The sequence below is a fragment of the Acidisoma sp. C75 genome (assembly GCF_054665095.1).
Genome location: NZ_BAAFHD010000007.1, coordinates 110935 through 166319, shown reverse-complemented (window position 1 = coordinate 166319; position 55385 = coordinate 110935). Strand labels below are relative to the sequence as shown.

The window sequence follows — 55385 nt, the reverse complement described above, 5'->3', positions numbered from 1 at the left end:
CAGCCGCGGCGCTTGAACCAGAGCAGCGGCAGGATGGCCGAAAGCGCGATCATCGTCAGGCCGTAGGGATAGCCGAAGGACCAATCAAGCTCGGGCATGCCTTTGAAATTCATGCCGTAGATGCTGGCGATCAGCGTGGGCGGCACGCCGACGACTGAAACCACCGTCATGACCTTGATGATATTGGCCTGGGTGTTGTTGATCAGGCCGAGCGTCGCATCCAGCAGAAACTGGATCTTCTGGTTGAGGTGGTTCTCGTAATCGGAGAGGGAGACGATGTCCTGGCGGAGGGACTTCATCCGGTCCCGCATCGCGCGGTCGATCCAGCCGCTCGCCGCCTGCGCCAGGAAGGGCAGGATACGCCCGACGCCGAGCAGGCTGTCCCGCACGTTCGAGCTGAGATCGGCAGCCCGGCCGAGCGCCTGGAGCACGCCCTTGAGATCGGTGCCGTGCTTCGGATGGCCCGGAGCCTTGCGGCGGGCCTCCATCGTCGTCTCCTGGAAGATGTGCTTGGAAATGCCGTCCAGCTCGTCGCGGATGCCTTCGAGGATATCGGCCAGCCGATCGCTGATCGCCTCCAGCAGAAGGATGAGGATATCGACCGGAGATGCCGTCGCCATCGGGGCGCGGTGCTGCGCGAGCAGGAAATTCTCGAAGGCGCGGCTGCGATGGAAGCGGATGGTGATGAGCGTCTCGCGGTCGAGCGCGAAGCCCATCGGGCGGACGATCGCGGGCTCGCCCTCCATCTTGGCGACCAGCGGCATGCTGAGATAGATCGCCCGCCCGTCATAGGCGAGGCGGCTTGAGGTTTCGATCGCGGAGAGATCGGCCTCGCTCGCGATCGTAAGGCCGCTCGCGGCGGCGGCGCGGGCCTTCTCCTCCTCCGTCGGGTCGAGGAGGTCGATCCACTGCGCCTCATCCAACCCGGCGTCCGGTGGGCAATCGCAGAGCGGCAGGCCCTCGCGGGCAGCATAGGCGGCGAGCATCGGGGCTTATCCTTAACGCCTGGAGGCAGGCGGGAAGGATAGCGCGGCTTCGCCCGCCCACAACCGATAGCGCGATGACAAAGCCGCCAAAAAGTGCCGCTGCGCCGAGGCTGGCGCCCGCCTCAGCCGTAAGGGGGCTTGGTGTAGCCGGCCGGCGAGAGGGTGAAGATCTCGCAGCCATCCTCGGTCAGCCCGATCATATGCTCGAACTGGGCGGACAGGCTGCGATCGCGCGTGACCGCGGTCCAGCCGTCATCGAGGATCTTCACCGCCGGGCGGCCGGCATTGACCATGGGTTCGATCGTGAAGACCATGCCGGGCTTGAGCTTCAGCCCGGCGCCTGGCGTGCCGTAATGCAGCACGTTCGGCGCCTCGTGGAAGCGGCGGCCGACGCCATGGCCGCAGAAATCCCGCACCACGCTGAAGCGCTGCTGCTCCACATAGCTCTGGATGGCGTGGCCGATATCGCCGAGCGTATTGCCCGGGCGGGCGGCGGCGATGCCGCGCATCATGCTCTCATACGTCACCTCGATCAGCCGCCGCGCCTTGGTATTGGCCTCCCCGGCGACATACATCCGGCTGCTGTCGCCGAACCAGCCGTCCAGCACCACGGTGACGTCGATATTGACGATATCGCCCTCCTCCAGCTTTCGCGGGCTCGGAATCCCATGGCAGACGACATGGTTGATCGAGGTGCAGATGGATTTCGGATAGCCGCGATAGTTCAGCGGCGCGGGCACCGCATCATGGGCGCGGATGAAATCGTGGCAGAGCGTGTCGAGCGTCTCGGTCGTCACGCCGGGGGCGACATGCGGGGCGATCATGTCGAGCGTTTCGGCGGCGAGCTTGCCGGCGGCGCGGAGCGCGGGAAAATCGCTCTGATCGTAAAGGGTGACCCGGCGGGCGTCGGTCTCGCCATCCATCTGCGTTTCTCCATCAGGCTCCGAAGCAGGGGGCCTCAACCGGCCGAGAATGCGCGGGGCAGGGCGGCTGGTGCAAGCCTTCTGGAGGCAGGGCAGGGGCGAAGCCTCGGCTCCGCTTGCTTGCGGAGGGTTAAGTTGCCGCGGGCGCGAGGCTCTGGCAGAGAGCGCGCATGCATCGCCGATCCATCCTGCGCACGATTCCCCTCGCATCCAGCCTGCTGCTTCTCGGGCGGGCCGGCACGGCCGAGGCCGCGGGCAGCTTCAATGCCTTCCTGGTGGAGGTGGACCGCATGGCTGCCGCCCGCGGCGTGAGCTACGCGACCCGCGCCGCGGCGCTGCGCGGCTTGCAGCCCGATCCGAAGGTCATCCAGTTCGAGAACTACCAGCCCGAATTCACCCAGACCTGGGTGCAATATTCCGCCAAGCGGCTGACCGCCGCGCGCATCACGGATGGGCGGCAGCACGCCGCGGCGGCCGATCAGGTGCTTGCCGATGTGCGCGCCCGCTTCGGCGTCGATCCCGGGGTGATCATGGGCATCTGGGGGCTCGAAACCAATTACGGCAGCTATACCGGCGGCTATTCGGTGGTGCAGTCTTTGGCGACCCTCGCCTGGAGCGGCCACCGCCTCGCCTATTTCCGGGATGAGCTGATCGCCGCCCTCGAGATCATCGACAGCGGCGCGGTGACGGCGGCGGGCATGACCGGCAGCTGGGCCGGAGCGATGGGCCAGCCGCAATTCATGCCAAGCGTGTATCGGCGCCTCGCGGTCAGCTTCGATGGCCGCGGCCGGCCGAATATCTGGACCAGCATCCCCGATAGCCTCGCTTCCATCGGCAATTATCTGCGCAATTCCGGCTGGCGGCTGGGCCAGCCCTGGGGCGAGCCGGTGGTGATCGGCCCTGCCCTCGGCGGGGATGGAGATACGACGCTGCCGCTCGGCCGCTGGCTCGCGATGGGGGTGGAGCGCCTGCCGCGTCACCCTTGGGTCGCCGAGGATACGCCCGCCCGGCTCGTTTTGCCGGATGGCGCGGGCGGCGCCTCCTTCCTCGTCTATCCCAATTTCAAGGCGATCCGGCGCTACAACCCATCCGATTTCTACGCGCTTTCGGTCGGGCTGCTCGGCAACGCCATCATCGCATGATGCGCCCCCTGCCGCCCCGCCGCGCGCCCGCCAAGCCGAATGCCGCGGGGCCTGCCTCTGCCCGGCCGCGCGCCGCCGCGGCTGGGCTCGCGGCGCTCAGCCTCGCCCTCCTGCCGCTCGCCGGCTGCATGGGGCCGCCGCCGATAACCCCGCATCCGCGCTACACCATCGGCCAGGGCTACGAGGCAGATGGCGTCTGGCATTACCCGCGCGAGGATTTCGGCTATGACCGCACCGGCCTCGCCAGCATCTATGGCGCGGACGCCCCGCGCGAGACGGCCGATGGCGAAGCCTACAGCCCGCGTGCCATGGCCGCCGCGAGCCCGGTTCTGCAGCTCCCCTGCATCGTGCGGGTGACGGATCTCGAGACCGGGCGGCAGCTCATCCTGCGGGTGAACGATCGCGGCCCGGCCGACCCCGGCCGCATCCTGGCGGTAACGCCGCGTGCTGCAGCCCTTCTCGGGATGGCTGAAGGGGGTGTGGCGGAAGTGCGGGTGACGGTGCTGAAGGGGCCGAGCGAGGCGCTGGCCGACCAGCTGGGCGGCGGCATCAAGATCGCGGCTGCCCCCGTCGGCGGCTTCCAGGCGGCAAGCCTCGCGCCGCCGCCGGGGGTTGCGGCCGCCGGCGGCCCGGCGATCGGCCAGGCGGACCGGGCGAACCAGCCGGCGGCGCCCGAGGTGGTGCCCCCGCTCCGTCTGCCCGAACAGCTGAGCCAGGTGCCGCCCAGTCCCGGCGCGCTCTTCATCCAGTCTGGCAGTTTCGGTAATACGTCCGACGCTTTCCGGGCGGCGGCCCGCCTCGCCGGCTTGCCCGATCCGCGCATCCTGCCCATCGCCGGGGAAGGCCGCACGCTCTACGGGGTGCGCACTGGCCCCTATCCCAGCGTGGCGAGCGCGGATGCGGCGCTTCGCGCCAGCCTCGCCGCGGGCGCCGTGGACGCCAGCATCATCGTGCAGTAATCCCGCCCGCAAAGCCGCCTCGGCCCGTGCCACGACATCAATCGGACAAGCCTCTATGAAGACACGCCGCTTCCTGCTCCTGACCGGCTCCGCCTTCACCGGTTTCGCCGCCATGCCGGCCTGGGCACGCACGACCAAGGCAAAGGCCAAGGCGGCGGCGGTTGCGGCTTCGGATCAGGGCGCGCCCGGCGTCAACAGCGTCTCGACCCCGGGATCCGCGGATACCCCGATCGGCCCGCTCGACGTGCTGGCGAGCCATGCCATCATCATCGACTTCAATACCGGCGCGGTCTTGCTGACGCGCGATGCCGATACGCCGAGCCCGCCATCCTCCCTCACCAAGCTCATGACGATCTTCATCACCTTCAAGCTGCTCAAGGAAGGCAAGCTGCATCTCAGCCAGACCTTCACGATCAGCAAGAAGGCGTGGAAGATGGGCGGCAGCCGCATGTTCCTGCAGGTCGGCACCGAGGTGACGATCGAGGATCTCATCCGCGGCATCTTCGTCGATTCCGGCAATGACGCGGCCGTGGCGCTGGCCGAGGGCATCGCCGGGTCGGAGGATGCCTTCGTCGCCATGATGAACGCCGAAGCCAAGAAGCTCGGCATGGACCACTCGCATTTCATGGATGCTTCCGGCTGGCCGGCGGATGGGCATGTCATGTCGGTGCGGGATATCGCGACCCTCTCGGCCGCGATCATCCGGAATTTCCCCGAATACTACCACTTCGCGGGCGAGCAGACTTTCACCTACGACAAGATCAGCCAGACCAACCGCAACCCGATCGTCACCTCCGGCATCGGCGACGGGCTGAAGACCGGCCATACCAACGAGGGCGGCTATTCGCTCGCCGCCTCCGCCGAGCGGAACGGCCGCCGCGTCATCCTGGTTCTGAACGGGCTGCCGACCTGGGATTCCCGCATCACCGAATCGAAGCGGCTGATGGATTGGGCGTTCAACAACTTCCAGGATGTCTCCCTCTACACCGCCGGGCAGGCGGTGACAGAGGCGCCCGTATGGCTCGGCCAGGCACCCTCGGTCGGCCTGACCGTCACGGCGCCGCTCCTCGTGACGCTGCCGATGGGATGGAAGCAGACGCTGAAGGTCGCGGTGGATTACGCGGCCCCGGTGCCGGCGCCGGTGGTGGCAGGCCAGACCATCGGGCAGCTGAGCCTGACCGGGCAGCAGATCCCGCCGGGGCAGAAGCTGACGGCGCCGCTCGTCGCCATGGCGGCGGTGCCACGCCTCGGCCTGCCGGGCCGGGCGATCGCGCGGCTCAAACACTTCCTCACGGGGCATTAAGGCTTGGATGCCGGGCGCTTCATCGTCTTCGAAGGCGGGGATGGCGCGGGCAAGGGCTCGGTGCTGGCCGCGGTAGCGGCCGCCTTGCGGGCCGAGGGCCGCGCGGTGCTGACGACGCGCGAGCCCGGCGGCACCCCGGAAGGCCTCGGCCTCCGCGCGCTCCTGCTGTCGGAGGCCGGGCGGGTGTGGGAGCCGGGGGCGGAACTGCTGTTGATGACGGCGGCGCGCGTGCAGCATGTCGAGCGGGTGATCAAACCCGCGGTCGCCGCCGGGCAGATCGTGCTTTGCGATCGGTTCGTCGGCTCCACGCTCGCCTATCAGGGCGGCGGGCGGGGCTTGCCGGAGGTGCTGATCCGCGCGCTGCACCGCGACTTTGTGGGCGATTACTGGCCGGATCTGACGGTGCTGCTGGATGTGGCGCCGGCGATCGCCCTCGGCCGCAGCCGCGCGCGCCTGGCCGAGAGCGCGGCCGATGAGGGGCGGTTCGAAGCCCTGGATCTCGGCTTTCACGAACGCGTGCGGGCGGCCTTCCTGGCCCAGGCGGCGGCCGCCCCCGCGCGCACGCTGGTCGTGGATGCGGCGCCCGCCTTAGCCGAGGTCGAGGCGGGCGTTCTCGCGCAGCTCCGCGGCTGGCTCTCCCCCGCGCCCGGCACCCGGGCGCCGGGCCTCAACGGAAGGATAGAGTGACATGCTCAAGAAGCTCCCGCTTGCTTCCCTCGCCGGCCTGCTGATGGCGGGCCTTGCCGCCACGGCCGCGGCACCTGCCACGGCCATGGCGGCGAGCGCGCCACCCGGCTTCACGGCGCTGTCCGACGGCGTGCTGGTGCATGACGACAAGATCGGCACCGGCCCCGCCGCCCAGCCGGGGCAGACCGTGGTGGTGCAATATACCGGCTGGCTCTATGCCAATGGTCAGAAGGGCACGAAGTTCGACAGCTCCTATGATCACGGGCAGCCCTTCAGCTTCGTCCTCGGCAACGGGCAGGTCATTCCCGGCTGGGATGCCGGTGTCGTCGGCATGCGGGTGGGTGGGGAGCGCACGCTGATCATTCCGCCCGATCAGGCCTATGGTGACCAGGGGGCCGGCGGCGTCATTCCGCCGGGAGCGACGCTGATGTTCGATGTCAAGCTGATAGGCGCGAACTGAGCGCACCGGCACCCCGCGAGAATTGGGATCTGCTCGGCCAGGAGGAGGCCGAGCGGATGTGGCGTGCCGCCTGGGCGCGCGGGCGCCTGCACCATGCCTGGTTGCTGACCGGCACCGAGGGGATCGGCAAGGCAACCTTCGCCTATCGCCTGGCGCGCTCCCTGCTCGCCGGGCGCGGGCCGGCCGATCCGCTCGCCCTGGACCCGGCCGATCCGGTCTTTCGCCGGGTGGCGGCCGGCACCCATGCCGGGCTGATGACGATCGAGCGCGGCCTGGACGAGAAATCCGGCCGCCAGCGGCGTGAGATCGTGGTGGATGAGGTGCGCGCGGCGACGCAGTTCCTCCGCCGCACGGCGGGCGAGGGCGGGTGGCGCATCGTCATCCTCGATGGCGCCGAGCATATGAACGCCAATGCCGCCAATGCGCTGCTCAAGCTGCTGGAGGAGCCGCCGCCGGCGGCCCTTCTCCTCCTCGTCTGCCACGCGCCCGGCCTGCTGCCGGCGACCATCCGCAGCCGCTGCCGCCGCCTGCGGCTCGCCCCCCTCGACGCCGAGACCATCGGCACGCTGCTCGGCCGCGCCCTGCCGGAGATGCCGCCGGCCGAGCGGGCGACGCTCGCGCTCCTCGCCGAAGGCTCCATCGGCCGCGCGCTGCGGCTCGCCGCGGGCGATGGCCCGGCGATGGCGGCGGAGGCGGCCCGCGCGCTCGCCACCGCGCCGCGCGGCCTCGCGGCCCAGGCGGTGGCGGACAAGGTGGCGCGGGAGGAGACGCTGTTCTCGCTCTTCATGGATCTGCTGCGCCAGGAGATCGCCGATCTCGTCCGTCGAGGCGCGCGTGGCACGCCGCGCAGCCATCAGGCGGAACTTCTCGCGCGCCGTTCCATTGATGCCTGGGGCGAGATATGGCAGGCCCTCACGCGATTGCAGGATGAGACGGAGCGCCTGGCGCTGGATCGCCGGCAGGCGGTTCTGGCGGCCTTGGGCCTGATGGCGGGACAATGAGCAAACGCTTCTACGTGACCACCCCGATCTATTACGTGAACGGTGCGCCCCATATCGGGCACGCCTATACCTCGATCGCGGCCGATGTCATGGCGCGCTGGAAGCGGCTGGCGGGCTATGAGGTCTTCTTCCTCACCGGCACCGACGAGCACGGCCAGAAGGTCGAGAAGGCGGCGCAGGATGCCGGGCTCGACCCGCAATCCTTCACCGACCGGGTGGCGGCCGACTTCCAGAACCTCGCTGCGGCGCTCGGCCTCTCCAACGATGATTTCATCCGCACCACCGAAGAGCGGCACAAGCGCGCCTGCGCCGCGCTCTGGAACAAGCTCGTCGAGAGCGGGGACATCTACCTCGGCCATTACGAGGGCTGGTACGCGGTGCGGGACGAGGCCTTCTATAACGAGGACGAGCTCATCACCAATGCGCATGGGCTGCGCATCGCGCCGACCGGCGCACCGGTGGAATGGGTGCGCGAGCCCTCGTATTTCTTCCGCCTCTCCGCCTGGCAGGAGCGTCTGCTCGCCCATTACGAGGCGAACCCGGATTTCATCGGCCCCGGCGCGCGCCGGAACGAGGTGGTGAGCTTCGTGCGCGGCGGCCTCACCGATCTTTCCGTCAGCCGCACGAGCTTCACCTGGGGCGTGCCGGTGCCGAACGATCCGGCGCATGTGATGTATGTCTGGCTCGATGCGCTGACGAACTATCTCACCGCCACCGGCTACCCCGATGCCGCGGCCCCGCGCGCCGCTTTCTGGCCGGCCGATCTGCACCTGGTGGGCAAGGACATCATCCGCTTCCACGCCGTCTATTGGCCGGCCTTCCTGATGGCCGCCGGCCTGCCACTGCCCGGGCGCGTCGCCGCCAATGGCTGGTGGACGGCGGAGGGCGAGAAGATGAGCAAGTCGCTCGGCAATGTGATCGACCCGATCCAGCTCATCGGCGAATTCGGCCGCGATGCCGTGCGCTTCTTCCTGCTGCGCGAGATGCCTTTCGGCAATGACGGCGATTTCAGCCGCCGCGCGCTGATCTCGCGCCTCAATGTCGAACTCGCCAATGATCTCGGCAATCTCTGCCAGCGCAGCCTGTCGATGATCGCGCGGAACTGCGAGGGGAGGCTGCCGCCGCGGCCCGCGCCGCTGACGGAGGCTGATCAGGCCCTTCTCTCCCAGGCGGAGGCGCTGCCGGATCTGGTGGGCGCCGCGATCGAGAGCCAGAGCTTCCATCTCGGCCTCGAAGAGTGCTGGCGGGCGATCCGCGCCGCCAATGCCTATATCGACCATCAGGCGCCCTGGGCGCTGAAGAAGACCGATGTGGTGCGTATGGGCGGCGTGCTCCGCGTGCTCGCCGATGTCATCCGCCATGTGGCGACGGTGCTGCAGCCCTTCATGCCGGACAGCATGGCCCGCATGCTCGACCAGCTGGCCGTGCCGGCCGAGGCCCGCAGCCTCGCGGGGCTGGCGACGCCGCTGGCCGATGGCAGCCTGCTGCCGCCGCCCGCCGGGGTCTTTCCCCGCTTCGTCGAGGAGGGGGCCTGAGCCCATGCTGATCGACAGCCACTGCCACCTCGACTACTTCAAGGGCGAGGAGCTGGATGCCGTCATCGCCCGTGCCCGCGCCGCCGGGGTGGGCGAGATGGTCTCGATCGGCACCAGCCTCGCGCAGTCCCGCCAGATCCTCGATCTGGTCGCCGATCGGCCGGGCCTCTGGTGCTCGGTCGGCATTCACCCGCAGCATGCGCATGAGGAGCCGGTACCCGAGCCCGAGGTGCTGGCGGCGATGACGCGCCACCCGAAAGTCATCGGCATCGGGGAAAGCGGGCTCGACTATTTCTACGATACCGCCCCGCCCGAGGTGCAGAAGGCCGGCTTTCGCGCCCATATCCGCGCCGCCCGCCTCGCCGGGGTGCCGCTCGCGATCCACGCGCGGGATGCCGATGCCGATATCGCCGCGATCTTGCGCGAGGAGCGCGAAGCGGGCGGTGCCTTCGACTTCCTGCTCCATTGCTTCTCCTCCGGCCGCGCCCTGGCGGAAGCCGCCCTGGCCCTGGGCGGCTATGTCAGCTTCTCCGGCATCCTCACCTTCCCGAAATCCGAGGAGCTGCGCGCGATCGCGCGTGACGTGCCGGCCGAGCGGTTGCTGGTCGAGACCGACAGCCCGTACCTCGCGCCGATGCCGCATCGCGGCAAGCGGAACGAGCCGGGCTATGTCGCCCATACCGCCGCCCGCCTCGCCGAGCTGCGGGGCATGACGCCGGAGGCGCTCGCCGATCTCACCACCGCGAATTTCCGCCGGCTCTATGCGAAGGCGGTGGCGGCGTGAAGGCCATCGTCCTCGGCTGCGGCGGCTCGGCCGGGGTGCCGATCCTCGGCGGGCCGGACGGGCGCGGCGACTGGGGCGCCTGCGACCCGGCGGAGAAGCGCAACCGCCGCACCCGCTCCTCGATCGTGCTGCAGGGGGATGATGGGCGGCGCATCCTTGTCGATACCTCTCCCGATATGCGCAGCCAGCTGCTCGACCATGGCATCCCCTCGATCGACGCGGTGCTCTTCACCCATTCCCATGCCGACCACATCCTCGGCCTCGATGACATCCGCATCCTCAACCGCATCATCGGGCGGCCGATGCCGGTGCGGGCCGATGCGCATACCCTCTCGGAACTCCAGCGGCGGTTCGACTACGCCTTCCTGCCCTGGCGGCCGCCGAGCTTCATCCGCCCCGTGCTCGAAGCCGAGGCGATCCGCCCGGGCGAGCAGATCAGCCTCGCCGGCATGGCGATCACGGTTTTCGAGCAGGATCATGGCTTCGGCACGACGCTCGGGCTTCGCCTCGGCCGCTTCGCCTATTGCACCGATGTCGTCGATCTGAACGCCGAGGCCTGGGCCGCGCTCGACGGGGTGGAGACCTGGATGGTCGATTGCTTCCAGCGCGACCCGCACCGAACCCATGCCTGGCTCGCCCTCGTCATCGAATGGACGGCGAAGCTCGGCGCCAAGCGGACGATCCTGACCCATATGGGGCAGGACATGGATTGGGGCTGGATGATGCGCAACCTGCCGCGCGGCTTCGAGCCGGCCTATGATGGCATGGAGATCACCATTCTCGAATAAAGCAGCCGGCGCGCAACTTTTCCGCTAGCTTGTGCGTAGAGAGAAGCAGCGAAACCGGGAGGGGTTCATGCTGATCAAGACGCCGCGCGGATGGGAAAGCCCGGGCCGGGAAGTAACGCCCGAAGCGGCCTTCTGGGGCCGGCGGGCGATCATGCGGGGGGCGGCCGGTATCGGCGCCGCCATGGGTTTCGGCGGCATTGCGGGAAGCCGGGCGCTCGCGGATGAAACCCCCGCCCCGGGCATTCCCGCCTCCGCCTATCGCTTCAAGCCGGGCCGGCCGCTCACGCCCGAGCGCGTCGCCGAGACCTACAACAACTTCTACGAATTCTCGACCGACAAGGATCTTTGGCGGCTGGCGCAGAAGTTTCCGCAGCGCCCCTGGTCCATCCAGTTCGACGGGCTGATCGAGAAGCCCTTCACGATCGGGATCGACGATCTCCTCAAGCAGGTCGCGATCGAGGAGCGCATCTATCGCCACCGCTGCGTGGAGGCCTGGGCGATGACGGTGCCGTGGAGCGGCTTTCCGCTCGCCAAGCTTGTAGCCCTCGCCAAGCCGACGGCGGATGCCAAGTTCATCAAGTTCACGAGCGACGAAGACCCCAAGGTGATGCCCGGCCTCGATGGCTTCATGCCCTGGCCCTATGTCGAGGCGCTGACCCTGGCGGAGGCCAATAACGACCTCGCCTTCATCGGCACCGGCCTCTACGGCAAGCCGATGCCGCCGCAGAATGGCGGGCCGATCCGCCTCGTCGTGCCGTGGAAATACGGCTTCAAATCCGGCAAGTCGATCGTCAAGGTCAGCTTCACGGCCAAGCAGCCGAAAACCTTCTGGGGCGAGCTTGGCCCCGACGAATACGGCTTCTGGGCGAATGTGAACCCGGCCTTTCCGCATCCGCGCTGGAGCCAGGCGCAGGAGCGGCTGATCGGCACCGATCAGGTGGTGCCGACGCAAATCTATAACGGCTATGGGGAGTGGGTCGCTTCGCTCTATGCGGGGATGCCCCAGACGCGTAAACTCTTTATGTGATCCTCGTTCGCATCCTGTCTGTCATCGCGGCCATGTTTCTGGTGGCCGCCTTCGCGGTCGCCAGCATCTGGCCGCCCGATGCCACGCTCGGCCTGCTGCTCGCCATGGCGGATAGCTCCATCGTCCCCCGCTTGCAGCAGACCGTCTTCGGCCTCTCCCCCTGGCTCTGGTCGGCCGTGATCTGGCCGGTGATGGAGCGGCCGGCCTGGCTGCTGCCGACCGCCATCGGCCTGGTAGCCTTCGGGGGTGCGATCAGCCTGTCCGGATCACGCAGCACGAGCCGCCCGCGCCGCTGGCGCGGCTGAGGCGAGAGCCGCGCCAAGCGGCCGAGCGGCCAAGCGGCCGACCTGAGAGAGCGTGAGGAGGAGATGCGTCATGGGCGACTATGTGGAGAGGGTGGTGGCGACGCCGGCGGCGGCCGACCTCATTTCGGTGCTGATCGAGGAGCATGGGCCGGTGCTGTTCCACCAGTCCGGCGGCTGTTGCGACGGATCTTCCCCGATGTGTTACCCGCAGGATGATTTCATGACCGGGGAGCATGACGTGCTGCTGGGCGAGATCGCCGGCGCGCCCTTCTTCATCAGCCGCTCGCAGTTCGAATATTGGCGGCACACGCAGATCATCATCGATGTGGTTCCCGGCAAGGGCGGCATGTTCTCGCTGGAAAACGGCCGGGGCGTGCGCTTCCTCAGCCGCTCCCGGGTCTTCACCGATGCCGAGGTCGGGCAGTTGATGCCGGTCTGAAGGCGCTGATGTATCTTCCCGCGAGCTTCCGAGAGGATCGGCCCGAGGTGCTCGCCGCGGCGATCGCCGCGCATCCCCTGGCGCAGTTCGTGACCTGGGGCAGCGAGGGGCTCGAAGCGACGCCGCTGCCGCTGCTCTTCGATGCGGCGCAAGGGCAGCGCGGCGTGCTGCTCGGCCATCTCGCGCGCGCCAACGGGCAATGGAAGAGGGCGGATACCGGGGTGGAGGCGCTGGCCATCTTCTCCGGCCCGCAGCACTATATCTCCCCGGGCTGGTATGAGACGAAGCGGGAAACCGGCCGCGTGCTGCCAACCTGGAACTACATCACCATCCAGGTGCGCGGCCAGATCTCCTTCCATCACGAGGCCGGGTTTCTGCATGAGGTGGTGAGCCGGCTGACCGCATCGCAGGAAACGGGCCGGCCGCAGCCTTGGGCGGTCGAGGATGCGCCGGAGGATTTCATCGCCGGCCAACTGCGCGCCATTGTCGGCCTGCGCATGGCGATCACCGGCATCACCGGCAAGTGGAAGATGAGCCAGAACCGCAGCGAGGCTGACCGTGCCGGCGTCGTCCAGGGCCTGCGCGCCGAGGTGGGGGCGGAGGCGGAAGCGACGGCCGCGGCGGTGGCATCCGCCCTGCAAGGCGGGTAGGGGCCGCGCCTTCCGAGGACGGGCGCCCGGCTGCGCGCGCGGCCCAGCGATGGATGCCCGCCGCCGGCCTTTCGCTGATCAGATCGGCCCGCCGAGCGCCGCCATCACGCCCCGGAGTTCGGCGAGGCCCTTGAGGCGGCCGATATAGGAATAGCCGGGGTTGCTGCGCCGCTCGCCATCGAAGCCGAGCAGATGCCCATGGTCCGGCCGCAGCGGGATCGGCCGGTGATCGCCCTCGGCCACCCGCCGCCGCTCCTCGGCGAGAAGCGTGCGGAGGAGGGCGACCATATCGACATCGCCGCCGAGATGATCGGATTCGACGAAGGAACCGTCCGGATCCTTGCGGACATTGCGGAGATGGACGAAGGCGATGCGCTCGGCAAAGCGCGCCGCCATCGCCGGCACGTCGTTATCCGGCCGCGAGGCATAGGAGCCGGCGCAGAAGGTGAGCCCATTGGCCGGGTGATCGACCGCGGCGAGCACGCGCGCCGCATCCTCGGCGGTAGAGACGATGCGCGGCAGGCCGAAGAGGGAGAAGGGCGGGTCATCCGGATGGATGCCGAGCCTGACGCCGAATTCGGCGGCGACCGGAACCACCTCGCGCAGAAACTCGGTGAGGTTGCGGTGCATGTCCGCCGCCGTCACGCCCGCGAAGGAGGCGATGCGGCGGGCGATCCCATCCCGCGTGTAGCTATCCTCGCCACCCGGCAGGCCGGCGATGATCGTCCGCTCGAGCTGCGCGATCTCGGCCTCCGTCTTGCGGGCGAGCACATGGCGCGCGCGGCCGAGCAGGGGCTCGGGGTAATCCGCCTCGGCGCCGGGGCGCTTGAGGACGAAGACATCATAGGCGATGAATTCGAGCATATCGAAGCGCAGCGCCCGGCCGGTATGCGGCATGGGGAAGGCGAGGTCGGTGCGGGTCCAGTCCACCACCGGCATGAAGTTGTAGCAGACGGTCGGGATGCCGGCGCGGCCGAGTGCCGCGAGACTATCCTTCCAGGCGTCGATCGCCTGCCGGTACGGGCCTTGGCGCAGCTTGATGGCACTCGGCACCGGAATCGATTCGCAGACAGACCAGACGAGGCCCGCCGCTTCGATACTCTCCTTCCGCGCCGCCACATCGGCATCGGTCCAGGCGCGGCCGTCATAGATATGGTGGAGCGCGGTGACGATGCCGGTCGCCCCGGCCTGCCGCACATGGTCGAGCGGCACCGGATCATCCGGCCCGAACCACCGCCAGGTTTGCTCCATCGGATTTTCTCCCGAGACGTCTCCACCCGCGCCGGGCATCTTCCCTTTCGCGCGCCGGGTCAAGCATTGCCCCGGCGCGGGAGCTAGGCGAGAAGGGCATGCAAAGCGGGCGTTTGGGGGAAGGCATGGACGAGACGCGAAGGGTCGCGCTGATCACCGGCACGACGGGCATCGGGCGCGCGGCGGCGCTCACCCTGGCGCGGAGCGGCTTCGCCGTCATGGCTTTGGGGATCGACGCGGCGGGCAATGCCGGCCTCGCGGCGCTCGCCGCCGGCGAGGGGCTCTCGCTCACCGTTCGGCAGGCGGACGTGACGGAACCCGCGGCGGTCGGCGCGGCGGTGGCCGAGGCGGTCTCGGCCCATGGTGGGCTTGACGTGATCGTCAACGCCGCCGCCATCCACCCCTATGGCGATGCGCTGCAGACAAGCCCCGAGACCTTCATGCGCTGCATGGCGGTCAATGTCGGATCCATCCATCTCACCGCCCAATATGGCGTGCCGGAGATGCGCAAGCGCGGCGGGGGCGTGATCGTTAACCTCTCCAGCGTGCAGGGCTTCGCTTGCCAGGCCGGCGTGATGGCCTATGTCGCGTCGAAGGGCGCCATTCATGCGATGACGCGGGCGATGGCGCTGGATTTCGCCGCAGACAGCATTCGCGTCGTCTCGATCAGCCCGGGCTCCGTCCGCACGCCGATCCTGGCGCTGGCCGCCCAAACCTTCGACGGGCCGAATGCGGATGTGGAGGCGGCTTTCGCCCGCTTTGGCGCCGCCCACCCCTTGGGGCGCATTGGCGAGCCGGAGGAGGTGGCCGATCTGATCGCCTTCCTCGTCAGCCCGCGCGCCAGCTTCATCACCGGCGCGGATATCAAGATCGATGGCGGGTTGACTGCGGGGATCGGGGTTCGCTGATCACCGCTCGACGGGCCGGGGCGGAGGAGGCCCTGGGGACCAGCGGATAAGCGAAAGGGGCGCGCCTGCGGCACGCCCCTTCCTTCAGACCCAGCCTACAGGCTGCGTTAGCCGGCTTCGCCCGGCTTCAGCAGTTGGAAGCTGCCGGCCGGGGTCTGCACCGAGGCCGTCTGCGAGGCCGCGTAATCCTGCGGGGTGGCTGTCTGCACCGTCTGGCCCGGCTTGAGGTTGACGATCTGCGCGGCCGCCACCGGCTGGCCGGCTGGGGGGAGGGTCGCCGCCGCCGGGGCATAGGTCTGGCCGGGCTTCAGCTGGATCGCCTCGGGGGCGGCATAGGTCTGCGCAAAGACGGCGGTGCTGCCGAGCAGCAGGAGGCTCGCGGTGGTCGAGAGGAAGATACCGGTTTTCATGACTTCAAAACTCCTCAGTCAGAAATTTTATCGCGCTGCCCAACAAAAGAGCGTCTGCGCTTGACCCCGATATGGTGCAGCGCGGCATAAGCGAAAAGCCGGGCGAGGGCATATCATTCATAACCACGCAGGCGGGTCCGCCCCGCCGGCCGCGCCCGGGCTCACCCTGCCGGATCAGGGTGGATGGCCGGAAAAGCCGCCTCGACCGCCGCGGCGATCCGCGCCGCCTGGCGCCGTAAGGCCGCCTGATCCGCCGGATGGGCCGAATTTCGGCTCCCTTCTTTCAAGGCAGCCATGACGGCGGCGAGCAAGGTCTGGTCTTTACGCTCCACCCGGCGGGAGAGGTCTTGCACAACGCATGGCGGCGACATCGCATATTCCTTCGCTTCTCCGCGAAGGCATGAACAAAGCAAGAACAAACGGGAGATGCAAGCCTCTCGCGCGCCTCCCGACGCCGCGCCGCGGGAAGCGCGCGGCGCAGCCCCTGGCCCCGCATGGGCAGCATCGGAGATTTGTGAAGCAGGGATGTGCGCGAGGAACGCAATGATTGACGACAGGCGGGATTCCGGAATGCTATAGGACTCGTATCGTCCAGAGCGTTTTGGGATCAGGCCGCTGCCATGCCATTCGATGGAACGAATTTCCTCCCCGAGCCGTCCCCACAGGCGCCGGAAATGCCGAGCGACAAGGTGATCAGCCGCTTCGTGCTGTTCCTCGCCATTTCCCTGTTCATCACCCCGTTCTCGATGTTCGGGCTGGTCGATCTCGTCAACTTCATCACCGGGCGATAGCGCAGCTTCAGCGCCGGGCGACGGGGAGGGCAGGGCCGCGGCGCTCAGCCGCGGCCCTGCCCCGGCTTTCGCCGCCGCCGCCGCGCCCCCTCAGGCCTTGCGCAGCAGTTGGCTGAACCGCCCGCGTAGCCGCACCCATTGCTGATCGGCCGTGACGCCGATGAGGATGACGCCGCCCATCACCGCGAAGTTGAGCGAGGAGGGGATGCCGAGCAGGTTCACGAGGTTCTGCAACTCCTGCAGCAGAACCACGCCAAGAATGACGCCGACGATCGAGCCCTCGCCGCCGCGGAGCGAGAAGCCGCCCAGCACGGCGGCGGCGATCGCGTAAAGCTCGTAGAAATTGCCCTGGCTCGCCGGCGTGACCGAGCCGGTATACATCGCGAAATACATCGCCGCGATCGCCGTCAGCACCTGGCAGATGACATAGGCCCAGATGATGACGCGGTGGGTGCGGATGCCGGAATAGAGCGCCGCCTCCTCGTTCTTGCCGACAGCGAAAAGATGCCGGCCGAAGACGGAACGATGCAGCACCACCCACATGACGATGCCGATGATGAGCATGGCGATGAAGGAATGCGGAATGCCCCAGCTGCGGCTGGTGGTGAGCCAGTTGAGCGCCGGGAAATTCTGCCCGAAGCCGAAGCCCGCCGTCGCATCCTGGGTATAGAAGCGCGCGATCCCGCGATAGATCAGCAAGCCGCAGAGCGTAACGATGAAGGGCTGCAGCCGCAGCTTGGTGATGAGCCAGCCATGGGCGAGGCCGATGACGGTGCCGAGCGCCAGCATGATGAGGAAGGCGAGCGGCCAGGGCACGCCCTCGACCGCGACGAAATCGATGAACAGCGTGCCGATGAGGGCGATGACGGAACCGACCGAAAGCTCGATGCCGCCGGTGATGATGACGAGCGCTTGGCCGATCGCCGAGATGCCGAAGAGGCCGACGAGATTGGCGGTATTGCTGATGTTGATCGGCAGGAGGAAGCGGGGATTCAGAATCGTGACGATGATGCCGACGACGATGATGAGCGTGAGAAGCCCGAGGTCTTTTTTATTCATGCCGCCTGGTTTCCGTTCCGTCCCTTGCCTACCGCGAGGAGGAGGACATTCTCCTCGCTGAATTCCGCGCGGTCGAGATAGCCTGCGATCCCGCCCTCATGCATCACCGCGATGCGGTCTGACGCGCCGATCACCTCTTCCATGTCGCTCGAAATCATCAGGATGGCGACCCCGGCATCGGCGAGGCCCCGCATCAGCCTGTAGATTTCGGCCTTGGCGCCGATATCGATGCCGCGCGTCGGCTCATCGAAGATCATCACCCGCGGCTTCATCGCCAGCCACTTTGCCAGCACCACCTTCTGCTGGTTGCCGCCGGAGAGCGAGCGCGCGGGCGTGCTGACCTTATCGACCTTGATGGCGAGCGCGCGCCGCTGCGCCTCCGCCGTCTCATCCTCCATCCGGCGGGAGACGAGCCAGCGCCGGGCATGCGCGCCGAGATTGGGCAGCGTGATATTCTCGGCGATCGGCAGATCGAGCAGCACGCCGCAGAGCTTGCGGTCCTCCGGCACCAGAAAGATGCCTTGGCGGACCGCATCGGCGGTATTGCGCAGCACCAGCCGCTCGCCGCCGAGGGTGATCTGCCCGCCGGCGCCTGCGCGATCGATGCCGAAGAGGACGCGGGCAAGCTCGGTTCGCCCGGCGCCGACGAGCCCGGCGAGGCCCAAGATCTCGCCCGCGCGCAGATCGAGATCGACCGCCTTGGCCGGATAGGCCGGGGTGCGGATACCGCGCGCGGCCAGCACCACGGGGCCGGGCGCGCCCGCGGCGCGGCCCTCGGCGAGCTTGAGATCCCGTCCGATCATGAGCTTGACCATGCGGTCATGGTCGATCTCGGCCCGCGCGAGCGTGCCGGCGAGCCGCCCGTCGCGCAGCGCGACGACACGGTCCGCCGCGCGTTCGATCTCGTGCAGACGATGGGTGATGAAGATGACGCTGATGCCGGCGCGCTTGAGTTCGCCGATCACGCCGAGCAGCTTGTCGGTCTCGGCCAGCGGCAGGCTCGATGTTGGCTCGTCAAGGATGACGAGGCGCGCCTCCATCGAGAGCGCCTTGGCGATCTCGACCATCTGGCACTGCGCGATCGAGAGGCTGGAGACCGGCGTATCGGGCTTGAAGCTGGCGCCGAGCCGCGCAAGCAGGGGGGCGACGGCTGCCTGTTGCGCCTGCCGGTCGAGCAGCGGCAGCGCGCCGCCGCGATGCTTCTCCCGCCCGATGAAGACATTGCCGGCGACATCGAGATTGTCGAAGAGATTGAGTTCCTGATGCACGAAGGCGATGCCGGCCTTCATGCTTTCGGCCACGCCGAAGGCGTGCTGCTCGGCGCCGTCGATGACGATGCGCCCGCTATCGGCCGAGACGACACCGCCGAGGATCTTCATCAGCGTCGATTTACCGGCGCCATTTTCCCCGATGATGCCGACGACTTCGCCCCGGCCGATGCTCATCGAGAAATCCATCAGCGCCTGCACGGCGCCGTAAGCCTTGCTTACATGTTCGAGCACCAGCCAAGGCGCATCCGCCGCCAGCCTGGCTTCTTCCTCAGCGATGGTCGTCATCCGTTGCGGTCCGCCAAGAGGAGATCAAAAAAGTCGCGGCCCGGGCGGGAGGTCATCCGGCCCGGGCCGCAGCTTACCGTGAGCGCGGCGGGTTACTGGCTCATCTTCTGCTGTTCGGCCGCATATTGCGCGACATTGCTCTTGTCGATGATGCGGGTCGGGATGATGTCGATGCCGTTGGCAGGGATCACCGACTTGTCGCCCTTGAGGTAGGAGGCGATCATATGCATGCCCTTATAGGCCCAGACATAAGGCTGCTGCACCACGGTGCCGGCGACAACGCCCTGCTGGATGCCGCCCAAGGTGACCGGATCGCCATCGAAGCCGACGACGGTGATCTTGCCGAGCTGTCCGCTTTCCTTGAGCGCCGCATAAATCTCCGGCGTGTTGTAGGAGTAGAAGCCGACAAGGCAGTTGATCGACGGATTGGCCACCAGCGCATCGGACACGTTGGACTTGGCGCGCGCCATGTCCATCTGGTCGCCGCGCACGTCGATCAGCGAGATGCCGGTGCCCTTCAGCCCTTCCTTGAAGCCCTGGATGCGCTCGCGCGCATTATCGGCGCCGAGGAGGCCGACGAAGCCCATGCACTTGCCGCCATGCGGCAGCGCTTCCTTGGCGATCTTCGCGGCCTGCTCGCCGGCGAGGATGTTCGACGAGCCGATATAGGCGATGCGCTTGGTCTGCGGCGCGTCGCTATCCGTCGTGAAAAGCGCAGTTTCGCCAGCGATCTTGTCGAGCTCTTTGGTGTCGTTCTTGGGATCGACGGCCGACATGATGATGCCCTTGACGCCGGCGCTGACGAGATTGTCGAGCAGCTGGTTCTGGGAGGCGACGGTCGCCTGGTCAGGGTATTGCAGTTCGAGCTTGAAGCCCGGCAGATCCTTCTGCGCGGCCTTCACGCCGGCGGCGGCGGCCTTCCAGAAATCGGACGCGCCGTTGGTGACGAAAACGATCGTCGGCTTCGACTGCGCTTCCGCCGAGACGAAGGCGGATGTCGCGAGCAGCAGGCCGGTCGCGATGACCGCGGCGAATTTCGGACGAGACAACATGGCTTTCCCCCTGCGTCGCCTTCGGCGACTTGTTGGTTTTTTCCGGACGACTTTTGCTCAGCGCCACGAATTTTGTGGCTCGCCGACGCGATCGTTGGATAAATCCTATTAATTGTCACGCCTGCGCATTGTCAACGTGAATAGCGCGGCGAGGATTGCGCTATTGTGCTGGCATAATTCCAAAAACGATCGTGAACTCAACGGCCTAGAGAGCAAGTCGGACCTTGGTGCGATGGTAATTTTCCCGGCCCGTAAGTTTTGTTGGGCAGCCGCCCGACGCGACCGCTCCCGGGCTCGGCGATGTACGGCCGCGTGCCATGGTCGGCGCGTGACTGGTGAGGAGTCAACAGAATTGCCTGCGGGGCGCGGAGGCCGCGCGTCGCCCGGAAGGGCAGCGCGGCAAGGGCCGCCAAGCCTTGCCGCGCCAGACCCTCAGTTCACCGGCACTTCCCGCCAGCCGCCCTGATACATGCAGTCCCGGAACACCGAGTCCCGCCCATCGCTGTTCGCGTCGGTGGTCGATTCCTGGATTGCGTAGTAACGGCCGCCGCGCTTCACGCAGCCGTTGAAACTGTTCTTCTCGCACTTCTTGCGGTCGCTATAGCTCGCGCCACGCGAATAGGTCGTATAGAGGTTAGGGGGCAGCACCATGTGCGAGACCGCCTGGCAGTGGGTTTCGGCCGCGTCCCGGTCCGCCTCGGAGGCGCCGGGTTTCTCCCAGGTGGTGCATCCGGCAAGAAGGCCGCAGGCGATAAGCGCGAGGCTTGCCAGGCGCGCATACCGGCGCAAGCCTCCGGTCGGATCAATCATCTCGTCGTCTCCTTTGTTTGAGGATGATAACCATCCCTAACAAAGCGCCTACCGGGTGGATAGGGCATCCGCAGGCGAAGGCGGCACCTTACGGCGTGGCGTTTTCACGCGCGATACGGCGGGCCGCCCGATCGAGCGGTCCGGCGAAGATCACCCCGGCCGGATGGATCGGCAGGCCTGCCGCGGCGAGGGCTTCGGCCGACCAGGTGTTGCAGGTATGGGTGAGGCGGTAGCTGCGCGCGGCGTCGTAGAACAGGCTGCCGGGGAAATTGCCTTGCGCGATAAAGCGGGGCTCGCCTGCCGGGGTTTTGGCGAAAGCCCGCCAGAGAAAGGTCGAAAGCCGCGCCGCGCCGGCCGCGCTGATCGGCAGGGTGATGGTATGGGCCCTGCCATAGCCAAGCGCCGGCGGGGCGTTGAGCGCGCTGACCTCCAGCGCCGCCGGGCCGGGGAAGGGCCCGATGATCCATTCGCCGATGGAATGGGCCGGGGCGATCATGAAGGTGCGTTTGCCGTAGCCGATCACCAGCGTCTCCGCACCAGGGAAGCGCGCCGCGAAAGCGAGCAGCGGGCCGCTTATTTCCGAGACCGGCATCGCGATATCGGTGTGCCAGCCGTGGCTGAGGAGCGAGACGGTGTCGGGGAGGCGGGGACGGTCTTGCGCCCGGATTGCCTGAGCGGCGGCGCGGCTGGCGGCCCCCTGCGACGTCCGGGCCTCCGGGGTTGCCGCACAGCCGCCAAGGGCCAGCACGCCGGCGGCGAGCAGCGGCGCGACCAACAGCTTCCGGCCGAGCCGGAAGCGCAGGTGCCGCCACGCATAGGCCGGCATCGGCCGTTTACCGAGGGCTCGCCTGGCCCCTCGGGCCCGATCAGGGGCAGGCGGTGCCGGTATTTCCGCCGCAGGGCGTGCCTTGGGTCGTCTGCCCGTTCGGCATGATGATGTAGGTCTTGGCGGGCGGCGCGCTGCCCCCGCCGCTCGCCGAGCTGCAGGCCGCGAGCGACACGGCGAGACCGAAGGCCGAGGCGAGGAGGAGGGCGAGGCGCATGGCGAGAATGCTCCAGGCAAAGAGGATAGTGGGCGGGCGCTCACGATCCGCGGCGCCGCACGCGGGGCCTTCCTGCCTATCCAAAGGTCGGCCGCCGCGCAAGAGCCCGGAAATCCCTGCAATCGTTCAGGAATTTGGGCTGTCTTCGCCGGCCGCCCCGGCCCTGCGCTCTGCTGCCGCGCCGTATCAGCCTTGATCTGGGCGGGGGCATTCCTTGCGCCGAATCAATGAGTGTTCTGCCCCCGACGTGTGTAATATGCGTGACAGTTGGATTGGAGGGACTGGCGATGAGGAAAGCTCTGGCGTTTTGCGGGATGGCTCTGGCAGCGGCGATGACGACGCCTGCCTCGGCGCTGACGCTCGATGCGCCGGTCGGGCTTTCCCTCGCTCAGCCCGCTTATACCCAGAACGGTTTGAGCAATGCGACCGTGCTGATCGTCCGGCACGCCGAGAAGCCGGGCTTCGGCCCGGGGCTTTCCGATGCCGGCGATATGCGCGCGCTCGCCTATGCGCAGTATTTCAAGAGCCTCGCGATCGGCGGCGCGCCGGTGCATATCGATTCGCTGGTCGCCGCGAGCGATACCCCGTCGAGCGCCCGTCCGCGGCTGACGCTGGAGCCGCTGAGCCAGGAGATGGGCGTGCGGATCGCGCAGCCTTGCGCAGAGACCGATGTGCATCAGCTGGTTTCCTGGCTGCGTTCGCGCCCGCAGCCGGGCACCACCTTGATCGCCTGGCATCACACCAAGATCAGCAAGCTGCTCGCCGCTTTCGGCGCCGATCCGAAATCCGTTCTGCCGGGCGGCCGCTGGCCGAACGACGTCTTTGATCAGGTGGTGGTGCTGCGTTTCGATGCCGGCGGCAAGCTGATCCCGGGCCAGACCCGGCTTCTGCAGGAGCCGAACTCGGTCAACAATGTGGTGTGGAAGGCGATGTCTCACCCGACCATCCGGCCTTTCGAGCCCTTCCTCATGCAGTCGGCCGCGGTAACGCCGCCGAAGGCCGACGAGCAACTCGCCGCTCGGTAAAACCGCAGTCTCTGTCTCCGCTGCCATTCGGTTCACCCCGGATGGCTTGCCCGGCAGCCTCGTGGGTTTTCACAGTGGCGCGTGTCTTTGTTGAGCATCATCTCCGCCTGCCGCCTTGAAGATCGGTAAGTTGCCGGGCGCGGGCGGGGTGGGGCACCATCGTGGCGATGTGAACCGGCGCGCGGAGACTGCTCTTGTCCCTTCCTCTTGCTGAAGCCGGTGCTGGCGCCGCCGCGCGCAGAGCGGACAGCCAGCGCGCTTCCCGCCGGCCGTTTGGCTGGCTGCTGCGCCCCCTCTACGGCCTCTATGAGGCGAGGCTGATGCGACAGATCGCCGCCGCGCCCGCGCCGCGCCATATCGGCATCATTCTCGACGGCAATCGCCGCTTCGCCGCCCGCGCCGGATGGGAAAAGGCGCAGGAGGCTTATCGTATCGGCGCCCAGAAGCTGGACGAGGTGATCGCCTGGTGCCGCGCGCTCGGCATTCCCGCCGTCACCCTCTGGGTGTTTTCGACCGACAATCTTGCCCGCCCGCGCCATGAGGTGGAGGGGATCATGGCGGCGATCGAGGATAAGATGCGCGCCCTCGCGACCGATCCGGAACTGCATGCGCAGCGCGTCCGCGTGCGCGCCATCGGCCGGCTCGATCAACTACCGGAAACGACGCAGGCGATCATCCGCAGCGCGGAGGCGGCGACGGCCGGGTATGACGGCATGCTCCTGCATATCGCCATCGCTTATGGCGGGCGGGAGGAAATCGCCGACGCGGTGCGCGCCATGATGGCGCAGGATGCGGCGGCCGGCCTTTCCCTCGCGGAGGCTGCCGAGGCCGTGACGCCGGAGCGGATCGCCCGCCATCTCTATCTGGCCGATGCGCCGGAGCCTGACCTCATCATCCGCACCAGCGGCGAGGTGCGGCTATCAGGCTTCCTGCTTTGGCATAGTGCGCGCAGCGAGTTCTACTTCTCGGACGTTCTCTGGCCCGCTTTCCGCCATGTCGATTTCCTCCGCGCGGTACGGGCCTTCCAGCAGCGGGATCGGCGCTTCGGGCGCTGAGGATGGTCCTCAATAGGGCGGGGCTTTGCGGGCGCGTTGCGCGCGGGCCGCTTCCGTCCACCAGGCGAGATCGTCGGCGAAGCGGCTGAAGGCATGGCCGAGGGCTTCGCCCGCGCTGCCGATGGGCTTGGCCTCTGCATCCAGTGTGGCGGCAATCGGCCCGACCGTCAGGGTCGAGGAAATGACCACCATGCCCATCTCCGAAAGCGTGCCGTGCCAACTGGCGCTTGCGCGGGCGCCACCGAGCCGGCCCGCGGAATAGCTGGCGATCGCCGCCGGCCGCCAGAACCACTCCTCCAGGAAATGATCGGTGAGGTTCTTGAGGCCGGGCTGCATGCCCCAGTTGTATTCGCCGGTCACGAAGATGAAAGCATCCGCCGCGCGGATCTCGCCGGCGAGCCGCTCCAGCGCCTCGGGCGCGCTGCCCTTGGGGTATTCCTTGTACATGCGGTCAAGCATCGGCAGGCCGATCGCCTTGGCGTCGATCAGCTCAGCCGTATGGCCGCGCGCGCAGAGTTCCCGAACCAGGAAATCGGCGAGGCGGATGCCCATCCGGTCCGCGCGGTACGAGCCATAGAGGACGAGGATACGGTCAGCCATGGCCCGAACTCCTGCACTGTCTCCAGCCGCCTGCCTCCGGCATGGATATGAGGGCGGCGCAGCGCGGTCAATGCGAGAGGCAGCCGCGACCCTGCTTTCCGCCTAGCGGTTGACGGCGGCTATTAGCTGACCTAAGTCAGATATATGTCGCTCGATCCTGTCGCCCGCGTGCGCCGCTTCAACCGTGCCGTTACCTCCGCCGTCGGCGCGCTCGATCATTCCTTCCTGCGCCGCGGCCGCACGCTCGGCGCCGCCCGCGTGCTCAACGCGATTGGCCATGGCAAGCAGGAAGTTGCAGCGATCCGCGATTATCTCGGCCTCGATTCCGGGTTGATGAGCCGGCTGCTGCGTGGGCTGGAAGCGGAAAGGCTGGTCGAGGTGCGGCCCGGGCCGGGAGATGGGCGGCGGCGGACGGCGCATCTTACCCCCGCGGGCCTCGCCGAATTCCGTGCCTATGAGCGGATTTCGGATCGTCACGCGAAAGCCATGCTGGGCGAGGGGCAAAGCCGCGCCGGGCGGCTGCTGGAGGCGATGGACCTCATCGCGACGGCGCTCGGCGCGGAGCATGTCATGATCGAGGCGCATGATCCGCGCGATGCGCTCGCGCGGTATTGCCTGGGCGAATACTATGCCGAGCTCAGCCGCCGCCTCGCCGCTGGATTCGATGTCACACTGTCAAAAGATCCGGACGCCGCCTTGATGATGCCGCCCCGCGGCACCTTTCTTGTCGCGATGAGCGACGGGCTGCCGCTCGGCTGCATCGGGCTCAAGGGCACGAACGCCGATTACGCCGAGATCAAGCGGCTCTGGGTGGCGCCGGCCGGGCGCGGCCTCGGCCTCGGCCGGCGGCTGATGGAAGCGGCGGAAGAGGCGGCGCGGGGGCTCGGCATCGCCTGCCTGCACCTCGACAGCAACAGCGCGCTTGCAGAGGCGCTGGCGCTTTACGCGGCCTTGGGCTGGCGGGAAATCCCGCGTTTCAACGATGATCCCTATCCCGATCGCTTCTTCGAGAAGCAACTCGGCTGAGCCGGGGGCGCTCAGCCCGCGGCCAGCTGGTCGTAGGCTTCCAGCGCCTGGGCCGCATACATCACCGAAGGCCCAGCCCCCATATAGACCGCGGTCGCCAGCGTCTCGGCGATTTCCGCTTTGCTGGCCCCGCGTTTGGCCGCGCCCTCGGCATGATAGGCGATGCAGGGCGCGCAGCGCGTGCTGACGGCAAGGGCCAGCGCGATCAACTCTTTCGTCTTGCCGTCGAGCGCGGTGCCGCCATGCGCCGCACGCGCCATCTCTGCGAAGCTTTTCATGACATCGGGCGCCGCCTGGCGCAGATCGCCAACGCCCTTATTCATATTCTCGATCAGCATTTTCCAGTCGGCGATCATGGCGGTCCCTCATGCTGGGATGGAAGCCGCATCCTCTCCCCAAAGTCCGCGGAAGGCCTTGATCCTGGTCAAGCAAATGGCCCGGCTAGGGTTGTTCTGGAGGGCGAAAGGCTTAGGCTGCCGGCAAGCCGGCGCGGCCCCGCGGGGGCGCCGCGCAACAGGGCGTGACAGTGAGACGAGCGGGCAGGCGAGCGCATGGCGCGCCCGCTCCGGAACGGCGGGAGAGACGTGCGGATGACGGACGAGACCAATCCAACGCCTGAAATCCTGCCCGCGCATCAGGCGGTGGCCACCGCCAAGTCCCCACCCAAGGCGGAACCCCGCGAGCGGGATGCCGAGATCGCCCGCATGGGCCTCTTGCCGCTCTCAGCCGTCGCGCTCATCGTCGGTATCGTCACGGGCTTCGGCGCGGTCGTCTTCCGGGCGCTGATCGCCTTCGTGCATAACCTTCTGTTCCTAGGGCATTTTTCGATCGCGTATAACGCGAGCATGTTCACGCCGCCGAGCCCCTGGGGGGCGGCGGTCATCCTGGTCCCCGTGATCGGCGGGATCGGCGTCACCTGGATCGTCTCCAACTTCGCGCCGGAAGCGAAGGGCCACGGCGTGCCGGAGGTGATGGACGCGATCTATTACAAAGCCGGCAAAATCCGGCCGGTGGTCGCCGTGGTGAAATCGCTCGCCTCGGCGCTTGCCATTGGCAGCGGGGCGGCTGTCGGGCGGGAAGGGCCGATCATTCAGATCGGCTCGGCGCTCGGATCGAGCCTCGGCCAGTTCATCCGCATGCAGGCGGGGCAGCGCATCACGCTGGTGGCCGCCGGCGCCGGCGCCGGCATTGCGGCCACCTTCAACACGCCGATCGGCGGCGTGCTTTTCGCAACCGAACTGATGCTGCCGGAAATCAGCGTCAATACCTTCCTGCCGGTCGCGGTCGCGACCGGCACGGCGACCTTCATCGGCCGCCTCTTCTTCGGCTCAGAGCCCGCCTTCAGCGTGCCGGTCAATCTCGCGGCCCTGCCCAACAGCCCGAGCAGCGCGCTCATCCTCGTGCTCTATGCGCTGCTCGGCGGCGTCATCGGCGTGGCGGCGGCGGGCTTTGTCCGCGGCCTGCACTGGATCGAGGATGGGTTCGATCGCATCCCCGGCCGCTACCTGCGCCATATCCTCGGCATGCTGCTCGTCGGCCTCATGATGTACGGCCTCTTCCTCTATGCCGGGCACTACTTCATCGAAGGCGTGGGCTATGCGACGATCCAGGCGACACTCTACGGCCATATCGTGATGGCCGGCTTCCTGCTGCTGCTCTTCATCGCGAAGCTGCTGGCGACCTCGATCAGCCTCGGTTCGGGTTCCTCGGGCGGCGTGTTCTCGCCGTCCCTGTTCATGGGGGCCACGCTCGGGGCCGCCTTCGCTGCTATCATCGGCGCGATCCTGCCGGGCGTGCCGGTGAGCCTGCCGGCCTTCGCCATCGTCGGCATGGGGGCGATGGTCGGCGGCGGTACCGGGGCCGCGATGACGGCGGTGACGATGATCTTCGAGATGACGCGCGACTACAACATCGTGCTGCCGATGATCCTGGCCGTGGCCGTCGCGCTCGGTGTCCGCCGTCTGCTCTCGCGCGAGAATATCTACACGCTCAAGCTGGTGCGCCGCGGCCACCCCATCCCCAAGGCGCTGCACGCCAATATGTTCCTGGTGCGGAGCGCCGAGGACATCATGGCGCGCGATGTGCTGGTGCTGGATGAAGGCACCTCCTATGCGAGCTTCCGCCAGATGGCGGCGAGCCATGGCGGCTTGCAGCATGTCGTCGTCACGCGGGAGGGCGAGATCGTGGGCACCATCACGGTCGATGACGAGCTTCGGCACGCCCTCGCCGCGACGACGACGCATCTCGCCTTGTCCACCCTGGCGCAGCAGGGCTTCACGCTCGTGCATCAGCAGGATGTCGCCTTCGACGTCATCAAGACACTGATGCGGGAAGGCGCGCAGATGGCGGTGGTGCTGAGCCGCACCCGCCCGGGGGAGGCGAAGCGCGTGCTCGGTGTCATCACCAAAGCGCAGGTGGCCGATTCGGTTGCCGATAGCGTGCGGATGTATCCGGGCTGAGCGCGACGCCGGGTCTCAGCCCGCCGGTAGGCCCGGCAGGTTGAGGCCGAAGGTCTGCGCCAGCAGGATGGCGTTCAGCACCAGGATGCCGGCCGTGCAGAGCAGCGCCAGGGCATGGGTGAGGCGGCCGTTCGCGAAGGCGCCCATGATGCTGCGCTTGCGGGTGAAGACCACGAGGGCGATCATCGGGAAGGGCAGGGCGAAGGAAAGCACGACCTGGCTGATGACGAGCGCGATCGTCGGATTGGCGCCGAAGCCGATGATGACGAAGGCTGGCACCATGGTGATGACGCGCCGCAGCCAGACGGGGATACGAAAGCCGACGAAGCCCTGCATGATGAGCTGCCCGGCCATGGTGCCGACCGCCGAGCTCGAAATGCCCGAGGCCATCAGCGAAATCAGGAAGATGGCGGCAGCGGCGGGGCCGAGCAACGGCGTCAGCGTGTGATAGGCGGTCTCGATATCCGCGACGTCTGAATGGCCGGCGTGGAAGGCGGCGGCCGCCATCATCACCATCGCCATATTGACGAGGCCGGCGAGCGACAGCGCGATGATGACCTCGCGGTTCGAGAAGCGGACGAGCGCCCGCCGCTCCTTCTCGCTCCGCGCGGGCGCCCGGTGCTGGGTCAGGCCCGAATGCAGGTAGATCGCATGCGGCATCACCGTCGCCCCGATGATGCCGACGGAAATGGTCAGCGCCGTCGTATCCGGAATATGTGGCCAGACGGCGTGAAGGCCGGCGGCCGGCCAATCCACCGGCGCGATGAGCACTTCGAGAAGGTAGCAGAGGGCGATCGTGCCCATCAGGCCGCCGATGATCATTTCGATCGGCCGAAAGCCCCGCCCGGCGGCGGCGAGAACCGCATAGGTGACGATCGCGGTGGCGACCATGCCGGCCAGCAGCGGTATGTGCAGGAGGAGGGAAAGCCCGATGGCGCCGCCGAGGAATTCGGCGAGATCGGTCGCCATGGCGGCGATTTCGCTGATCACCCACATGCAGAGCACGGTGGGGCGGGGCAGCCGGTCGCGGCACACCTCTGCAAGGTTGCGGCCGGTGACGATGCCGAGCTTGGCCGAGAGGGCCTGGAAGAGCATGGCGGTGAGATTAGCGAGCAGCACCACCCAGAGCAGGGTATAGGCGTAGCGCGCCCCGGCCTGGATATTCGTCGCGAAATTGCCGGGATCCATATAGGCGATGGAGGCGATGACGGCGGGGCCGGCGAAGAGCAGCGCCGCCCGCCAGCGCGAGGGATGGCCGCCATCGAGCACCAGGCGGATATCCGCCGTCGTCCGCTCGCTCAACGAAAACTGCGCCGCCTCCTGCTTCATCCGTGATCCTTCAAAGCACATGGCACCGAATGTAGCCCATGGCACGCCCTCGTCAACTAGCGTCTCCATGACCCTTCTGGTACAAGCGGTGCATTGCTGGCGTTATGAGGATGGATGCCGTTGCGGGACATCACCGCGCATCACCCGGAGGAGACTGAGGCGACGGAGGAAACCGCCTTCGAGAAGCGCCACCGGCTGGCCCGGGCGCAGCGTTCCTCGGCGCTCACCGAGGACTACGTGGAGCTGATCGCCGATCTCATGGAACTGCACGGCGAGGTGCGGGTGACGGAGATCGCCCGCAGGCTCGGCGTTTCCCACCCGACCGCGGTGAAGAGCGTCGCCCGGCTGCGGCGCGATGGCCTCGTCACCGCGCGGCCCTATCGCGGCATCTTCCTGACGGAGGAAGGCAGCCTGCTCGCCGCCCGGGTGCGGGCCCGCCACCAGCTCGTGGTGCGGGTGCTGATCGAGATGGGCGTGGCGCGGGAGGATGCGGAGATCGACGCCGAGGGGATCGAGCATCACGTCTCCGATCGCACGCTGGAAGCTTTCGAGCGGTATCTTACTCGTCGTGAACGGCCCGTCTGAGCGCCGGCGCGCTTTGCCTTTGCCGCGGGGGGACGACCATGCGCCCCTCCGGTCATGAAGCCTTCGCCTTCCTCCCATGAACGGCCTGCCCTGGCTTGCGCCCCACGTGCCGCCTAACTTCGCTCCCAAGCGGGAGCAACCCGCGCGCCAGAGAAGCCAGGGAAACCAGAGAAAAGGGAGATAAGGGATGGATATGCGCAGCAGCGTTTCCGCCGCCCGGCAGATGATCGAGCGCTATGGCCTGCAGGCCGAGGCGATGGCGGCTGAGCGCGCCCGCTCTGCCCGCGAGCAGGAGGGCAGTGCCCCCAACCACTGGGACCAGGTGCAAATGGCGATCTGCGAATTGCGCCGGAGTGCCACAGCCCAGGGCACCCGCCGGCCATCCGCCGCCGAGCGGCCGCGCGGCTAGGCCGAGGCGGCCCTCGCCGGGGGGCTATTCCTCGGACACGAAGCGGCGCACCGCCTCGCCCCAAGGGCTCGGCACCCAGCCGAGCAGGCGCTGCGCCTTCCCGGCCGAGCCGCGCATGACCATGCTTTCGCCTGCCCGCATCGGGATCGCGCCGAAGTCGCAAAGCCGCGGATCGGCCCCGATGGAGGCAGCCATCTCCAGGATCACCTCGCGAAGGCGTGGCGATTGGCCGGCGCAGAGGTTGAAGATATCGCCGCCACCGCGGGCGAGATCGGCGGCGAGGGCCAGATAGCCGCGGACCACATCGGCGACATGCAGGAAATCCCGCGCCTGAAGGCAGGGGGAGAGCGCGATCCGCTCCCCCGCGCGCAGCGCCGCGCGAACCGAGGGCAGAAGCTTGTCGGGCGCGTCGAGGGGGCCGAAGGGCAGGAAGATGCGTGCGATCCGCACCGGCACGCCGAGCTGGGCGCCGAGTTGCAGGGCGCGCAGCGTCTCGCTGAGCTTCGAGAGGCCGTAGGGGGTGGCGGGCCAGCAAGCCTCCTCCTCGCCATGGGCTGCCTCCGAATCGGCATATTCCGCATTGCTACCGGTGATGATGGCGCCGCCACCCAGCCGCGCCATCGCCTCGAAAATGGCTGTCAACGGCTGGACGTTGAGCGCGAACCCCTCGGCGAGGTCGTATGCGGGGGAGCCATAGGCGTGGGTATAGCCCGCATGCTGCAGCCAGAGCGCGGGGGCTTCCTCTTGCGCGAAAGCGCTGATCGCCTCCCCCTGCCGGAGATCGAGCGGAGCGATGCGGACACCGGCGGCCGCGAGCCGCTGCAAGCGGAGCGCGCGGACACCGTCTGCCGCGCCGTGCCGGCTGACGGTTCCCACCACCGCATGCCCGGCGGCCGCGAAGCCGAGGCCGAGATGGCAGCCGACGAAGCTGCTCGCCCCCGTCAGCACGACCTTCATGCGCCGCTCCAGAGATAGGGGATCAGCGGCGTCTCGGGCGGCAGGCTCTCTCCCTCGGCCGGGTCGAAGGGCTCGCTCGCGCAATTGGCGATGAGCGACTCGCCGGCGGCCAGGCCTTCGAAGCCGTACCAGGTGCCGGGCGCGATCGTCAGCAGTTGGTAGGCGGCGCGGCCGAGTTCGAGCACCCGGACGCCTTCGCCCTGCCGATAGAGCACGGCGCGGATATGGCCGATCGGCACTGCGAGGTTGACCGTCTTGCGGCGATGCAGGTGCCAGGCCTTCCGCCTGCCTTCGAAGATGGTCGAGAAATAGACCTCTCCGAAAGCGCGAAAATGCGGATCGGTGGAGCGCAGCATGTGCAAGACGGCGCCGCGCTCATCGGGGAACTGCCGCAGCGGGGTGAGGGTGAAAAAGCTGCTCACGGCCGCCCGAGGTGTTTCCACGCCGCTTCATAGGCGGCGATTTGGCTGGCCGTGAAGCTCGGCACGTCCACCCCGGCCTGCCATTCGCGATACCAGCGGATGGTTTCGGTGATCGATTCCGCGTAACCCCAGACGGGCTCCCACTGCAGGTAATGATTGGCGCGATCGGTGTTGAGCTGCAGCCAGTGGTCCTCATGCGGGGCGTTCGGATCGCGCTGGATCGCGAGATCGCCTTGGCCCCAGAGGTCGATCACCTTGCGCACCACGGTTTCCACCGTCTGGTTCGCGCCATGGCCGGGGCCGAAGTTCCAGGCCTTGCAATAGGCATCGCCGCCCGGGGCCATGAGCCGCGCGCCGAGCAGAAGATAGGCGCCGAGCGGCTCCAGCACATGCTGCCAGGGCCGGGTCGCGTCCGGGCTGCGGATCACGATCGTCTCGCCCCGGCGCAGGAAGCGGATGCAATCGGGGATCAGCCGGTCGGTCGCCCAATCCCCGCCGCCGATGACATTACCGGCCCGCGCCGCGGCCGCACGCAGGCGGCCCTTGAGGAAGGAATTCCAATAGGCATCGAAGACCAGCTCGGCACAGCCCTTGGAGGCGCTGTACGGATCGCGCCCGCCGAGCGTGTCGGTCTCCCGATAGCCCCATTCCCAATCGACGTTGCGGTAGCATTTATCCGAGGTGATATAGACGAGGGTCTTGACGCTCTCCGTTTGCCGGACGGCTTCGAGCAAGTTGACGGCACCACCGACATTCGTATCGAAAGTCCCCTTCGGATCGGCATAGGCCGGGCGCACCAGCGCCTGCGCCGCGAGATGAAAGACGATATCGGGCTTGGCCGCGGCCATCACCCGGCCGATCGCGCCATCATCCCGAAGATCGCCTTCGACATGGTGCATCCGCCCGGCGAGGCCGAGCAGCGCGAAGTGGCTGTCCTCATAGGCGGGGGGAAGGGCGAAGCCCGTGACCTCGGCGCCGAGGGAGAGCAGCCAGGCCGAAAGCCACGAGCCCTTGAAGCCCGTGTGCCCGGTCACGAGGACGCGCTTGCCCTTGTAGAGATCGTCAAACATCGAAATGATCGCTCCCTTTCCGGGCGCTGCTGGTGGCGAGCGACCACTTCTTCCAGGGCGCTTCGTCCGTCACCCACATCTTGTTGAGGTCTTCCACGTCCTTCTTGGTGTCCATCGGCCGCCAGAAGCCGTTATGGACGAAGCCCATCAGCTCCCCCGCCGCTGCCGCCCGCTCCAGCGGCTCGCGTTCCAGAATGGTCTCGTCATCGTCGATCATATCCACGAAGCTCGGCTCCATGACGAAGAAGCCGGCGTTGACATAGCCGGCGCTTTGCAGAGGCTTCTCCTTGAAGGAGCGGATGAGCCCGCTCTCCTCGAACTCGACGACGCCGAAGCGGGCCGCGGGGCGCGCGAGCGTCATCGTGACCATCTTGCCGTGGCTCTTATGGAAGCGGATGAGTTCGTTGATATCGACGTCCGACACGCCGTCCCCATAGGTCGCCATGAAGGTTTCTTCGCCGAGCCACCGCCGCATGCGGCGGATGCGGCCGCCGGTCTGCGTCTTCAGCCCCGTGTCGATGAGGGCGAGCTTCCAGTTGACGGCCGGCCGCTCGACCGGCCGGGTCTTGCCGGTCGCCATGTCGATGATGAAGTCCGAATGGAGCGTCTCGTAATCAAGGAAGAAGGACTTGATGTATTCGGACTTGTAGCCCAGGGCGACGAGAAACTCGTTATGGCCGAAATGCGAATAGATGCTCATGATATGCCACAGCATCGGCAGGCCGCCGATCGGCACCATCGGCTTCGGAATGTCATCGGTATATTCTGAGAGGCGCGTGCCGAAGCCGCCGGCAAAGAGGATCGTTCTCATGGCGATGGTCTCTCTCTGGTTTGCAGTGTCTGGATGAGCAGGAGCGCCGCGGCGGCCATCAGCAGGCCAGCGGCGAGGATCGGCGCGGTCGGTCCGAGGAAGGAGATCAGCCCGCTCGCGATCGAGGTGACGCCGAAGGCGAGCGCGTTGATCGAGGCGGTGACGCCGAGGATCTCGCCCTGCCGCTCTCCCGCCTCGTCGGTGAAGAGCATGATGAGCGCGCCGTAGGCGACGGCGACGGAAGTGGCTACCGGCAGCGCGACGAGCCATTGCAGCCCTGCCGCCGGCAGGAAGGCGGCGAGCAGGATGCAGAGGGCGGTTGCCGCCATGCTGCCGCGCGCAATCACCGGCACGGCGAAGAAGCGACGCAGGAGCGGCATCGCCGCTGCGAAGCTGAAGCAGAAGCCGAGGCCGAGGGCGGCCATGTAGAAGTTCGCGGCACGGGCGGAAAAGCCCAGGGCGGCAAGCAGGAAGGGCGCGATAAAGAAGAAGAAGGCGCCCCAACCGAGTTGCTGGAGGAGAAAGACCAGGATGAGGCGGCGAAGCCGGGGCGCGTTCAGCACGCCCCGCAGATCGGTGAAGCTGCGGCCGATCCCGGCGCCCAGCACGCGCCATGGCATCCGGGCCACCCGCCGCTCGCCTCCCTCGACGATCCCGAGCCAGAGCAGCGTCGCCCCGGTCAGAACGACGACGCAGCCGAGCGGCACGATCTGCTCGGCCATCGCCCCGATGCCGGCGAGCGCACCGGAAAGTGCCGGGCCGCAGACGAAGCCGAGCGAGGAGGCGAGCAGCCCGGCATTGAGCCGCCCATGCTTCCCGGCGACCGGCCCGCGATCGCCCAGGGCCGCCAGCGCCACCGCCTGGGTTGCCGCTGTCAGCCCGCCGACCAGCCGCCCGGCGATGACCAGGGCTGCGGATGCGAGAAACAGCCCGGCCGCGATCGCGGCATAGGAGAGCATAAGCCCACCGCCGCAGATAAGCATGACGGGCAACCGTCCGGCGCGATCGGAGAGCGTGCCGAGGATGGGGGCGGCGAGGAAGGTCGCCAGCGGATAGATGCCGATCGCCACGCCATAGACGACCGCCTGCACCGCTTCACCCTGGCCGAGGGGATGGGCCGCGAGGATCGGGGCGATCATCGCGAACCCCATGGCATCCACGAAGATCAGCAGGCAGAGCGGCAGCAGGCGGGCGATCGCCGCTTCCCCCATGTCAGCCGCAACGTCAGGCAAGGTCCGGCGCCCCTTTCAGAGGTCTTTTTCGGTCCATTCGAAGCCGGCATCCTGCCAGCGGCTGAGACGCTCCGGCTCGTCGGAGGCCATGTCCGCGGGATAGACGCCTTCGCGATATTTCAGGGTCATTTCGACGAAGCCGCCATCGAGGCGCGCGATCTGCCCGCTTTTCTTCTGTTTGAAGTCGTCGCTCGCGCGATGGACGATACCGAGCGGCATGTGCGGCAGGAAGGGCTCCACCAGCAGGCCGTGTTCGGCATCGAATTTCGGCAGCGCCTGGTGGCAGACCCAGTTGCAGCGGGCCGGCAGAAATTCGAGGCCGTCGGCGCGATATGTCTCGAAATTCGCAAACAGCTCGTAATTGAGCGATGCCTGCTCGACATGGAAATTCCGACCATGCGCGAGCCCCTGGGCGATGCGCGCGGCCCATCGCTCCCAGAGTGGCGAGGCCGCCGGCATGGCGAAGACGCCGGTGTTGAGGATCGGATAGTCCCGATAGGTGGCGGCGACGTCCTCGCCGAACAATTCGCTGAAGACCTTGATGATGAAGGCGCGGTAGGACTGGCTGGTGCCGTAGTTGGAGATGAAGGAGCGGTCGATCTCCGGCGTGATGGCGATGAGGCCACGCGCGGCGCCCTGGGCGTAAAGCTCGACTGCGGACCAGTCCTGAACCCAGGCATCCGCATCCATATGCATGTAAATGTCATGCCCGGGGAAGTATTTGGGCAGATGCGGGCGGGCCAGGATGGCCTTGAAGGGCAGCGGAAGCCCGGCCGCCTCGCTCAGCCCGAATTCCCATTGCGGCACCACGACCTCGACCCCGAGGCCAGCAAGCCAGGCCTTCTGCTCGCCGGTCAGTCCGAGATCGAGACAGCCGAGCGCGACCGACCGACCCTGCGGCTTGTCACGCACCGAGAGGATCATTCCTTGCAAGAAGTGAAAGAATTCCGCCGAGGAGGCAGTCGCGATGATCACCCGATCTCTCCGTGTGATGACGAGGCGTGAAGCCGCAGGGGATAGCAGGCCATCGGCAACAGGCTCGCTGCCGCAATATTAAAGCTTGTTGAATAACAGCAAAATTTTCGCCAGCGTTTCGACTGTCTTTCTTGGCCAATCCCGCGGAGAAAGCAAGCCATCGGCGATGGCGAATCTCGCTTCTTGCTTGTGCGAGCATCTCTGCCTGGCCGAATGATGCCATCCGGCCAGGTGCGCCTCTATGCGCGAGGAGGATCGAGCAAGCCCGGCACCAGATCCCGGCAGAGGCCAGCGAGGCCGAGCAGCAGCGGGCCGAGCGGGGAGCTTCGCCGCCAGACGAGGCCGATCCGCCGGCTCGGGCAGGGTGCCTCGAAGGGGATGAGGCGCATCTGCGCGGGTTGCGCCATCAGCCCCTGCACCGCAAGCTTGGGCATGAGGGTGATGCCGTTGCCGGCCATCACCATCTGGCGCAACGTCTCCAGGCTGGTCGCGCGGAATTCTGCCGTCTCGCGTGAGCCGGAAAGCTGGCAGACGGCGAGCGCCTGGTCTCGCAGGCAGTGACCGTCTTCCAGCAGCAGGAGTTGCTGTTCCGCAAGATCGGCGAGTGCGAGGTGGCGGCGGCGGGCAAGCGGGTGGCCCGCCGGCACGGCGAGCAGGAAAGGCTCATCGAAGAGCTGTTCTTCCTGCATCTGCGGCTCGTTCACCGGCAGGGCGAGGATCGCGGCGTCGAGCTTGCCTTCGCGCAGGCGGGTCAGCAGGGCGTCCGTCTTGTCCTCCGTCAGGAAGAGGTCAAGCTTGGGGAAGCGCGCCCGCATCTGCGGGATGAGATGGGGCAGCAGATAGGGGCCGAGGGTCGGGAAGACGCCGAGCCGCACCGCACCCACCTCCGGCGCGCTGAGGCGGCGGGCCGATTCCCGGATGGCGGCGACTTCGGCGAGGATCGTCCGCGCCCGGCGCGCGGCATCTTGCCCCGCCGGGGTGAGCAGGAGCTTGCGCGGGGAGCGCTCTATCAACTCCACGCCGAGTTCCTCCTCCAGCTTGCGGATCTGGGTGGAGAGGGTTGGCTGGCTGACGAAGCAGGCCTCCGCCGCGCGGCGGAAGCTGCGATGCTCCGCCAGCGCGACGAGATATTGCAGATCGCGCAGGTTCATCGAAGAGGGCCATGCCGTACCGCGCGGCCCAGCGCGGCACGGCGTTTCGTCGTGGGCTGCAAGGCGGTCAGGCGGCTTTGGCCTCAGCCACCTGGCCATCCGCGACCGAACTGCGGATGAGATAGTCGAAGGCGGAGAGCGAGGCCTTCGCCCCTTCGCCGGCAGCGATAACGATCTGCTTGTAAGGCACCGTCGTCGCGTCGCCGGCGGCGAAGACGCCGGGCAGCGACGTCTGCCCGTGGTGATCGACGATGATTTCGCCCCTCGGCGAGAGGTCGAGCGTGCCGCGCAGCCATTCGGTGTTCGGCAGCAGGCCGATCTGGACGAAGATGCCTTCGAGATCGATGGCGCGGATCTCGCCCGAGACGCGATCTTCATAGGCGAGGCCACGCACCTTCTGGCCATCACCGAGCACTTCCGTCGTCCGGGCCGAGACCAGCACGGTGACGTTCGGCAGGCTGTGCAGCTTCGTCTGGAGCACCGCGTCCGCGCGGAGCTTGGTGTCGAATTCCAGCAGCGTCACATGGCTCGCGATGCCGGCAAGGTCGATCGCCGCTTCCACGCCGGAATTGCCGCCGCCGATCACCGCGACGCGCTTGCCCTTGAACAGCGGGCCGTCGCAATGCGGGCAGTAAGCGACCCCCTTGTTGCGATAGGCATCCTCGCCCGGCACGCCCATATTGCGCCAGCGCGCGCCCGTCGAGAGGATGACGCTGCGGGCGCGCAAGGCAGCGCCGCTTTCGAGATGCACGGCGAGGTGATCGCCCTCGCGGTTCAGCTCCACCGCCTTCTGCGCGTTGATGATGCGCACACCGTTGGAGCGCACATGCGCTTCGAGGGCGGCGGCGAATTTCGGGCCTTCGGTATGCGGGACGGAGATGAAATTCTCGATCCCCATGGTGTCGAGCACCTGGCCGCCGAAGCGTTCCGCCACCACGCCGGTGCGGATGCCCTTGCGCGCGGCATAGAGGGCTGCCGTCGCGCCCGCAGGCCCGCCGCCGACGACGAGCAGATCGAAGGGCGCTTCCTCGGCAAGTTTGGCCGCATCCCGCGCGGCTGCCCCCGTATCGAGCTTGGCGAGGATCTCTTCGACACCCATGCGGCCCTGGCCGAAGGGCGCACCGTTGAGGAAGATGGAGGGGACGGACATCACCTGCCGCGCCTCGACCTCGGCCTGGAACAGCGCGCCATCGATCGCCGTGTGGCGGATGCGCGGGTTGAGCACGGCCATGAGGTTCAGCGCCTGCACCACATCCGGGCAGTTCTGGCAGGAGAGGGAGAAGAAGGTTTCGAAGTGGAAATCCCCCTCCAGCGCGCGCACCTGGTCGATCACCGCCTGCTCTAGCTTGGGTGGATGGCCGCCGACTTGCAGAAGCGCGAGGACGAGCGAGGTGAACTCATGCCCCATCGGGATGCCGGCAAAGCGCAGGCTGATCGCCTGGCCCGGCGTGTTCAGGGCGAAAGAGGGCGCGCGAAGGCCCTCATCCCGCGCTTCGGTGACCGAGATGTGGGGGGAAAGCGCGGCCAGCGTGCCGAGCAGTTCCATCATCTCGCGGGATTTCGGACTGTCATCGATGGCTGCGGTGATCTCGATCGGGCGGACAACCCGCTCCAGATAGGTCTTGAGCTGCGATTTCAGATTGGCGTCCAGCACGCGACGATACTCCGGCGGTCGGGGTGGAGAAGGCGAGGGGCGTGCCGCCTGCCCCGATGTGAGGCGGGCGGCGGAAAGGCGCGTCAGATCTTGCCGACGAGATCGAGCGAGGGGGCGAGCGTCTTCTCACCCTCTTCCCACTTGGCGGGGCAAACTTCGCCCGGATGGGCAGCGACATACTGCGCGGCCTTGATGCGGCGGAGCAGTTCGCCGGCGTTGCGGCCGATGCCCTCGGCGGTGATTTCCATCGCCTGGATGACGCCCTCGGGATCGACGATGAAGGTCGCCCGGTCGGCCAGGCCCTGGCCTTCGCGCATCACGCCGAAATTGTTGGTGATGGTGCCGGAAGGGTCGCCCAGCATGGTGTACTGGATCTTGCCGATCGTTTCCGACGCGTCATGCCAGGCCTTGTGGACGAAATGCGTGTCGGTCGAGACCGAATAGACCTCGACATCCATGCGGCGCAGCTCTTCATAATGATCCGCGACATCGCCGAGCTCGGTCGGGCAGACGAAGGTGAAATCCGCCGGGTAGAAGAAGAAGACCGCCCAGCTGCCGAGGACGTCCTGCTCGGAGACCTCGATGAACTTGCCCTGCTTGTAGCCCTGGGCGCGGAACGGCTTGATCTTGCTGTTGATGAGCGACATGGAAACTCCTCTCGTCGGTCTGATGCGGAGCGGCCCTGAACCGGCGCCACCTCTGCTGCGGAGCAACATACTGCAACGCAGCATATAGTCCAAATAGATAAATCTGAGGAATTGGATAGGGATTGCCTATCAGCCTTGCGCCGGCCGGGATTTGCCGAGCGGCGGGGCGATCGGCGCGCGGCCGCATACCAGGCTGAGGCGCCGCGCAATCGGGGTTCTCGGGCGCACCCTGCCGGTGCAGGATGCGGGCATGGCGGAGCTGATGCGATATTGGGCCGCGCGGGCGGCAGGCTGGCCCTGGCTGCACAAGGCCGCGCGCACGGGGCTTGCGGTCCTGCCGGGCCTCGTCTGGTGGGCGGCAGGGCAGGATGTGCGCGGCACCATCCTCGCCTTCGCGGCTCTCTGCTTCTCGGTGCCCTACGCCGATCAGGGTCTGCGCCCATGGCAAATGCTCGCCATGGGGCTCGCGGGCGCGCTGCTGCTGCCAGGCGCGCAATTCGTGGCGGCGCGGCCGCTTCTCTGCGTGCCGGCGATCATGCTGCTGGCAATCGGCTATGTTCTGATCCGCCGCGTCACCCGCCTGCCGGTGCGGCTGAGCACCTACCTGCTCATCTTCCTGCTCTATGAGGGGACGGAGCTGGATGTGGCCGGCATCGCCCCCTCGCTCATGGAGCTGCTGGTGGTTATCGCTGGCGCCTGCTGGGCCGTTTTCGTCTGTTTCGGGCTCTGGCCCTGGCGCGGCAGAAAAGCGAAGACCGCGGCCGGGCCCGGGGCGCGCGCCAAGAAGGCAGTGCCTGCGAGCATGAGCGTGCCGCGCCAAGCCTTCTGCACCGCTCTCGCGGCAGGGGCGGCGGCCGCGATCGCCTTCGCCTGCGATCGCGGGCACGCCAATTGGGCGATCTGGTCGGCGATCACCGTGGTGCAATCCGGCGCGCAGGAAAGCCTCATCAAATGCGGGCGCCGCGTGGCGGGTGGCGCGGTCGGCTGTGCCATCGGCTTCGCGCTCCTCCTCGGCCTCGCGCATGAGCCTTGGCTGCTCGATAGCGTCACAGCCCTGCTCGTTCTCCTCATGGTGGCCTTCGAAACCTATCTCTTCGGGGTTGGTGTGCGGAGCGCGCTGGCCGTGCTCGCCGCCCTGCAGCTCGGCGGCGATGCGGTGGCAAGCGGCCTCGCCCGGATCGAAAGCATCGCGATCGGTGTTGTCATCGCGCTCCTCGCCGTGCTGCTCTTGGCGCCCAAGGGAAGCTGGGCCTGGCAGGAGGTTCGCGCCGCCTGGCGTCTTCCCTCTGCATAGCTGGCAGCGCGGATCTGTAGGCGACAGAACCACGGGGCGGTTGAATATCGACGAGGAGAACAAGATGCATGGTCTAAAGATGCGCCAACTCATGGCATTGTTCTTATGCCGTGCCGCTCATTGTCGCGATCATGCTAACCTGTCCGCCCATGTCGAGCCGTCTCCGTAAGCAGATCTTCGACGGGCCAGAGGCGAGCGGCTCCTCCGCCGTCGGTGCATGGGAATTCGATCTGCGGCGGCGCCGGCTGCGCTGGACCGACGGCGTCTACGATATTTTCGGCCTGCCCCGCGGCCAAGCCTTCACGCGGGAGGCGATCCTGGCCCACTATCACGACGTTTGCCGCGAGCGTATGGAGACGCTCCGTGCCCATGCCATTCGAGAGGGCACGGGGTTCAGCATGGAGGCGCGCATCTGGACAGAGAGCGGCGCCCCGCGCTGGATGCGGCTGACCGCAGGCGTGCTGATGCGCGAGGGCGTCGCGGTCAAGATTTTTGGCACCAAGCAAGACATCACGCGGGAACATGCAGCGCTCGCCGAGCTGCGCCAGCGGGCCGATGTCGATGCCTTGACCGGGCTGCCCAACCGGGCCGTCTTCGAAGCTGCCTGGCACGATGTCTCCCGCGGCCGGACGCAGCGGGTGGCGGCCTTCGGCATGCTCGATCTCGACAGATTCAAGCAGATCAACGATGTCTATGGGCATGAAGCGGGAGATGAATGCCTGCGCGTGACCGCCGGCCGGCTGCGCCATGCCTTCGGCAGCCCGGTGCTCATCGCTCGCTATGGTGGGGACGAGTTCGCCATTCTCTGGCACGGACGGCAGGAGCGCGCCGTGGTTGCGCAGCATTTCGTACAGGCGCATGCCGCGCTCTCGACCCCGATCTTTTGGGATGGGCGGCTGATCCCCGTCACCGTCTCGATCGGGGTCGCGCTTGAAGCCGCAAGCGCTCCGGCGAATCTCTTCCGCAGGGCGGATGCCGCGCTCTACCGGGTGAAACAGGCTGGCCGCAACGCCGTCCATATTGAATAATCTCCCGGCCCATCGCAGGGGAGGCAGGAGATGGCGGGGACGGCTGTGGCGATCGCTGGGCGGGCGATCCATGCGCCTGCGCCGGGCGCGGTGGAGGTGCTGGAGCGCGCGCTGATTTCAGCCGATCCTTCCGGCCAGATCCGCTCCATCCGCACCGGCGTCGATGCGGATGATGCGGAGCTTGCGCGCCTGCACGAAGAGGGAGTGCTGGTGACGCTCGCGCCCGATCAGATCCTCATCCCGGGCCTGGTCGATCTCCATGTCCACGCGCCGCAATTCCCGCAAATGGGGACCGCGCTCGACGTGCCGTTGGAAGACTGGCTCACGCGCTACACCTTCCCGCTCGAAGCGCGCTACGCAGAGCTCGACTTCGCCACCGCCGTCTATGAGGAGCTTGTGGCGACGCTCCTCGCGCATGGCACGACGACCGCGCTCTATTTCGCCACCCGTCATCTGGCGGCGACGAAACGCCTCGCCGAGATCTGCCTGGGCGCCGGGCAGCGCGCGCTGGTCGGCCGCGTCGCCATGGACCACCCGGACCTCTGCCCCGAGAACTACCGCGATGCCTCCGCCACAGAGGCGATCGACGAGACGCGCGCCCTGATCGATTTCATCCGGCACATGCCTGGGAACGAGGCAGGGCGGGTACTGCCCGTGATTACGCCGCGCTTCGTTCCGGCCTGCACCGATCCGCTGCTCGCGGGGCTTGGCGCGCTGGCGGCGGAGACCGGCTGCCATGTGCAGACGCATTGTTCCGAAAGCGATTGGGAGCATGGGCATGTGTTGGCCCGCTCAGGGATGACGGATGCGGCGGTGCTCGACCATCACCGCCTCCTCGGCCGGCGTTCGGTGCTCGCGCATGCCAATTTCCTGGAGGATGCGGACGTGCCGCGGCTGCTCGCCCGCGGGTCCGGCATCGCGCATTGCCCGCTCTCCAACGCCTTCTTCGCGGGCGCCGTCTTTCCCCTGCGGGAGCGTCTGGGGCAGGGGCTGCATATCGGCCTCGGCAGTGATATCGCCGGCGGGCCGAGCGCCTCGCTCTTCGATCAGGCGCGGATGGCGGTCGTCGCCTCCCGCATGCTCGAAAGCGGGACGGACCCGGCGCTGCCTGCCGCCGCGCGGGGCAGGCGCGATGCGCGAATCGATGCCGCCGTCGCCTTTCATCTCGCCACGCGCGGCGGGGGCGAGGCGCTCGATCTGCCGATCGGCCTCTTCCGCCCTGGCTTCGCCCTCGATGCGGTTCTGCTGCAATCCGGCTTGGCCGACGGCAATCTCTGCTTCCAGCCGGGGGAGACGGGCGCCCGCATCGTGGAACGGATCGTCATGGGCGCCGGGCGCGGGGACGTGGCCGCGGTCTGGGTGGGCGGCCGCCTCGTCAAAGGCCGGTGAGTGTGATCAAAAGCAGGCAGGGCTGCGTGCGGTCGCCGCGCCTGTGGCATCGCATTTGCTTGGCATTGGCTTGGGTCTGTCCGGGGCTCAGGCCGCCTGAGGAGGAGGAAGCGTGGCGTTTCAGCAAATTCCGATCATCGATTTCGCGCCCATGCTTGGCGCCGATGCCGATGCGAAGCGGCAGATGGCGGCGAGCCTTCGCGCCGCCTGCACCGAGGTGGGGTTCTTCTACATCAAGAACCACGGCGTTCCCCAGGACCTGATCGACGCGACCTTCGCCCAGGCCCCGCGCTTCTTCGGCCTGCCGCTTGAGCAGAAGATGGCGCTCCATGTCCGCCATTCCGGCAATAACAGCGGCTATACCCCGCTCCTCGAAGAGAATACCGACCCGACGGCAAAGGGCGATCTGCACGAGGCCTTCGACATGGCGCATGAACTGCCGGAGGGCGACGCCGACCGTGCGGCCCATCCGAACCACTTCGGCCCCAACCAATGGCCCGCCGCCCTGCCGGGCTTTCGCAGCCAGGTGGAAGCCTACTACGCCGCCATGCTCGATCTCGGGCAGCGGCTTTTCGGCGCCTTTGCGCTCGCCCTCGATCTGCCCGAGGACTATTTCAAGCCGCTCGCCGGCAAGCCGACCGCGATCATGCGGCTGCTCTCCTATCCGAGCCAGGACGGCCCGATCGACCCGCGCCAGATCGGCATCGGCGCGCATTCCGATTACGAATGCTTCACCATCCTCGCCCAGGAAAGCGTGCCCGCCTTGCAGGTGCGCAACAGCCAGGGCGAATGGATCGACGCGCCGCCGATCCGCGGCACCTTCGTCATCAATATCGGTGACCAGATGGCGCGCTGGACGAACGATCTCTTCGCCTCCACCCTGCACCGCGCGATGAATACCTCCGGCCGCGCGCGGCATTCGATTCCCTGCTTCATCGGCTCCAATGTCGATACGATGATCGAAGCCTTGCCCGGCACCGTCTCGGCCAGTCGCCCGGCGAAATATCCGCCGGTCCGCGCCGGGGTTTACGTGCAGAGCCGGCTGGATGCGACCTATGCCTATCGCCAGGAAGAGGCCCCACCGGCCCAAGCCTGAAGCGGCGCAGCCCGGCGGCCCGCGTGGCGCCGGTTTGTTCGATGTGCAGCCCAATCCGTAGGAGGACTTTCGTGAAACGCCTATCCCTTCTCGCCTCGGCTCTCGGCCTTCTCGGCGCCCTCGGTCTCGCCCAGCAAGCGCAGGCGCAAGCGCAGCCGGTGAAGCTCAGCGGCCCGCCCAAGATCGCCTTCATCTACCTCGGCGCCATCAGCGACGGCGGCTGGACGGGCGCGCAGAACCGCGCCCGCCTCGTGCTGCAAAAGGAATTCCACCAGCACATTCCCTATGTGGAGAATATCCCCGAGCAGACGGAGAAGGTGGAGCAGGCGGTCGAGCTTTTCATCAACCGCGGCTACAACGTCATCATCGGCGGCACCTATGGCTATGGCGATGCCTTCAAGGCCGAGGCCAAGGCGCATCCGAACGTCGCCTTCGTCAATATGGCGGGGGTGACGACGGCACCCAATCTCGAAAGCCCTTATCCCAAGACCTATCAGGGCTGGTATCTCGCCGGATACGCCGCCGGCTCGGTCACGAAATCCAAGGTCATCGGCATGATCGAGGGCTTCCCGATCCCGACCGTGCTGTGGGACATCAACGCCTATGCGCTCGGCGCCCGCGCTGCCAACCCCGGCACCGTCGCCAAGGTCGCCTTCGTCAACTCCTGGGACGATCCGGTGAAGGAAGGCCAACTCGCCAACGCGATGCTGGAGCAGGGCGCGGATGTGATCGCGACCGACATGGATAGCCCCGCCGCCATCGTGCAGGCGGAAAAGGCCGGCAAGTATTCGATCGGCTACGAGAACGACATGTCGGCCGCCGCGCCCAAGACGATCATGACCTCGGTGATCTTTCACTGGGACAAGATGCTCGTGCCGATGATCAAGGCGCTCAAGGCCGGCACCTGGACGAGCCAGGGCACCAGCCTCTACGGCATGAAGTCCGGCATGCTGGCGATCACCGAGCCGGTGCATCACGTGACAGCGGAGGTGCAGAAGAAGATCGATGCGATGCAGGCCCAGATGGTCGCCGGCACCTTCGATCCCTTCACCGGCCCGATCAAGGCGCAGGATGGAACGGTCAAGGTTCCCGCCGGCAAGATCATGACGGTCGATCAGCTTTTCTCTATGAACTATCTGGTGGATAACGTTCAGGGCTCGTTCAAGTAAGCATGGCTCCCAGCTCCATCGCCGAGAATGCCGCAGCCTTGGGGCTTGCCCCCGCCGGCGGCGCCGCGCCCGCGGTTCGCATGCAGGGCGTGCGCAAGGCCTTCGGCGAGCGCATCGCCCTCGATGGGGCGGATCTCGCCGTCTCCTGGGGCGAGGTCCATGCGCTCCTCGGCGAGAACGGGGCCGGCAAGTCGAGCCTCATGAACATCCTCGCCGGCTTCTACGGCGCGGATGCCGGGGTGGTGGAGGTGGCCGGGCAAGCCGCTGCCTTCACCGAGCCGCGGGCCGCCTCCGATGCCGGCATCGGCATGATCCACCAGCATTTCAAGCTCGTCGGGCCGCTCTCGGTCTTGGAAAACCTCCGCCTCGCCTGCGGCCGGCGCTGCGGCTGGCGCACGCGTGATCAGGCGCTCGCCGCCGTCTCGGCGATGGCGCAGGATCTCGGCTTCCCCTTGCACGCGGATGCGCGGGTCGATCAGCTCTCGGTCTCGGAACAGCAGAAGGTCGAGATCCTCAAGGTACTGCTCGGCGGCGCGCGCATCCTCATCATGGACGAGCCGACCGCGGTGCTGGCCGAGAGCGAGGCCGAGAACATGCTGCGGCTCGCGCGCCGGCTGGCCGATGACGGGCGGGCGGTCATCCTCATCACCCATAAGCTGCGCGATGTGAGCGCGACGGCCGATCGGGTCACCGTCATGCGCGGCGGGCGGACGGTGCTCGCGGGGGCTGCGGCGCGCGGCCTGTCCTCAGCCGAACTCGCCCGCGCCATGGTCGGCGGCGAGACGGCGGTGGTGCGGCGCGGCCTTGCCTCCACAGGGCAGGAGATCGTCCTCGAACTCAAGGATGTCTCGACACCGGCGGCCGAGCATGACGTGCCGCTGCGCAAGGTCAGCCTCAAGCTGCGCGGCGGCGAGATCCTCGGCATCGCGGGCTTGGGCGGCAATGGCCAGTCCGAACTGCTGGAGGCGATCATCGGCCTGCGCGAGCCGGTGGCGGGCGATATCATCATGCATGGCGAAAGCGCCCCGCCGAGCCCGGCCGCGCGGCGGGAAGCGGGGCTTCGCTTCGTGCCGGCGGACCGGTTCCATCTCGGCCTGTTCGGCAGCCTGACGCTCGCCGAAAACCTCGCGGTGCCGCCGCTCGCCGCGCGGCGGCCCGAACGCAGCCTATGGATTACCCGCGGCTGGATGCGCGGGCGGGCCGAGCGCTCGATCCGGGACTACGAAATCGCCGGCGGCATGGCCGATACCCAGGCTCGGCTGCTCTCCGGCGGCAATGCGCAGAAGCTCATCCTCGCCCGCGAATTCGAAGGGGCCTTCTCGGTGCTGATCGTCCATTCCCCGGCGCGCGGTCTCGATGTGCGGGCGGCGGCGGCGGTGCAGAACCGCCTGCTGGAAGCCGCCGCGCGGGGGGCGGGGGTGCTGATGATCTCGGAAGATCTGGACGAGGTGCTGGCGCTCGCGAGCCAGGTCGCCGTGCTCTCTCACGGCCGCCTCTCGGCCGCGATGCCGATCGACGAGACCGACCGCGCCGAATTGGGGCGCATGATCCTGGAAGGTGCCTGACACTTGCCCCTGCTGCCCTATCGCCTGGTTCTCGCGCCCCGCCTCGCGACGCCGCGCTGGCTGACCGCCGCGACCCTCCTCGGCGGCATTCTCTTCGGCCTGTTCTGCTGCGCGATCTTCCTCCTCGCCTTCGGCGTGCCGCTGAACGATCTCGGCAACGAATTCATCCTCTACGTCTTCGGCAACAAGGCAGGGCTGGACCAGACGCTGACGCGCGCGATCTCGCTCGTGCTGGTCGCCATGGCGGTCGCTCTCTGCCTGCGCATCCGTTTCTGGAATATCGGCGTCGAGGGCCAGCTCTGGATGGGGGCGATCGGCGCGACGGCGGTGACCTTCTACCATGTCGGCCCCTGGTTCCTGGCGATGCCCCTGATGATCCTCGCGGCGCTTGCCGGCGGCGCGCTCTGGGCGGGGCTTGCCGCGGTGATGAAGCTCAAGCTGCGCGCGGATGAGGTGATCACCACGCTGCTGCTCAACTACGTCGCCTATCTCTTCGCGCAGGATCTGCTCTACGGGCCCTGGCGGAACCCCTCCGATTCCTTCCCCATGTCGCCGCTCTTCGCGCCCTATGAGCGGCTGCCGACCTTCCCAGGCTGGCACCTGCATTACGGCGTCTTCATCGCGCTCTTCGTCACGCTCTTCTGCTGGTGGCTCACGCGGTTCAGCCGCTTCGGCCTGCTCGCCAAGGCGGTGGCGGAAAATCGCACCGCCTCCCGCGCGCTCGGCATTCCGGTCGGCCGGATCACGCTGCTCACCGCCTGCCTTGCCGGCGCCATCGCCGGGCTTGCCGGCTTTTCCCTGACCGCGGGGGAGGAGCATCGCCTCACCCAGTTCGTCGGCAATGACTATATCTTCCCCTCGATCGCCATCGCCTATCTCGGCCGCGCCAATCCGCTCGGCGTCTTCGTCGCGGCGATCGCTGTCGCCGGCCTCTATACCGCCGGCGATTCGCTCAAGGCCTTCTACCAGTTGCCCAATACCGTCGTCGTCACCATGGAAGCCTTTCTGCTGATGACGGTCGCGGCGTTCGATGTGTTCGTGCGCTACCGGATTTCGCTGCTGCGGCGCCTGCCCGTGGCGCGTGCCTCGGCCGAAGAAGGTGCGGCATGAACGGGTTCTGGGGGGATTGGATCGGCGCCATCCCGGTTTTCGCCGCGCCCTATCTGCTCGCCACCACCGGCCTCATCATCAACGAGCGTGCCGGGGTGATGAACCTCGGCGCCGAGGGCATCATGTCGATGGGCGCGGTCTCGGCCGTCATCGCCATGCTCTCGGGCGGGAACCTGCCGCTTGCCATCCTCCTCGCCTGCCTCGCGGCCCTCTGCATGACGCTGCTCTTCGCGCTGCTCGCCGTCGTGCTGCGGTTGGAGCAGGTGCTCTCCGGCCTCGTCATCTTCGCCTTCGGCGTCGGGCTTTCCGGCGTCATCGGCGATAGTTTCGCGAACCAGCCGATCACGGCGCTCGGCCCGATCTTCCCGAGCCTCTTCGCGGGCCTGCCGCGCCCGCTCGCCCGGGTGATCGACCAGGATCCGCTGACCTACGCCGCCTTCATCCTGCCCTTTGTGGTGTGGTGGGTGCTGGAGCGCACCGAGCTTGGCCTGCGCCTGCGGGCGGCGGGGGAGAATGCGCCGGCGGCGGATGCGGCGGGCGTCCATGTGATGGGCATGCGCATCGGCGCCGTGCTCGTGGGCGGCATCATGCTCGGCCTTGCCGGCGCGCATCTCAGCCTCGTCGGCAGCCAGGTCTGGGTCTCCGGGATGGTGAGCGGGCGGGGCTGGATCGCGGTCGCTCTCGTCACCTTCGCGCGCTGGAACAGCGTGCGGGCGATCGGCGCCGCCGTGCTCTTCGGCGCGGTGCAGGCGCTCATTCCGCTGATCCTCTCGGGCGGCTTTCGCGTGCCGATCTACCTCATCCAGATGCTGCCCTATCTCGCCACGATCGCCGTGCTCGCGGCCTCCGGCCTCGGCCGTCGCCGCCTCAGCGCCCAGCCGGAGGATCTCGCGCGGCCCTTCCTGCGGGAGGAGAGGCGGTAGGAGCGGCGCGCCTTCAGCCTTCGAGGGAGATGGCGCTCTCAAACCGGGGCGCGCTGCCCGGGCGCGGCGCGTAGCTCGCCCCGTTCACCGTGCCCGGCCGGCCGTCGAGGTAAAGCTCTGTCTCGCGCGGCGCGCTCTGCGCGATGAGCCGCCCGGCCTTGAAGACGAGGAGGCGGCTGGCCCGCAGGCGGATCGCCTCCGCCGCCGTTCGCGCCTGGAGCAGCACGAAATCGGCGCGCGCACCCGGCTCGATGCCGTAGCCTTCAAGACCCATGACGCGCGCGGCACCCGTCGTCACCGCAGCGAAACAGCGCGCCATCGCCTCTTGCGAGGTCATCTGCGCGACATGCAGCCCCATATGCGCGACGTCCAGCATATCCGCCCCGCCCAGCGAATACCACGGATCCATGCAGCAATCCTGCCCGAAGGCGACGGTGACGCCGGCTGCCATCAGTTCCGGCACCCGCGTCAGCCCCCGGCGCTTCGGATAGCTATCGTGCCGGCCTTGCAGGGTGATGTTGATGAGGGGATTGGCGATGACGTTCATGCCTGCTTCCGCGATCAGCGGGATGAGCTTCGAGGCATAGTAATTGTCCATCGAATGCATGGACGTGACATGCGAGGCGGTGACCCGCCCGCCGAGGCCATACCGCTGCGTCTCCGCCGCCATGGTCTCGACATGGCGGGAGAGCGGGTCGTCCGTCTCGTCGCAATGCATGTCGATGGCGAGCCCCCGGTCGGCCGCGATGCGGAACAGCGCCTCGACCGAGCGCCGGCCATCCTCCATCGTCCGCTCGAAATGCGGAATGCCGCCGACGATCTCGATGCCGAGGTCGAGCGCCTTCGCCAGCAGATCGGCCGCGCCTTCGGCCCGGTAGTAGCCATCCTGCGGGAAGGCGACGAGTTGCAGGTCAAGATAAGGTTTCACCTGCTCCCGCACATGCAAGAGCGCCTGGACGCCGAGGAGCTTCGGATCGCTGATATCGACATGGCTGCGAATGGCGAGCAGTCCTTGGGAGACGGCGAGATCGCAGTAGCGCAGCGCGCGGGCGGCGATCGCCTCCGCCGTCAACTGCTGCTTCAATTCCCCCCAGAGCGCGATGCCTTCGAGCAGCGTGCCGGACTGGTTGATGCGCGGCTGGCCGAGGCTGAGCGTCGCGTCCATATGAAAATGCGGATCGACGAAGGGGGGCGAGAGCAGGTAGCCGCCGGCATCGATATTGTCATGCGCTTCGGCCTCCAACTGGGGCCCGACCGCGACGATGCGCCCAGCCTCGACACCGATATCCATATCCCGCCGGCCATCCGGCAGGGTGGCGTTGCGAATGAGGAGATCAAGCATCAGGCGCTGGCTCCCGCCGGTTTCAGATGGTCATAGGTCGCGGTGAGGCGTTGCATGAGGTAATCGGCGCAGGTGATGGGCGGGTAGAGTGCCGCCTCGCCGGGCTTGAGGCAGGTCGGCAACACCTCGACGATCGCATCCGGATTAGCGTCTGCGAAGAAGGCGACCGAATAGCGTTCGGCGCGCGGCCGCAAGACCCGATGGGGGGTTGAAACATAAATGTCATTCGTCCAGCGCATCAGGCAATCGCCGATATTGCAGACGAAGGCGCCTTCGATATGCGGCGCATCGAGCCAGACGCCATCGCGCCTCCGCACCTGAAGCCCTGCCACGCCATCGGTCGCCAGGATCGTGACATTGCCGTAATCGGTATGCTCGCCCGCACCGATCTCGGCGCCTTCCAGCGGCTCACCGGCCGGGTAGTGGAGGAGGCGCAGGGTGGCGATCGGCCGGTCCATCTTATCGGCGAAGAAATCTTCCGCGAGGCCGAGATCGAGCGCGAAGCCGCGATGGATGGCAAGCTGCAAGGCCATGCAGGCGTCGTAATAGGCGAGCACCTGCGCGCGCCAGCCGGGGATATCGGGCCAGAGGTTGACGCCGCGGAAGGGCTTGGCGGCCAGCACCTCCGGGTCATCCGCCGGCAGATCAAAGCCGATGTTGAAGGCCTCTTTCTGGTCCGGGTTCGCGCGGGTATCGAGCCGTTCGGCCGCGAGGCCGACATAGCCGCGATTATGCGGGGAGCGCTTGATGGAGAGCGCCTCCTTCGCGCTCGCCTCTTGCGCGAAGAAGGCCCGGGCGGCGGCGAAGATGCCCTGGGCGACGCTCTCCGCGATGCCGTGGTTCGTCACATAGAAAAACCCGACTGTCCGGCACGCCCGGCCGATCTCGGCCGCGACCGCCCGCCGGTCAGCTTGGTTCGGGGAACGCAAGCCCGAGAGGTCGATGATGGGAAGATCGGTCATGATGGGTCTCGCTTCTGGGCGCGGCGAAGCACCGATCATGCCGGCAGGCGGCGGGCGGGGCAAGCAGTGCGGAGGAGGGTGGGGAAGTGCCCTGCCGGCGGAGCGCGACACGGTGCGGGCCGGGGCAAGCCCGGAGGATGCGCGGATGAAGGATCGGCTTTCGAGCCAAGCCGGGCTTCGGGAAAATTGACCCTACTTCCGGTTTGGGCCGGGAGTGGAAGGGCGGGTCACGGGTCCCGCACAGAGGAGAAGCCGACATTCAGGCGAGGATCGGCGTTGGCTTGAATCGACCGAAATGGGCTATCTAGCAGGTGAAGGCGCAATCCCGAAGGCAGCCATTCCGCCAGCCGGGTCTGAGCAGCTCCTCTGCGCCCATTTTTGCCGCTCAGAGCACCGAAGCACTTATCCCTAAACCGGTTCATCTGTGAATCTTTGTTCAAAGCAGAGGCAAATCGACCACCAGCTTCCACTTCCCGAAATTAAGCTCTTTCGGCAGCTACCTGTGACACCGCAAGACAGTCCTCAAGTAAAACGCGGAGATCGCTAGCCACTTCATGGTTGTTCGAGATACGATAGGCATCCAGCAGCTTGTCGTCATACCCGTTGGCCTTGACGATCCCTTTGAGGGCCGCCAGCAACTTCTTGCCCTTCACAGTGTCCGGGCCTACTCCGCCAGTGGCACTCCACAGAGCCTCCGAGTTTGGTGATCCGCCGTCCGGATACAATTCGCGGTTCACCAATTTACGCTTCGAGAAGAAGGTCTCCTTAGCTTGCCCAACCTTATCGGCTGCGACCGTCCTCCAGCCTTCCGCGACATCTACCGTCACCCCGTAGAGGGCTGCAAGGTGCAACGCAGTGCAGAAATATGCCTCCACGTCGCAACCCGATGTCACCCAAGGGAACGTGCCATCAGTCTTAAACCGATCACTCCACATCCGCGCTTCTTCGGCACTCATGAAGTCGCCGTCTCGATGAATGACCGCCTTTATCTTGAGCTGCCCGTCGACGAGCAGTCCGCTCAAGAGCTTGTCCTTGGGAAGATTATCAATCCCGAAGCAGCGACAAACGGCCAACTGCCTGGACAGCTCCGGCCACTGACGCAGGATCTGGCGAAGCGCCGTGTCATCCTCGTCTTCGACAAAGAACAACGCAGACTTGTCAAGACCACCCCAGCCTAGCAGACGGCGGATTGCCTCTCCGTCGTCGGTTTCGACCTTCCCTTCGTTCATCCACACTAACTTCGCGGATAGACTCGCGCCACGGGTAATGTGAGGGCTATGGGTCGTCAGGACAATTTGAGTCTCGGTCTCTGCTGCCGCCGCTTCCAAGGTCTCAATCAACCGCTCCTGCTTGTCGGGATGCAGATGGGCATCAGGCTCGTCGATAAGCATGATCTTCGGCTCAAAGAGGATCAGGTATGCGAAGATCTGGATTACTTGCAACAGCCCAGTCGCTGCGGTTTCCAGTGGCCGATCTTGGTTGCCAAGACCGGGTGATGAATATGTCGCAGAGATATAGTAGTCTTCACGTTCATCGAATGACACGTTCACGCTGATCCCAGGATGGACCTTTCCGACATACTCATTGAGTCGCTTGAGGCGCGCGATGCCCCCGGATTCGTCGGTCTCGTTCAGGCGGCGGCTGCGAAGGTTCAAAAGGATATTCCGCATGACGCCGCCAGCGTCTCCGCTGGCTGCTTGTCTACGAAGAGACGGCTGTGAGAGGATACTCTCCCGTTCGGAGAGGCCCGCAAGCCCCGGAATGTAAGCGGTGATGAACTGGAAGCGCTGCTTGTAGGGCGTGACTGTGCTCCCGCCTTCAATATACGCCGTGATACCCCCGCGATTTCGCGCTGCGCGAATCTTAACCGTGGCATCGGCCCGTTCCTCCCCGACCGGAGCGTGCGAAAAGACGACCTCAACTGGCGTAGAGGTCGAGTCCGTCTTTAGTTCGCTCTTGTGCGCCGTGCGCAACGGCTCGCTGGAGGGAACGTAGTCGAGTCGCTCGAAGGAAATCATCTCCCTCGTGTTCTTGGGCGGGACGTAGCTAGCCGCACGCGCGGCCCAATGCACAGCCTGAAGAACCGATGACTTACCCGAGCCGTTCGGACCGACCAGGATCGTTACTTGGCCGAGCGGGATTATGGCCTCTAGCGTGGCTTTGAAGTTTCGGACCGTGATCGAGTCGAGTCGAGTCCAACGGCGCGCGCGGTTGGAGCGGGTGTCGGTGACGCCTAGCGCAGGTTGTCCATCACGGGTCGCAGCATCATTGCCAGGTTCAGGAATATCGCTGACAAAGGCAACAGCACTAGTAAGGTCGCCCGCGTCCTTGAGGATTTGCACGTCGCTTGATTCCGCTTGTGGCGTATCGGCATCAACGACCTCGATCGCTACGATTTCCTTGACCGGATTGGCGATCGCGTCATGTTCTGATTCTGTGTCGCTCAAGCAGCCTTCCCCCCTCCCCAGTAACCATAGCCTAAACGACACTCGACACGTTGCCAAATGGGGCCAACGCTTTCGCTTCGCTTAATGGCAGCCTTGCCCATGTGTTCTCACAAGCGACTGGTCTGCAAGCGGCCCATCCTTGCCTCCAGTTAAATGTCCGGTATTTGGGTCCCGACACTTGGAACCTGACAGTCTCTTTTCCCCCCCATGTCGGCTGAAGCGGACCGGTAGCCCAATGTCCGCTTCAGGATAACCGGACCTGCGCCTGCCGGCGGCTCCCTCGCACGTGTGCTGTGGGACGCATAAGCGTCGTGTGCTCCGCCGAGCATCCTTATGAAAGTTCTTTGGTTCTTTCTTTCAAGAAGGAACGGCTTGCCTTCCTTTCACGTCCGCACCTCCCGCAAGCGGCATCACACCCGCGCGCCCCGGTGCAGCGCTTTCCAGATCGCCTCGTCGCGATGGTAGAAATCCGGCCGGTATTGCAGGCTGCCATCGGTATCGACGAAGGCGGTTTCATAGCCGATGATGACCGGCATGGGCGAGGGCAGGAAGTGCCGCGTCGTCTTGTCAAGCGTGATGCCCTGGTCAACCTCTTCCTGCGGCACTTGCAGCAGCAGGGCGGCGAGCCTCGTCACCCCCTGCACGCGGATGCAGCCATGGCTGATCCGGCGGTCGGCGAGGTTAAAGATCTGGTGGTTTGGCGTGTCGTGCAGATAGACGTCGAACCGGTTTGGCATGTCGAGCATGAGGAGGCCGAGGCCCGCATCCGGCCCCGGCAACTGCTCCACCTCGCCATTGCTCAGCGCCACCATGTCGTTCTTCTCGAGGTAATTGGCGTTGCGGCGGATCGCCGGCAGGATCTCGCGCGCCACGATGTCGCGCGGGATCACCCAGGGCGGATCATAGAAGACCGAATTGATGGTCGCCTGGAATTCCGGGCTCTGGTTGATCGTCACGTCCTGGCCGACCACGACGCGCGTTTTGAACACCGGCTGACCGGCCCGATAGAAGACGAGCCGCTCATCGGCGACATTCACCCAGACCCGATCGGCGGGCAGGGGGCGCGGCAGCCACCGCTCCCGCTCCATATTCACCACGATCTTGCGCAGCCGGTCATGCGGTGTGGCGCTGAGCCCGCGATAGGCCTGCAAGGCCTGCCGCAGGCCGAGATAGGTCGGCGTCGTCGGCGCCAGGGCGTCGATCGTCCTGGCCGGGTGCGGGCTGGCCAGCGCCTTGTCGAGCACCAGCGTCACGTCAATCGGCTGCGGTGTCAGGAACTCGCCCGGGCCGCGGCGATCCACCGGCACCGCGCCGCGGGCCAGCGCGTGGGCATAAGTGAGCACGGCATCCGAGAGCAGCAGTTCGCGGTCGAGCGGGGCGAGCATCGCCTGGCGGCGCAGAAGCTCCGCGTGGAAGAGGCTGGGTTCGAGCCCTTGATCGCCGGCGCTGAGCACCGCCTCCCGGAGTGCCGCCGCCTGGGCCGGATGGCGCGGCCAGACCGGCTGGAAGCCATGGCGGGCATAGAACTGCCGCAGCAAGGCGCCATCCAGCGCTTCACCGCCGATCGTGAGGCCCGGCCCCGCCGCTAAGCGCCGGCCGACCGGGGTGGCGGCCGCTGCCGCGGGCGAGAGATCGCCGGCGCTGAGTGCCGAGCCTCCGGCCGCGAGGTCGGATTGCCCGCCGCACCCGGCCAGCATGCAGCTGGCTGCAAGGGCCGCCATGCCGCCCGTGAGCGTGAAACGCCGCGACACCGGGGCCGCGGCGGAAGACGAGAGCTTTTGGCG

The 55385-nt window shown here is 67.1% G+C and carries 56 protein-coding genes (1 of these 56 running past the window's edge); 29 read left to right on the top strand and 27 right to left on the bottom strand.

Features of this window, described 5'->3' with window-relative positions; all coding sequences use genetic code 11:
- Together ACYQ7X_RS11260 and map are read right to left on the bottom strand one after the other, a co-directional pair.
- Window positions 1-986 carry the 5' portion of a magnesium transporter CorA family protein gene (locus ACYQ7X_RS11260; protein WP_459697118.1) on the bottom strand. 7 nt of this gene lie to the left of the window's left edge, so only the first 986 of its 993 coding nucleotides appear in the window; it begins with the start codon at window positions 984-986; its stop codon lies beyond the left edge, outside the window.
- Window positions 987-1108: 122 nt separating this feature from the next.
- A complete protein-coding gene (gene map, locus ACYQ7X_RS11255) occupies window positions 1109-1909 on the bottom strand; it encodes a type I methionyl aminopeptidase (protein WP_459697117.1) in 801 nt (266 codons plus the stop codon).
- 170 nt (window positions 1910-2079) lie between these two features.
- On the opposite strand from map, the gene ACYQ7X_RS11250 reads away from it, so the two are divergent.
- The 13 genes from ACYQ7X_RS11250 to ACYQ7X_RS11190 all read left to right on the top strand — a co-directional run bounded on the left by ACYQ7X_RS11250 (window position 2080) and on the right by ACYQ7X_RS11190 (window position 12989).
- Window positions 2080-3051: a lytic murein transglycosylase gene (locus tag ACYQ7X_RS11250; RefSeq protein ID WP_459697116.1), complete on the top strand. Its 972-nt coding sequence runs from the start codon at window positions 2080-2082 to the stop codon at window positions 3049-3051.
- The gene (locus tag ACYQ7X_RS11245; protein ID WP_459697115.1) at window positions 3048-4010 is read left to right on the top strand and encodes an RlpA-like double-psi beta-barrel domain-containing protein; all 963 of its coding nucleotides are present in this window, start codon (window positions 3048-3050) and stop codon (window positions 4008-4010) included. The genes ACYQ7X_RS11250 and ACYQ7X_RS11245 overlap by 4 nt, the downstream gene beginning before the upstream one ends.
- Window positions 4011-4065: 55 nt before the next feature.
- Window positions 4066-5313: a D-alanyl-D-alanine carboxypeptidase family protein gene (locus ACYQ7X_RS11240; RefSeq protein ID WP_459697114.1), complete on the top strand. Its 1248-nt coding sequence runs from the start codon at window positions 4066-4068 to the stop codon at window positions 5311-5313.
- Window positions 5314-5316: 3 nt separating this feature from the next.
- Window positions 5317-6000 carry a dTMP kinase gene (tmk, locus tag ACYQ7X_RS11235; RefSeq protein ID WP_459697113.1) on the top strand — a complete coding sequence of 228 codons (684 nt, stop codon included), beginning with the start codon at window positions 5317-5319 and terminating at the stop codon, window positions 5998-6000.
- 1 nt (window position 6001) lies between these two features.
- Window positions 6002-6460 carry an FKBP-type peptidyl-prolyl cis-trans isomerase gene (locus tag ACYQ7X_RS11230; RefSeq protein ID WP_459697112.1) on the top strand — a complete coding sequence of 153 codons (459 nt, stop codon included), beginning with the start codon at window positions 6002-6004 and terminating at the stop codon, window positions 6458-6460.
- Window positions 6457-7461: a DNA polymerase III subunit delta' gene (locus tag ACYQ7X_RS11225; RefSeq protein ID WP_459697183.1), complete on the top strand. Its 1005-nt coding sequence runs from the start codon at window positions 6457-6459 to the stop codon at window positions 7459-7461. Before ACYQ7X_RS11230 ends, ACYQ7X_RS11225 begins: the two co-directional genes overlap by 4 nt.
- Window positions 7458-8996 (top strand): methionine--tRNA ligase, encoded by a 1539-nt coding sequence (metG, locus tag ACYQ7X_RS11220; RefSeq protein ID WP_459697111.1) that lies wholly within the window; start codon window positions 7458-7460, stop codon window positions 8994-8996. The genes ACYQ7X_RS11225 and metG overlap by 4 nt, the downstream gene beginning before the upstream one ends.
- A 4-nt stretch (window positions 8997-9000) precedes the next feature.
- A complete protein-coding gene (locus tag ACYQ7X_RS11215; protein WP_459697110.1) occupies window positions 9001-9780 on the top strand; it encodes a TatD family hydrolase in 780 nt (259 codons plus the stop codon).
- A complete protein-coding gene (locus ACYQ7X_RS11210) occupies window positions 9777-10568 on the top strand; it encodes an MBL fold metallo-hydrolase (RefSeq protein ID WP_459697109.1) in 792 nt (263 codons plus the stop codon). The genes ACYQ7X_RS11215 and ACYQ7X_RS11210 overlap by 4 nt, the downstream gene beginning before the upstream one ends.
- A gap of 67 nt (window positions 10569-10635) precedes the next feature.
- Window positions 10636-11595, top strand: a complete 960-nt coding sequence (msrP, locus tag ACYQ7X_RS11205; protein ID WP_459697108.1) for a protein-methionine-sulfoxide reductase catalytic subunit MsrP — start codon at window positions 10636-10638, stop codon at window positions 11593-11595.
- On the top strand, window positions 11592-11900 hold the full coding sequence (locus tag ACYQ7X_RS11200) for a hypothetical protein (RefSeq protein WP_459697107.1): 309 nt from the start codon (window positions 11592-11594) through the stop codon (window positions 11898-11900). Before msrP ends, ACYQ7X_RS11200 begins: the two co-directional genes overlap by 4 nt.
- Window positions 11901-11970: 70 nt before the next feature.
- Window positions 11971-12339 carry a DUF779 domain-containing protein gene (locus tag ACYQ7X_RS11195; protein WP_459697106.1) on the top strand — a complete coding sequence of 123 codons (369 nt, stop codon included), beginning with the start codon at window positions 11971-11973 and terminating at the stop codon, window positions 12337-12339.
- Window positions 12340-12347: 8 nt separating this feature from the next.
- Entirely contained in the window at window positions 12348-12989 is a 642-nt protein-coding gene (locus ACYQ7X_RS11190; RefSeq protein WP_459697105.1) for an FMN-binding negative transcriptional regulator, read from the top strand.
- Window positions 12990-13067: 78 nt separating this feature from the next.
- Here the strand turns inward: ACYQ7X_RS11190 and uxuA are convergent, their stop codons facing one another.
- Window positions 13068-14240 (bottom strand): mannonate dehydratase, encoded by a 1173-nt coding sequence (gene uxuA / locus ACYQ7X_RS11185; protein WP_459697104.1) that lies wholly within the window; start codon window positions 14238-14240, stop codon window positions 13068-13070.
- A gap of 125 nt (window positions 14241-14365) precedes the next feature.
- Between uxuA and ACYQ7X_RS11180 the strand changes: the two genes are divergently transcribed.
- Complete coding sequence (locus tag ACYQ7X_RS11180; protein WP_459697103.1) at window positions 14366-15148, top strand: SDR family NAD(P)-dependent oxidoreductase; 783 nt, start codon at window positions 14366-14368, stop codon at window positions 15146-15148.
- 107 nt (window positions 15149-15255) lie between these two features.
- Here ACYQ7X_RS11180 and ACYQ7X_RS11175 read toward each other — a convergent pair whose 3' ends face one another.
- Together ACYQ7X_RS11175 and ACYQ7X_RS11170 are read right to left on the bottom strand one after the other, a co-directional pair.
- Complete coding sequence (locus ACYQ7X_RS11175) at window positions 15256-15558, bottom strand: hypothetical protein (protein ID WP_459697102.1); 303 nt, start codon at window positions 15556-15558, stop codon at window positions 15256-15258.
- Window positions 15559-15719: 161 nt separating this feature from the next.
- Complete coding sequence (locus ACYQ7X_RS11170) at window positions 15720-15929, bottom strand: hypothetical protein (protein WP_459697101.1); 210 nt, start codon at window positions 15927-15929, stop codon at window positions 15720-15722.
- Between the two features lie 249 nt (window positions 15930-16178).
- On the opposite strand from ACYQ7X_RS11170, the gene ACYQ7X_RS11165 reads away from it, so the two are divergent.
- Window positions 16179-16349 carry a hypothetical protein gene (locus ACYQ7X_RS11165; RefSeq protein WP_459697100.1) on the top strand — a complete coding sequence of 57 codons (171 nt, stop codon included), beginning with the start codon at window positions 16179-16181 and terminating at the stop codon, window positions 16347-16349.
- 90 nt (window positions 16350-16439) lie between these two features.
- Here ACYQ7X_RS11165 and ACYQ7X_RS11160 read toward each other — a convergent pair whose 3' ends face one another.
- From ACYQ7X_RS11160 to ACYQ7X_RS11135, 6 genes are all read right to left on the bottom strand, one after another.
- A complete protein-coding gene (locus ACYQ7X_RS11160) occupies window positions 16440-17408 on the bottom strand; it encodes an ABC transporter permease (protein ID WP_459697099.1) in 969 nt (322 codons plus the stop codon).
- Window positions 17405-18964: a sugar ABC transporter ATP-binding protein gene (locus ACYQ7X_RS11155; protein WP_459697098.1), complete on the bottom strand. Its 1560-nt coding sequence runs from the start codon at window positions 18962-18964 to the stop codon at window positions 17405-17407. Before ACYQ7X_RS11155 ends, ACYQ7X_RS11160 begins: the two co-directional genes overlap by 4 nt.
- Window positions 18965-19056: 92 nt before the next feature.
- Window positions 19057-20016, bottom strand: a complete 960-nt coding sequence (locus tag ACYQ7X_RS11150) for a sugar-binding protein (protein WP_459697097.1) — start codon at window positions 20014-20016, stop codon at window positions 19057-19059.
- Between the two features lie 432 nt (window positions 20017-20448).
- The gene (locus ACYQ7X_RS11145; protein WP_459697096.1) at window positions 20449-20826 is read right to left on the bottom strand and encodes a hypothetical protein; all 378 of its coding nucleotides are present in this window, start codon (window positions 20824-20826) and stop codon (window positions 20449-20451) included.
- Between the two features lie 88 nt (window positions 20827-20914).
- Complete coding sequence (locus ACYQ7X_RS11140) at window positions 20915-21652, bottom strand: DUF2459 domain-containing protein (protein WP_459697095.1); 738 nt, start codon at window positions 21650-21652, stop codon at window positions 20915-20917.
- A 40-nt stretch (window positions 21653-21692) separates the two neighbouring features.
- Window positions 21693-21869 carry a hypothetical protein gene (locus ACYQ7X_RS11135; protein ID WP_459697094.1) on the bottom strand — a complete coding sequence of 59 codons (177 nt, stop codon included), beginning with the start codon at window positions 21867-21869 and terminating at the stop codon, window positions 21693-21695.
- A gap of 314 nt (window positions 21870-22183) precedes the next feature.
- Here ACYQ7X_RS11135 and ACYQ7X_RS11130 point away from each other — a divergent pair, with 314 nt between their 5' ends.
- Together ACYQ7X_RS11130 and uppS are read left to right on the top strand one after the other, a co-directional pair.
- Window positions 22184-22894 carry a hypothetical protein gene (locus ACYQ7X_RS11130; protein WP_459697093.1) on the top strand — a complete coding sequence of 237 codons (711 nt, stop codon included), beginning with the start codon at window positions 22184-22186 and terminating at the stop codon, window positions 22892-22894.
- Between the two features lie 320 nt (window positions 22895-23214).
- Window positions 23215-23949, top strand: coding sequence for a polyprenyl diphosphate synthase (gene uppS, locus ACYQ7X_RS11125; RefSeq protein ID WP_459697092.1), 735 nt, complete (start codon window positions 23215-23217; stop codon window positions 23947-23949).
- 9 nt (window positions 23950-23958) lie between these two features.
- Here the strand turns inward: uppS and ACYQ7X_RS11120 are convergent, their stop codons facing one another.
- Entirely contained in the window at window positions 23959-24549 is a 591-nt protein-coding gene (locus tag ACYQ7X_RS11120) for an NADPH-dependent FMN reductase (protein WP_459697091.1), read from the bottom strand.
- Between the two features lie 144 nt (window positions 24550-24693).
- On the opposite strand from ACYQ7X_RS11120, the gene ACYQ7X_RS11115 reads away from it, so the two are divergent.
- Window positions 24694-25575 (top strand): bifunctional helix-turn-helix transcriptional regulator/GNAT family N-acetyltransferase, encoded by an 882-nt coding sequence (locus ACYQ7X_RS11115; RefSeq protein ID WP_459697090.1) that lies wholly within the window; start codon window positions 24694-24696, stop codon window positions 25573-25575.
- 11 nt (window positions 25576-25586) lie between these two features.
- Here ACYQ7X_RS11115 and ACYQ7X_RS11110 read toward each other — a convergent pair whose 3' ends face one another.
- On the bottom strand, window positions 25587-25931 hold the full coding sequence (locus tag ACYQ7X_RS11110; protein WP_459697089.1) for a carboxymuconolactone decarboxylase family protein: 345 nt from the start codon (window positions 25929-25931) through the stop codon (window positions 25587-25589).
- Window positions 25932-26126: 195 nt separating this feature from the next.
- On the opposite strand from ACYQ7X_RS11110, the gene ACYQ7X_RS11105 reads away from it, so the two are divergent.
- Entirely contained in the window at window positions 26127-28034 is a 1908-nt protein-coding gene (locus ACYQ7X_RS11105) for a chloride channel protein (RefSeq protein WP_459697088.1), read from the top strand.
- 15 nt (window positions 28035-28049) lie between these two features.
- Here the strand turns inward: ACYQ7X_RS11105 and ACYQ7X_RS11100 are convergent, their stop codons facing one another.
- Window positions 28050-29363 carry an Nramp family divalent metal transporter gene (locus ACYQ7X_RS11100; RefSeq protein WP_459697087.1) on the bottom strand — a complete coding sequence of 438 codons (1314 nt, stop codon included), beginning with the start codon at window positions 29361-29363 and terminating at the stop codon, window positions 28050-28052.
- A gap of 114 nt (window positions 29364-29477) precedes the next feature.
- On the opposite strand from ACYQ7X_RS11100, the gene mntR reads away from it, so the two are divergent.
- Together mntR and ACYQ7X_RS11090 are read left to right on the top strand one after the other, a co-directional pair.
- The gene (gene mntR, locus ACYQ7X_RS11095; RefSeq protein ID WP_459697086.1) at window positions 29478-29948 is read left to right on the top strand and encodes a manganese-binding transcriptional regulator MntR; all 471 of its coding nucleotides are present in this window, start codon (window positions 29478-29480) and stop codon (window positions 29946-29948) included.
- A gap of 187 nt (window positions 29949-30135) precedes the next feature.
- The gene (locus ACYQ7X_RS11090; protein ID WP_459697085.1) at window positions 30136-30357 is read left to right on the top strand and encodes a hypothetical protein; all 222 of its coding nucleotides are present in this window, start codon (window positions 30136-30138) and stop codon (window positions 30355-30357) included.
- Window positions 30358-30381: 24 nt separating this feature from the next.
- On the opposite strand, the gene ACYQ7X_RS11085 is transcribed toward ACYQ7X_RS11090, so the two are convergent.
- From ACYQ7X_RS11085 to ahpC, 9 genes are all read right to left on the bottom strand, one after another.
- Entirely contained in the window at window positions 30382-31314 is a 933-nt protein-coding gene (locus tag ACYQ7X_RS11085; protein WP_459697084.1) for an NAD-dependent epimerase/dehydratase family protein, read from the bottom strand.
- The gene (locus ACYQ7X_RS11080) at window positions 31311-31736 is read right to left on the bottom strand and encodes a hypothetical protein (RefSeq protein ID WP_459697083.1); all 426 of its coding nucleotides are present in this window, start codon (window positions 31734-31736) and stop codon (window positions 31311-31313) included. The genes ACYQ7X_RS11085 and ACYQ7X_RS11080 overlap by 4 nt, the downstream gene beginning before the upstream one ends.
- Complete coding sequence (rfbG, locus tag ACYQ7X_RS11075; protein WP_459697082.1) at window positions 31733-32806, bottom strand: CDP-glucose 4,6-dehydratase; 1074 nt, start codon at window positions 32804-32806, stop codon at window positions 31733-31735. The genes ACYQ7X_RS11080 and rfbG overlap by 4 nt, the downstream gene beginning before the upstream one ends.
- The gene (rfbF, locus tag ACYQ7X_RS11070) at window positions 32799-33617 is read right to left on the bottom strand and encodes a glucose-1-phosphate cytidylyltransferase (RefSeq protein ID WP_459697081.1); all 819 of its coding nucleotides are present in this window, start codon (window positions 33615-33617) and stop codon (window positions 32799-32801) included. The genes rfbG and rfbF overlap by 8 nt, the downstream gene beginning before the upstream one ends.
- Entirely contained in the window at window positions 33614-34849 is a 1236-nt protein-coding gene (locus ACYQ7X_RS11065; RefSeq protein ID WP_459697080.1) for an MFS transporter, read from the bottom strand. The genes rfbF and ACYQ7X_RS11065 overlap by 4 nt, the downstream gene beginning before the upstream one ends.
- Before the next feature lie 15 nt (window positions 34850-34864).
- Entirely contained in the window at window positions 34865-35824 is a 960-nt protein-coding gene (locus ACYQ7X_RS11060; protein WP_459697079.1) for a hypothetical protein, read from the bottom strand.
- Between the two features lie 239 nt (window positions 35825-36063).
- Entirely contained in the window at window positions 36064-36975 is a 912-nt protein-coding gene (gene oxyR, locus ACYQ7X_RS11055; RefSeq protein ID WP_459697078.1) for a DNA-binding transcriptional regulator OxyR, read from the bottom strand.
- Between the two features lie 67 nt (window positions 36976-37042).
- Window positions 37043-38629 (bottom strand): alkyl hydroperoxide reductase subunit F, encoded by a 1587-nt coding sequence (gene ahpF, locus ACYQ7X_RS11050; RefSeq protein ID WP_459697077.1) that lies wholly within the window; start codon window positions 38627-38629, stop codon window positions 37043-37045.
- 83 nt (window positions 38630-38712) lie between these two features.
- Window positions 38713-39276, bottom strand: coding sequence for an alkyl hydroperoxide reductase subunit C (gene ahpC, locus ACYQ7X_RS11045; protein WP_459697076.1), 564 nt, complete (start codon window positions 39274-39276; stop codon window positions 38713-38715).
- A gap of 250 nt (window positions 39277-39526) precedes the next feature.
- Here ahpC and ACYQ7X_RS11040 point away from each other — a divergent pair, with 250 nt between their 5' ends.
- The 8 genes from ACYQ7X_RS11040 to ACYQ7X_RS11005 all read left to right on the top strand — a co-directional run bounded on the left by ACYQ7X_RS11040 (window position 39527) and on the right by ACYQ7X_RS11005 (window position 48850).
- Complete coding sequence (locus tag ACYQ7X_RS11040) at window positions 39527-40570, top strand: FUSC family protein (RefSeq protein WP_459697075.1); 1044 nt, start codon at window positions 39527-39529, stop codon at window positions 40568-40570.
- Window positions 40571-40719: 149 nt separating this feature from the next.
- Window positions 40720-41598 carry a diguanylate cyclase domain-containing protein gene (locus ACYQ7X_RS11035; RefSeq protein WP_459697074.1) on the top strand — a complete coding sequence of 293 codons (879 nt, stop codon included), beginning with the start codon at window positions 40720-40722 and terminating at the stop codon, window positions 41596-41598.
- Between the two features lie 30 nt (window positions 41599-41628).
- Window positions 41629-42987: an amidohydrolase family protein gene (locus tag ACYQ7X_RS11030; RefSeq protein ID WP_459697073.1), complete on the top strand. Its 1359-nt coding sequence runs from the start codon at window positions 41629-41631 to the stop codon at window positions 42985-42987.
- Between the two features lie 112 nt (window positions 42988-43099).
- A complete protein-coding gene (locus tag ACYQ7X_RS11025) occupies window positions 43100-44083 on the top strand; it encodes an isopenicillin N synthase family dioxygenase (RefSeq protein ID WP_459697072.1) in 984 nt (327 codons plus the stop codon).
- A 71-nt stretch (window positions 44084-44154) separates the two neighbouring features.
- Window positions 44155-45252, top strand: coding sequence for a BMP family ABC transporter substrate-binding protein (locus ACYQ7X_RS11020; protein ID WP_459697071.1), 1098 nt, complete (start codon window positions 44155-44157; stop codon window positions 45250-45252).
- A gap of 2 nt (window positions 45253-45254) precedes the next feature.
- Window positions 45255-46817, top strand: a complete 1563-nt coding sequence (locus ACYQ7X_RS11015) for an ABC transporter ATP-binding protein (protein WP_459697070.1) — start codon at window positions 45255-45257, stop codon at window positions 46815-46817.
- A 3-nt stretch (window positions 46818-46820) separates the two neighbouring features.
- Window positions 46821-47927: an ABC transporter permease gene (locus ACYQ7X_RS11010; protein WP_459697069.1), complete on the top strand. Its 1107-nt coding sequence runs from the start codon at window positions 46821-46823 to the stop codon at window positions 47925-47927.
- Window positions 47924-48850, top strand: a complete 927-nt coding sequence (locus ACYQ7X_RS11005) for an ABC transporter permease (RefSeq protein ID WP_459697068.1) — start codon at window positions 47924-47926, stop codon at window positions 48848-48850. The genes ACYQ7X_RS11010 and ACYQ7X_RS11005 overlap by 4 nt, the downstream gene beginning before the upstream one ends.
- 13 nt (window positions 48851-48863) lie before the next feature.
- Here ACYQ7X_RS11005 and ACYQ7X_RS11000 read toward each other — a convergent pair whose 3' ends face one another.
- The 4 genes from ACYQ7X_RS11000 to ACYQ7X_RS10985 form a co-directional block, all read right to left on the bottom strand.
- Complete coding sequence (locus tag ACYQ7X_RS11000; protein ID WP_459697067.1) at window positions 48864-50192, bottom strand: amidohydrolase family protein; 1329 nt, start codon at window positions 50190-50192, stop codon at window positions 48864-48866.
- Window positions 50192-51154, bottom strand: a complete 963-nt coding sequence (locus ACYQ7X_RS10995; RefSeq protein WP_459697066.1) for an isopenicillin N synthase family dioxygenase — start codon at window positions 51152-51154, stop codon at window positions 50192-50194. Before ACYQ7X_RS10995 ends, ACYQ7X_RS11000 begins: the two co-directional genes overlap by 1 nt.
- 479 nt (window positions 51155-51633) lie before the next feature.
- Window positions 51634-53601, bottom strand: coding sequence for an ATP-dependent nuclease (locus ACYQ7X_RS10990; RefSeq protein WP_459697065.1), 1968 nt, complete (start codon window positions 53599-53601; stop codon window positions 51634-51636).
- Window positions 53602-54011: 410 nt separating this feature from the next.
- Window positions 54012-55352 (bottom strand): L,D-transpeptidase scaffold domain-containing protein, encoded by a 1341-nt coding sequence (locus ACYQ7X_RS10985; RefSeq protein WP_459697064.1) that lies wholly within the window; start codon window positions 55350-55352, stop codon window positions 54012-54014.
- Window positions 55353-55385: the final 33 nt, after the last annotated feature.

Bases quoted from the DNA above. Each gene is read 5' to 3' on its own strand.
- ACYQ7X_RS11245 (WP_459697115.1), top strand. From the start codon at position 3,048: ATGATGCGCCCCCTGCCGCCCCGCCGCGCGCCCGCCAAGCCGAATGCC.
- ACYQ7X_RS11230 (WP_459697112.1), top strand. From the start codon at position 6,002: ATGCTCAAGAAGCTCCCGCTTGCTTCCCTCGCCGGCCTGCTGATGGCG.
- ACYQ7X_RS11215 (WP_459697110.1), top strand. From the start codon at position 9,001: ATGCTGATCGACAGCCACTGCCACCTCGACTACTTCAAGGGCGAGGAG.
- ACYQ7X_RS11030 (WP_459697073.1), top strand. From the start codon at position 41,629: ATGGCGGGGACGGCTGTGGCGATCGCTGGGCGGGCGATCCATGCGCCT.
- ACYQ7X_RS11190 (WP_459697105.1), top strand. From the start codon at position 12,348: ATGTATCTTCCCGCGAGCTTCCGAGAGGATCGGCCCGAGGTGCTCGCC.
- ACYQ7X_RS11175 (WP_459697102.1), bottom strand. From the start codon at position 15,558: ATGAAAACCGGTATCTTCCTCTCGACCACCGCGAGCCTCCTGCTGCTC.
- ACYQ7X_RS11015 (WP_459697070.1), top strand. From the start codon at position 45,255: ATGGCTCCCAGCTCCATCGCCGAGAATGCCGCAGCCTTGGGGCTTGCC.
- ACYQ7X_RS11100 (WP_459697087.1), bottom strand. From the start codon at position 29,363: ATGAAGCAGGAGGCGGCGCAGTTTTCGTTGAGCGAGCGGACGACGGCG.
- msrP (WP_459697108.1), top strand. From the start codon at position 10,636: ATGCTGATCAAGACGCCGCGCGGATGGGAAAGCCCGGGCCGGGAAGTA.
- ACYQ7X_RS11110 (WP_459697089.1), bottom strand. From the start codon at position 25,931: ATGATCGCCGACTGGAAAATGCTGATCGAGAATATGAATAAGGGCGTT.
- ACYQ7X_RS11115 (WP_459697090.1), top strand. From the start codon at position 24,694: ATGTCGCTCGATCCTGTCGCCCGCGTGCGCCGCTTCAACCGTGCCGTT.
- ACYQ7X_RS11000 (WP_459697067.1), bottom strand. From the start codon at position 50,192: ATGCTTGATCTCCTCATTCGCAACGCCACCCTGCCGGATGGCCGGCGG.
- ACYQ7X_RS11120 (WP_459697091.1), bottom strand. From the start codon at position 24,549: ATGGCTGACCGTATCCTCGTCCTCTATGGCTCGTACCGCGCGGACCGG.
- ACYQ7X_RS11105 (WP_459697088.1), top strand. From the start codon at position 26,127: ATGGCGCGCCCGCTCCGGAACGGCGGGAGAGACGTGCGGATGACGGAC.
- ACYQ7X_RS11150 (WP_459697097.1), bottom strand. From the start codon at position 20,016: ATGTTGTCTCGTCCGAAATTCGCCGCGGTCATCGCGACCGGCCTGCTG.
- oxyR (WP_459697078.1), bottom strand. From the start codon at position 36,975: ATGAACCTGCGCGATCTGCAATATCTCGTCGCGCTGGCGGAGCATCGC.
- ACYQ7X_RS11040 (WP_459697075.1), top strand. From the start codon at position 39,527: ATGGCGGAGCTGATGCGATATTGGGCCGCGCGGGCGGCAGGCTGGCCC.
- ACYQ7X_RS11160 (WP_459697099.1), bottom strand. From the start codon at position 17,408: ATGAATAAAAAAGACCTCGGGCTTCTCACGCTCATCATCGTCGTCGGC.
- ACYQ7X_RS11085 (WP_459697084.1), bottom strand. From the start codon at position 31,314: ATGAAGGTCGTGCTGACGGGGGCGAGCAGCTTCGTCGGCTGCCATCTC.
- metG (WP_459697111.1), top strand. From the start codon at position 7,458: ATGAGCAAACGCTTCTACGTGACCACCCCGATCTATTACGTGAACGGT.
- ACYQ7X_RS11130 (WP_459697093.1), top strand. From the start codon at position 22,184: ATGGCTCTGGCAGCGGCGATGACGACGCCTGCCTCGGCGCTGACGCTC.
- mntR (WP_459697086.1), top strand. From the start codon at position 29,478: ATGCCGTTGCGGGACATCACCGCGCATCACCCGGAGGAGACTGAGGCG.
- ACYQ7X_RS11240 (WP_459697114.1), top strand. From the start codon at position 4,066: ATGAAGACACGCCGCTTCCTGCTCCTGACCGGCTCCGCCTTCACCGGT.
- uxuA (WP_459697104.1), bottom strand. From the start codon at position 14,240: ATGGAGCAAACCTGGCGGTGGTTCGGGCCGGATGATCCGGTGCCGCTC.
- ACYQ7X_RS11145 (WP_459697096.1), bottom strand. From the start codon at position 20,826: ATGATTGATCCGACCGGAGGCTTGCGCCGGTATGCGCGCCTGGCAAGC.
- ACYQ7X_RS11035 (WP_459697074.1), top strand. From the start codon at position 40,720: ATGTCGAGCCGTCTCCGTAAGCAGATCTTCGACGGGCCAGAGGCGAGC.
- ACYQ7X_RS11135 (WP_459697094.1), bottom strand. From the start codon at position 21,869: ATGCGCCTCGCCCTCCTCCTCGCCTCGGCCTTCGGTCTCGCCGTGTCG.
- ACYQ7X_RS11195 (WP_459697106.1), top strand. From the start codon at position 11,971: ATGGGCGACTATGTGGAGAGGGTGGTGGCGACGCCGGCGGCGGCCGAC.
- ahpC (WP_459697076.1), bottom strand. From the start codon at position 39,276: ATGTCGCTCATCAACAGCAAGATCAAGCCGTTCCGCGCCCAGGGCTAC.
- rfbG (WP_459697082.1), bottom strand. From the start codon at position 32,806: ATGTTTGACGATCTCTACAAGGGCAAGCGCGTCCTCGTGACCGGGCAC.
- ACYQ7X_RS11170 (WP_459697101.1), bottom strand. From the start codon at position 15,929: ATGTCGCCGCCATGCGTTGTGCAAGACCTCTCCCGCCGGGTGGAGCGT.
- map (WP_459697117.1), bottom strand. From the start codon at position 1,909: ATGGATGGCGAGACCGACGCCCGCCGGGTCACCCTTTACGATCAGAGC.
- ACYQ7X_RS10995 (WP_459697066.1), bottom strand. From the start codon at position 51,154: ATGACCGATCTTCCCATCATCGACCTCTCGGGCTTGCGTTCCCCGAAC.
- ACYQ7X_RS11180 (WP_459697103.1), top strand. From the start codon at position 14,366: ATGGACGAGACGCGAAGGGTCGCGCTGATCACCGGCACGACGGGCATC.
- ACYQ7X_RS11155 (WP_459697098.1), bottom strand. From the start codon at position 18,964: ATGACGACCATCGCTGAGGAAGAAGCCAGGCTGGCGGCGGATGCGCCT.
- uppS (WP_459697092.1), top strand. From the start codon at position 23,215: ATGCGACAGATCGCCGCCGCGCCCGCGCCGCGCCATATCGGCATCATT.
- rfbF (WP_459697081.1), bottom strand. From the start codon at position 33,617: ATGAGAACGATCCTCTTTGCCGGCGGCTTCGGCACGCGCCTCTCAGAA.
- ACYQ7X_RS11005 (WP_459697068.1), top strand. From the start codon at position 47,924: ATGAACGGGTTCTGGGGGGATTGGATCGGCGCCATCCCGGTTTTCGCC.
- ACYQ7X_RS11090 (WP_459697085.1), top strand. From the start codon at position 30,136: ATGGATATGCGCAGCAGCGTTTCCGCCGCCCGGCAGATGATCGAGCGC.
- ACYQ7X_RS11140 (WP_459697095.1), bottom strand. From the start codon at position 21,652: ATGCCGGCCTATGCGTGGCGGCACCTGCGCTTCCGGCTCGGCCGGAAG.
- ACYQ7X_RS11250 (WP_459697116.1), top strand. From the start codon at position 2,080: ATGCATCGCCGATCCATCCTGCGCACGATTCCCCTCGCATCCAGCCTG.
- ACYQ7X_RS11165 (WP_459697100.1), top strand. From the start codon at position 16,179: ATGCCATTCGATGGAACGAATTTCCTCCCCGAGCCGTCCCCACAGGCG.